37 protein-coding genes are annotated in these 48,232 nt (G+C 67.7%); 18 read left to right on the plus strand and 19 right to left on the minus strand.

The window, feature by feature from the left end; all coding sequences use genetic code 11:
- The 12 genes from TSH64_RS12340 to TSH64_RS12395 all read right to left on the minus strand — a co-directional run.
- Positions 1 to 2,096, minus strand: a 2,096-nt coding sequence (locus TSH64_RS12340; RefSeq protein ID WP_146208118.1) for a tetratricopeptide repeat protein, incomplete at its 3' end; no start/stop codon positions are given.
- The gene (locus tag TSH64_RS12345) at positions 2,093 to 2,539 is read right to left on the minus strand and encodes a flagellar biosynthesis repressor FlbT (RefSeq protein ID WP_109445351.1); all 447 of its coding nucleotides are present in this window, start codon (positions 2,537 to 2,539) and stop codon (positions 2,093 to 2,095) included. The genes TSH64_RS12340 and TSH64_RS12345, both read right to left, overlap by 4 nt.
- A gap of 142 nt (positions 2,540 to 2,681) precedes the next feature.
- Complete coding sequence (locus TSH64_RS12350) at positions 2,682 to 4,544, minus strand: flagellin (RefSeq protein ID WP_109445352.1); 1,863 nt, start codon at positions 4,542 to 4,544, stop codon at positions 2,682 to 2,684.
- 200 nt (positions 4,545 to 4,744) lie between these two features.
- Entirely contained in the window at positions 4,745 to 5,803 is a 1,059-nt protein-coding gene (locus TSH64_RS12355) for a ketoacyl-ACP synthase III (protein WP_109445353.1), read from the minus strand.
- Between the two features lie 39 nt (positions 5,804 to 5,842).
- Complete coding sequence (locus TSH64_RS12360; RefSeq protein WP_109445354.1) at positions 5,843 to 6,619, minus strand: SDR family oxidoreductase; 777 nt, start codon at positions 6,617 to 6,619, stop codon at positions 5,843 to 5,845.
- Positions 6,616 to 7,794: a class I adenylate-forming enzyme family protein gene (locus TSH64_RS12365; protein WP_109445355.1), complete on the minus strand. Its 1,179-nt coding sequence runs from the start codon at positions 7,792 to 7,794 to the stop codon at positions 6,616 to 6,618. The genes TSH64_RS12360 and TSH64_RS12365 overlap by 4 nt, the downstream gene beginning before the upstream one ends.
- Entirely contained in the window at positions 7,791 to 8,039 is a 249-nt protein-coding gene (locus TSH64_RS12370) for an acyl carrier protein (RefSeq protein WP_109445356.1), read from the minus strand. Before TSH64_RS12370 ends, TSH64_RS12365 begins: the two co-directional genes overlap by 4 nt.
- Before the next feature lie 7 nt (positions 8,040 to 8,046).
- Entirely contained in the window at positions 8,047 to 8,802 is a 756-nt protein-coding gene (locus TSH64_RS12375; RefSeq protein WP_247872904.1) for an alpha/beta fold hydrolase, read from the minus strand.
- 135 nt (positions 8,803 to 8,937) lie between these two features.
- On the minus strand, positions 8,938 to 9,171 hold the full coding sequence (locus tag TSH64_RS12380) for an acyl carrier protein (RefSeq protein WP_109445357.1): 234 nt from the start codon (positions 9,169 to 9,171) through the stop codon (positions 8,938 to 8,940).
- A 32-nt stretch (positions 9,172 to 9,203) separates the two neighbouring features.
- Positions 9,204 to 9,968: a glycosyltransferase family protein gene (locus TSH64_RS12385; protein WP_109445358.1), complete on the minus strand. Its 765-nt coding sequence runs from the start codon at positions 9,966 to 9,968 to the stop codon at positions 9,204 to 9,206.
- On the minus strand, positions 9,961 to 11,016 hold the full coding sequence (pseI, locus tag TSH64_RS12390) for a pseudaminic acid synthase (RefSeq protein WP_109445359.1): 1,056 nt from the start codon (positions 11,014 to 11,016) through the stop codon (positions 9,961 to 9,963). Before pseI ends, TSH64_RS12385 begins: the two co-directional genes overlap by 8 nt.
- Before the next feature lie 117 nt (positions 11,017 to 11,133).
- Entirely contained in the window at positions 11,134 to 12,732 is a 1,599-nt protein-coding gene (locus tag TSH64_RS12395; protein ID WP_247872905.1) for a glycosyltransferase, read from the minus strand.
- Between the two features lie 180 nt (positions 12,733 to 12,912).
- Between TSH64_RS12395 and TSH64_RS12400 the strand changes: the two genes are divergently transcribed.
- Positions 12,913 to 13,131, plus strand: a complete 219-nt coding sequence (locus TSH64_RS12400; RefSeq protein ID WP_109445361.1) for a hypothetical protein — start codon at positions 12,913 to 12,915, stop codon at positions 13,129 to 13,131.
- Here the strand turns inward: TSH64_RS12400 and TSH64_RS12405 are convergent.
- The 4 genes from TSH64_RS12405 to TSH64_RS12420 all read right to left on the minus strand — a co-directional run bounded on the left by TSH64_RS12405 (position 13,128) and on the right by TSH64_RS12420 (position 18,084).
- The gene (locus tag TSH64_RS12405) at positions 13,128 to 14,423 is read right to left on the minus strand and encodes a pentapeptide repeat-containing protein (protein WP_109445362.1); all 1,296 of its coding nucleotides are present in this window, start codon (positions 14,421 to 14,423) and stop codon (positions 13,128 to 13,130) included. The two genes, TSH64_RS12400 and TSH64_RS12405, sit on opposite strands and share 4 nt — an antisense overlap.
- 62 nt (positions 14,424 to 14,485) lie before the next feature.
- Complete coding sequence (locus TSH64_RS12410; RefSeq protein WP_247872906.1) at positions 14,486 to 16,765, minus strand: hybrid sensor histidine kinase/response regulator; 2,280 nt, start codon at positions 16,763 to 16,765, stop codon at positions 14,486 to 14,488.
- A 553-nt stretch (positions 16,766 to 17,318) separates the two neighbouring features.
- Entirely contained in the window at positions 17,319 to 17,663 is a 345-nt protein-coding gene (locus TSH64_RS12415) for a hypothetical protein (protein WP_109445364.1), read from the minus strand.
- Positions 17,664 to 17,682: 19 nt separating this feature from the next.
- Entirely contained in the window at positions 17,683 to 18,084 is a 402-nt protein-coding gene (locus TSH64_RS12420; RefSeq protein WP_109445365.1) for a helix-turn-helix domain-containing protein, read from the minus strand.
- Between the two features lie 281 nt (positions 18,085 to 18,365).
- Here TSH64_RS12420 and gpmA point away from each other — a divergent pair, with 281 nt between their 5' ends.
- On the plus strand, positions 18,366 to 19,124 hold the full coding sequence (gene gpmA, locus TSH64_RS12425; RefSeq protein WP_109445366.1) for a 2,3-diphosphoglycerate-dependent phosphoglycerate mutase: 759 nt from the start codon (positions 18,366 to 18,368) through the stop codon (positions 19,122 to 19,124).
- 39 nt (positions 19,125 to 19,163) lie between these two features.
- On the opposite strand, the gene TSH64_RS12430 is transcribed toward gpmA, so the two are convergent.
- On the minus strand, positions 19,164 to 21,458 hold the full coding sequence (locus tag TSH64_RS12430) for a helicase-related protein (RefSeq protein WP_109445367.1): 2,295 nt from the start codon (positions 21,456 to 21,458) through the stop codon (positions 19,164 to 19,166).
- A gap of 422 nt (positions 21,459 to 21,880) precedes the next feature.
- Here TSH64_RS12430 and TSH64_RS12435 point away from each other — a divergent pair, with 422 nt between their 5' ends.
- The 5 genes from TSH64_RS12435 to TSH64_RS12455 all read left to right on the plus strand — a co-directional run bounded on the left by TSH64_RS12435 (position 21,881) and on the right by TSH64_RS12455 (position 30,370).
- Positions 21,881 to 22,705, plus strand: coding sequence for a WecB/TagA/CpsF family glycosyltransferase (locus TSH64_RS12435; protein WP_109452584.1), 825 nt, complete (start codon positions 21,881 to 21,883; stop codon positions 22,703 to 22,705).
- 3 nt (positions 22,706 to 22,708) lie between these two features.
- A complete protein-coding gene (locus tag TSH64_RS12440) occupies positions 22,709 to 25,066 on the plus strand; it encodes a polysaccharide biosynthesis tyrosine autokinase (RefSeq protein WP_109445368.1) in 2,358 nt (785 codons plus the stop codon).
- 125 nt (positions 25,067 to 25,191) lie between these two features.
- A complete protein-coding gene (locus TSH64_RS12445; RefSeq protein WP_109445369.1) occupies positions 25,192 to 26,472 on the plus strand; it encodes an endo-1,4-beta-xylanase in 1,281 nt (426 codons plus the stop codon).
- A gap of 157 nt (positions 26,473 to 26,629) precedes the next feature.
- Entirely contained in the window at positions 26,630 to 27,595 is a 966-nt protein-coding gene (locus TSH64_RS12450) for a class I SAM-dependent methyltransferase (RefSeq protein WP_109445370.1), read from the plus strand.
- A 222-nt stretch (positions 27,596 to 27,817) separates the two neighbouring features.
- On the plus strand, positions 27,818 to 30,370 hold the full coding sequence (locus TSH64_RS12455; RefSeq protein ID WP_109445371.1) for a carbohydrate-binding domain-containing protein: 2,553 nt from the start codon (positions 27,818 to 27,820) through the stop codon (positions 30,368 to 30,370).
- A 101-nt stretch (positions 30,371 to 30,471) separates the two neighbouring features.
- On the opposite strand, the gene TSH64_RS12460 is transcribed toward TSH64_RS12455, so the two are convergent.
- A complete protein-coding gene (locus tag TSH64_RS12460; RefSeq protein WP_109445372.1) occupies positions 30,472 to 31,131 on the minus strand; it encodes a serine acetyltransferase in 660 nt (219 codons plus the stop codon).
- Between the two features lie 78 nt (positions 31,132 to 31,209).
- Complete coding sequence (locus tag TSH64_RS12465; RefSeq protein ID WP_109445373.1) at positions 31,210 to 32,688, minus strand: oligosaccharide flippase family protein; 1,479 nt, start codon at positions 32,686 to 32,688, stop codon at positions 31,210 to 31,212.
- Positions 32,689 to 33,541: 853 nt separating this feature from the next.
- Here TSH64_RS12465 and TSH64_RS12470 point away from each other — a divergent pair.
- From TSH64_RS12470 to TSH64_RS12520, 11 genes are all read left to right on the plus strand, one after another.
- Positions 33,542 to 34,993: an exopolysaccharide biosynthesis polyprenyl glycosylphosphotransferase gene (locus tag TSH64_RS12470; RefSeq protein WP_109445374.1), complete on the plus strand. Its 1,452-nt coding sequence runs from the start codon at positions 33,542 to 33,544 to the stop codon at positions 34,991 to 34,993.
- Between the two features lie 248 nt (positions 34,994 to 35,241).
- Positions 35,242 to 36,588, plus strand: coding sequence for an O-antigen ligase family protein (locus TSH64_RS12475; protein ID WP_109445375.1), 1,347 nt, complete (start codon positions 35,242 to 35,244; stop codon positions 36,586 to 36,588).
- Positions 36,589 to 36,655: 67 nt separating this feature from the next.
- Positions 36,656 to 37,654, plus strand: a complete 999-nt coding sequence (locus tag TSH64_RS12480; protein WP_109445376.1) for a glycosyltransferase family 2 protein — start codon at positions 36,656 to 36,658, stop codon at positions 37,652 to 37,654.
- 23 nt (positions 37,655 to 37,677) lie between these two features.
- Positions 37,678 to 38,880, plus strand: a complete 1,203-nt coding sequence (locus tag TSH64_RS12485) for a glycosyltransferase family 4 protein (RefSeq protein WP_109445377.1) — start codon at positions 37,678 to 37,680, stop codon at positions 38,878 to 38,880.
- A 375-nt stretch (positions 38,881 to 39,255) separates the two neighbouring features.
- The gene (locus TSH64_RS12490) at positions 39,256 to 40,425 is read left to right on the plus strand and encodes a glycosyltransferase family 4 protein (RefSeq protein WP_211099162.1); all 1,170 of its coding nucleotides are present in this window, start codon (positions 39,256 to 39,258) and stop codon (positions 40,423 to 40,425) included.
- Positions 40,426 to 40,503: 78 nt separating this feature from the next.
- Positions 40,504 to 41,436 (plus strand): polysaccharide deacetylase family protein, encoded by a 933-nt coding sequence (locus TSH64_RS12495; RefSeq protein WP_109445378.1) that lies wholly within the window; start codon positions 40,504 to 40,506, stop codon positions 41,434 to 41,436.
- A gap of 331 nt (positions 41,437 to 41,767) precedes the next feature.
- Complete coding sequence (locus TSH64_RS12500) at positions 41,768 to 42,061, plus strand: acyl carrier protein (RefSeq protein WP_109445379.1); 294 nt, start codon at positions 41,768 to 41,770, stop codon at positions 42,059 to 42,061.
- A 68-nt stretch (positions 42,062 to 42,129) separates the two neighbouring features.
- Positions 42,130 to 43,716, plus strand: coding sequence for an AMP-binding protein (locus TSH64_RS12505; RefSeq protein ID WP_109445380.1), 1,587 nt, complete (start codon positions 42,130 to 42,132; stop codon positions 43,714 to 43,716).
- Between the two features lie 86 nt (positions 43,717 to 43,802).
- Positions 43,803 to 45,842: an asparagine synthase (glutamine-hydrolyzing) gene (asnB, locus tag TSH64_RS12510; RefSeq protein WP_109445381.1), complete on the plus strand. Its 2,040-nt coding sequence runs from the start codon at positions 43,803 to 43,805 to the stop codon at positions 45,840 to 45,842.
- A 55-nt stretch (positions 45,843 to 45,897) separates the two neighbouring features.
- Positions 45,898 to 46,902 (plus strand): NAD(+) synthase, encoded by a 1,005-nt coding sequence (gene nadE / locus TSH64_RS12515; RefSeq protein WP_098737746.1) that lies wholly within the window; start codon positions 45,898 to 45,900, stop codon positions 46,900 to 46,902.
- Positions 46,899 to 48,005, plus strand: coding sequence for a GNAT family N-acetyltransferase (locus TSH64_RS12520; RefSeq protein WP_109445382.1), 1,107 nt, complete (start codon positions 46,899 to 46,901; stop codon positions 48,003 to 48,005). Before nadE ends, TSH64_RS12520 begins: the two co-directional genes overlap by 4 nt.
- The last annotated feature ends 227 nt before the right edge of the window (positions 48,006 to 48,232 follow it).

A 48,232-nucleotide genomic window follows, 5' to 3' on the forward strand; every position in this document is an offset into this window, starting at 1 on the left:
CGGATCTCGGCCTCGCACTCGTCATACTGCAAATTGACGAAGGTCAGGCCGGGCAGGGCGAACAGCGGTCCCCAATGCTCCAGCATCACGTAGGCGGCCGTGCGCTCAGACGTCATCATCTGGCTGCGCCAGCCGATGCCGACCCTCAAGCCAGTCCCCAGCGCTGCCAGCCGCTCCCGCCACTGTTCCACCAGCGTCGGGTCCGGCACCAGCCAGGGCGTCTGCCCGTCGAAACCGGACAGGCTGGCGCGCAGATGACACGGCAGGTCGCCCGCCGGGATATGGGCATCGACGTCCGGCGGCTGGATGGTTTCACCGCCGGCGGCATCGACCGATTCCGCCCTGACCGTCGCCTGGGGGAAGGAGCGCGCGAACAAAGGCACCAGCCGGCGGTCGCATTCGATCACCACATGCCCGGCCCGTCCGATCAGCGACGGGTAGCAGGAAGCGAACATGATCTCATCGCCGACCCCCTGTTCCCGCCAGACGAGCAGGCGGCGCCCGGCGGGATTTTCCCCCTGCCACAGCGGGGCGGCGATCCGCCGGTTCACATAGCCCTTCGCCCAGAACCGCCGACGGTAGCCGTCCCAGCCGCCGGGCAGATCGCCGCGGGAAAGCCGCAGCATGCCGCGGTTGAGATGCGCAGTGTTGAGCGACGGATTGACCGACAGGGCAAGGTCCATCCAGGGTTCGGCCGCGGTATCGTCCTGATGGCATTGCCAGAGCATCATGCCGAGGTTGCCGGCCGCCTCCGCATGCCTCCCGTCGATCTCCAGTGCACCTCGGTGAGCGGCCTCCGCCTCGCCGATGCGCCCGAGCCTTTGCAGGACCAAACCGTAACCGGTCAGCGCGGCAGGGTTGCCGGCGTTGATCGCCAGGGCTCGCCGGTACATCCGCCCCGCCTGGGAAAGGTCGTCGCGGTCGAGCAGCAGGCCGCCGAGATTGACAAAGGTTTCCACGCTGCGCGGGTCGGCCACTGCCGCGCTGTGATAAATACGTTCGGCATGGTGGAGTTCGCGCCGCAAAATATGGATGCCGGCAAGATTGACCAGAGCCTTTCCATAATCGGGACGGAGCCGCAGGGCTCGCCGATACCAGCGCGCCGGCCTTTCGGAATCGGCTTCCAGGTCGTAGCGGCTTTCCAGCGACGTACCATGGTTGTTCACCACCATGGCATCACCGGGACTGAGCGCCACCGCCCGGCGGAGCACCAGGGTCGCCGGGCCCATCTCTCCCAGTTCGAGCAAGGCCACGCCCAGATTGTTGCAGGCCCCCTGCATCGCCGGTTCGCGGTCCAGCGCCAGACGGAACTGCACCACCGCGTCCCTCAGGCACCGCGTGCCCTGAAGGGCGGTGCCGTAGCTGAAGTGCAGCTGCGCATTGCCGGGATGTGCCGCAACCGCCGCAGCCAGGATGCCGCGGGCCGCCTCGTGGTCGCCACGGCTGTTCAGCAGGGCGCCCAGTTCCAGCGACAGTTCCTTATCGCCCGGCACGTCCTGCAGCGCGCGGCGCAGACAGGCCTCCGCATCGGGATGGCCCAAGTTCCGCAAACAGACCGCCAGGTGCCGCCATGCGGCGGAATGGGAAGGGTCGGCCTGCACCACCGCATAGAAGGCATTGGCCGCCGGAGAAATCTGGCCCAATTCCCGTTGCAGCACGCCGTAATTGAAGCGTGCCGTCAGGTTGTCCGGCCCCATGGTCAGCGCACGGGCATAGGCCTCCGCCGCCTCATCCCGCCGGCCGAGGCGCTGAAGCACGGTGGCGCGGTTGTTGTAGGCCTCGACATAGCGGTCGTTCTGCCGGATTGCGACGACATAGGCGGCCAGCGCCTCCTCCAGCATGCCGAGATCGGCCAGGACATTGCCGAGGCTGTTGTAGGCCGTGGCGAAGCCGGGCTGCACCGCCAGCGCGGCCCCCAGATTGGCCAGAGCCTCCGCGGTGCGGCCGGTCTGGTGGGCGATGATCGCCGACAGGTGCAGTGCGTCGGCATGCGCCGGATCATCGGTCAGGATGCGGCGGTAATGCGCCAGCGCCTCGGCAAGGCGGCCGGCGCGATGCAGCGGCAATGCGGCGTCGAGCAACTCGGCGACGGTCACGGCGTCCGATCGGTGGTCGGTGGGTCTTCATCGTCGCCGGCGGCACTGTCGGCCAGACCGCCATCCAGCGATCCGCCATCCGCCGTTTTGAACAGCTTGCGGCAGAGCTTGAGCGCCCGATAATAATTGCGGCTTTCGACAAGACGCGTGATCTCGTCCAACGTCTTGGAAGCGTCCGGCCGCGCCTCGCGGGTTTCATCCAAGATCGAAGCGAAGCGTTGAAGATTCAGCGTCGAATCTTCCGGGAAGATGTAGACGAGCTGAATGACGAAATAGAGCTTCTTCTCGATGCAATCGATCTGCTCTTCCTTCAGAACCTCGCGCCCGCGCAGGAAGTTGGCGGTGTTGTAGAGGAAGAACGAACCCGGACGGTCGCCGGCACCGATGACGGCACCGTTGATGATGACCTTCTCGTTGGGACGAAGCACGAACTTGAGTGGCATGAGTGGGGAACCCGGGGCTTGTAGGCCGTTGCCGTCCGGCCTTTGCCGGACCGGTCCGGCCCAAAAAAGAAACGGGCGGCGGCCTGATGCCGCCGCCCGCCGGGCGTGATCCTACCCGAACTTGCCGTCGGAACTCTACGCCTTAGAACAGACGCAGGATCGACTGCTGCGACTGGTTGGCGAGCGAGAGGGCGATGGTGCCCAGCTGCTGGCGGGTCTGCAGCATCAGCAGGCTGGCGCCTTCCTCGTTCTGGTCGGCCAGCGTCAGCTTGCTGGCGCCTTCCGTCAGCACGTCGCTGAACTCCTTGGTGAAGTTCTCGCGGGTCGTGATGATGTTCAGGTTGGTCGACAGGTTCTGCGAGGCCGAACGGATCGTCGCCTTCGCGTTGTCGAGGCCGGCCACCGCCTTGTCGATGTCCGCGCGGTCCGTCCAGCCGTTCTGCGCTTCGTCGAGTTTCAGACCCTGACCGCTGGTGGTCAGGTTGACCGCGTTCACCGTGATCGCGTTCGTGTTCGTCTCGTTCAGCTGGACGGTGATGTCGTTCTTGGAGTTGGCGTCGGAAATCTGCTTGGTGACGATGTTGGCCGAGCAGTTGGCCGAAGCCGCCTTCTTGATCGTCTTCGCATCGATGTCCATGTGCACCGTGCCGCTGTCGAAGGCGAATGCCTGATCGCCCCCTGTCAGCTTGCCGTCGCCCTTGTCGTTCATGGCGTCACGGGTGACCTGGGCACCGTTGGAGTTGGTGACCTGGATTTGCAGGTCGACCTTCTTCTCGATGGTCGAGATGCCGTTGCCCTGGTTGTTGGCCGCTTCCAGCAGGCGGCGGTCGACCGTGAAGGACACGATGGTGCCCGACGCGAAGCTTTCCGAAATCTTCTTGGTCAGCGCGTTGGTGGCGCTGGAGGTCAGCGTGAAGTCGGTCACCGCGCCGGCCGTGGCGTTGCCGGTGAGGGTGATCGTGCCGGTTGCGGTGACGGTTGCGGAGGCGACGTCCTTGCCGACCAGGCGGCCGGAACCGGTCAGGGCCGTGCTGATCGAGGCCCGCAGCTGGGTGGCCACCTGGGCCGAAGCGTTCTGGCCGACGGCGACGTCGCCCTTGGTGGCGGTGTAGCTGAAGGACTGGCCTTCCACCGTGATGGTGAAGATGTCGCCTTCTTCGATGGTCCCACCGATATTCACCGTCGACACCTGGGCCGAACCGGTCTTGGCGGCCGTCGTCAGGGCGGTCGAGGTGGTCTGGGTGTTGTCGAAGTAGGAGATCGTGCGGCTCTCGGTGCCGTCCGACACGATGAAGTCGCGGGAACGGCCGTTGGCGCCGCGCACCTCGATCTGGACGTCGGAGAAGCTGCCCGACGAGCCAGACATCGTGCCCGACAGCTTCAGGCCGGTGAAGCCGTGCGCATTTTCCGCGCTGGAGATGTCGGCGGTCTTGCCTTCGATCGAGCCGTCGCCCTTGACGCGGATCGAGTAGGTGTCGGCCGATTGCACGTTGGTGACGCGGGCGTTGTCGACGCCGGTCATGCTGTTCACGGCGGCACGGGACGCACTGGTGCTTTCCATGCTCATGCCGTTGCCGGCGATCAGGTTCTTACCGCCGTAACCGCTGTCGGCGGCGAGCTTGTCGATCTGGCCGCGCAGGGTGTTGAACTGGGCGGCCAGCGACTTGCGGGTGGCGACGGAGGCGGCATCGTTGCCGAGCGCCGCATAGGCGGCGGTGGTCAGGCCCTTGGCTTGGTCGACCATGGAATCGATCGAGGTCAGGCCCTTGTCGGCGGCCTGGATGGTGCTGATCGACTGGCCCATCGCGTCCTTCAGCGACGTCAGGTCGCCGGCGCGCTGGTTCAGACCCTTGGCCGAGAAGAAGGCGGTCGGGCCGTCGAGGGCGGTGTTGACCTTGTTGCCCGTCGACAGGATGTTCTGTTTCTTGTTGATCTGCTCCTGCGTGCTTTGCAGCTGCAGGAGGTTGGTCCGCATGGAAGAAGACAGGGTAACGTTGCCGGCCATGGTAGCCACTCCTTTGGAGGATCAATGTCCGGAAGCGCACTGCTTTCGAGGCGCTTGAACCGGAAGGGGACTAATTCCCCCGCCAAAGGGGTAGGCAAAAAGCGGGCCAGTTCAAATTTGCCGGGTTTCCTTGGCAATCCGTGCCGGTGGGCAGGAAGCGACCCGGCAAATTTTGCCTAGCTTCCGGCAAATTCTGCCGGTCAGGCGGCAGGGCTTGCCGGGGCGGCAGATTCTGCCGGGCATTTCCTGCCGGGCAGGACAACCGTTTCGCACACCGCCAGCGGCCCGGCGACGAGCGCAGCACTGCCCCAGGACCAGCCGACGCCGAAGCCGGACAGCAGGAGCCGGCGAGGGCCGGCGGTCAGGCTGTCGGCCAGCGAAGCGGCAAGGGCCAGGGGAATGGAGGCGGAACTGGTGTTGCCGACCTCGCGCAGGGCGACGACGGTGCGGTCGGCGGCAACGCCAAGTTTCTGGCCCAGATGGCGGATCATCTGGGCGTTGGCCTGATGCAGCACGAGGTGGTCGACCATGTCCGTGGTCCAGCCGGCATCGTCGAGCGCGGCACGCACGCTTCCCGGCACTTCGCGCAAGGTGAAGGCGAAGACCTGGGTCCCGTCCATGAACAGGCGTGCCGGCCGGTCCGGATGGCGCATCGCCCCGCCGTCGGCCGCCAGATAGGGTGCGCCGGCCCCATCGCTGCCCAGGTCGAAGGAGATCGGGTCCGCCCTGTCGTCAAGCTCCAGCGCCACCGCGGCTGCCCCATCGCCGAACAGCGGAGCGACCGCCCGGTCCTCCGGGTCGATCAGCCGCGAGGTGGTGTCGCCGACCAGCAGCAGCGCCCGCCGCCCGCCCGGCTTCAGCATCCCGCCGGCGACCCACAGCCCATAGACGAAGCCGGAGCATCCATGGGTGATGTCGAGCACCGCCGCGCCCTTGCGCAGCCCGAGCCGCCGGTGCAGCAGCGACGCTGTGCCGGGCAGCGTCTGGTCGTGGGTCTGGGTCACCAGAACCAGCAGGTCGATGCTGCCGGGCTCCCATCCCAACCCGTCGAGCAGGCGGCGGGCGGCGGCCTCGGCAAGGTCGCTGGTGCATTGGCCGGGGGCAACGATCCGCCGCTCCTCGATCCCGGTGGCGGCGGCGACCTTGCGGGCCCCATCCTCGCCGAACCGGCGGGCGAGATCCGCAACCGTCTCACGCCCCTCCGGCACGCAGCCGACGATGCCGCGTACGCATACCCCGTCGATCCGGCTGGCGACCATCTCCGCCTCCCCCGTTTTCCTGCAGCGTCACATGCGGCCTCAGCAGGTGATGCCGCCGTCCACTGTAAGGGTTTGACCCGTGATGAAGCCACCGCCGTCGCCCAGCAGGAAACGGACCAGCGGCACCACGTCCGCCGCAGTGCCCAGCCGGCCCAGCGGCGTGCGGCGCACGATCTGGTCGCGCTGCCCGTCGGACAGGCTGCCCGACATCTCGGTGTCGAGATAGCCCGGCGCGACCGAATTGACGGTGATCGCCCGCCGCCCGACCTCCCGTGCCAGCGCCCGGGTCAGCCCGTCCAGCCCGGCCTTAGACGCCGAATAGGCGGCCAGACCGACATAGCCGCGCTGTCCGATGATGGAGGAGATGTTGACGATGCGACCACCCTGTGCGCCCGCCCCGCGGGCCGCCAGCTTGGCGCGCAGAAAGGCGCGGGCCGCCTGGAGCGCCCCGGTGAGGTTGGTCTGGATCACCGCCTCGGCATCGACCTCCGGAAAGGTCGCCAGCACGCCTTCGCGGGCGATGCCGGCATTGTTGACCAGCCCCCACAGCGGCGAATTGCCGCCCCAGGCGACAGCGGCGTCGAAGAAGGCGCGGACCTCCGCCCCATCGCCGATCCGGCAGGGGTGCCAGAACAGGTCGGGGCCGGCCAGCCGCTCCAGCGCCTCCGACGGGGCGCGGCTGCAGGTGGAGACCCGGCAGCCGTCGGCCAGCAACGCCTCAACCAACGCAAGGCCGAGGCCGCGGCTGCCACCGGTGACGATGATGTGCCGCTTGGTCCGGGAGCCATCCTCCACGGTCGGATGGGCAGCGGTCATTGTGGTCCCTTTCGGCTCTTCTTGCCCGCCGCGCTCAGCGGGATATGGTCGGCGAAGGTCAGGGCGCGCGGGCGGGCCGCGGGGGGCAGATCGGCGGCAGCGGCGCGCAGGCCGGCGCGCAACGTCGCCTCGTCCAAGCCCGGTGCCGCCACGATGGTGGCGGTCAGCAGATGGCCGGTGATCGGACTCGGCACGGCAACGACCATGGCATCGGCCACCCCGTCGACCGCGAGCAGGCGGCGTTCCACCGCTTCGGCGGAGACCTTCACACCACCGACATTGACCAGCCCGTCGAGACGGCCGGCGAACAGCACACGGTCGCCTTGGCGTTCCACCAGATCGCCGGTGGACAGCCAGCCCTCGCAGTCGGCCGTTCCGGAGGCGGCGCGCGGGCTGCGCACCTCCAGCACGCCGTCGACGATGCGGAGCGCCAACCCGTCGGGCGCATCGTCCAGCCATGCGGCGGGAAAGCCGGCGCGGCCGTCGGCGACGGCGAACAACGCACCGGCCTCGGTCGACGCGTAGATATGGCGCAGCCGGGCATCGGGGAACCGCGCCGCCAGCCGGTCGAGCAGCGGCTGGTCGGCGGCCTCGCCCCCCAGCGTCACCGCCGCCAGTGGCAGTTCCGCATCGCCGAGCGCCATCAGGAAGGCCCGCCAGAAGCTGGGCGTGCCGCTGACATGGGTCACGGCATGGCGGCGCGCGGCTTGCGCCAGGGCGGCGACCGTGCCGCCACTGCCACCGGGCACTGCGACCAGCAGAGCCCGGGCGGCGGCGGCGGTCAGCATCACCTGAAGACCGGCAAAGGCGCCGGGATCGTAGGTCAGCAGCCAGCGCGCCCCCCCCTCCGTCGCGCCGCGCAGCCGGCCGCGCAAACGGGCGAAGTCATGGCGCAGGCGCTTGGGCGTGCCGGTGGTGCCGGAACTCTCCAGCGTGACGGTGAAGCCCGGCCCCGGCTGCCAACCCTCCGGATCCGCTGCGCCACGGGCCAGCAGAACGCCCTGCCCCGCCGCTTCGGCCGCCGCCAGAGCGGCCAGCACGCGCGACGGCCGGTCGGCCTGCACGACGCCGCCCGCCGGAACCGGGAGTTCGGCGAGATCCGCCCAGACGAAGCTGTCCTCCCCTTCGATCAGGCGGAAGGCGGGGTGGAGCCAGTCGGGGCGGCGGCCGGTCATGCCGGGACGGTGTAGAGCGCCGCCAGTTCGCCGACGGTGGTGAATTGGCGGAAGCCCTCGCGGAAGGGATCCTGGCCGGTCCGCTGTTCCAGCACCACCAGCAGCGTCGCGAGGTCGAGGGAATCGATGGGCAGATCGCCGTCGAGGAAACGGCTGTCCGCCGTCAGGGGCGGCAGCGCCTCCCCCTTGTCGGCGGCGATGCGGCCGAGTTCCTCGGCGATCAGGGCGAAGATGCTGTCGGTCATGGTCGGTTCAACTCAACGGATCGGACGGCCCGGATCGACCGTCGTCGCAGCCGTCCAGAAAGCTGCGGATGGCGGCGGTCACCGGGCTGGCGGCCTCGATATGCGGCAGGTGGCCGGCCTTGTCGAACACCCGGTAGGGTGCGCCCGGCGGCAGCCAGTCGGCCGGCGGCATCGGGATGATGCGGTCCTCGCGGCCCCACAGCACCTGGATCGGCATCGGATAGGCGCTCCAGTCCACTGGCGCTCCACCGCCGGCATGGGCGGCGAAGGACGTCGCGACGATGCGCTCGAATCCGGCGCGGCGGACCGGGTCGGCGCCCTGCGCATTCAGCACCTCGCCGAAGCGGGGAATCAGCGGCGAGGGGCCGGCGAACAGCCGTTCGGCACAGGCACGTCCTTCCGCCACGTCGGCGGGAGCCATGGCCCGACGCAGGAAGTCCAGATCGAAAGCCGTGCCCAGGCCGGCGCTGGACAGCAGGGTCAGGCTCGCCACGCGGTCGGGCGCCAGCCTCGCCAGCTCGCGCGCGACATAGCCGCCCATCGAATGGCCGACCACATGCACGCGCGGCAATTCCAGCCCGTCGAGGAATTCGAGCAGCCACGGCGCGAAGTCGGAAACCAGGCCGCTGCCGACATCGGGCGTCGATCCGCCATGGCCCGGCAGGTCGACTGCGATGGCACGCCGCCGCGACGACAGGGCCGACAGGTTGAACTGCCAGGTCAGGCGGTCGCCGGCAAAGCCATGCAGAAGCAGCACGGGCACGCCGCCGCTGCCCACCGAAAGATAAGCGGCTGGGCCGCCTGCGACGGTGGCGACACCGGCGCGCAGGCGGCTTCCTTCCGATACAGGACCGGCCGAAACGGGGCGGGCTGAGACAGGCCGGGGAATGGGCACCGCTCAGGCCGTGACCGGCGCACCCGCCAGGGCCAGCAGATCGCCCACCGTCTTGGCCTTGGTTAGCTTCTCGCCTTCGACCACGACGCCGGTCTTCTCGTCCACCAGCGCGATGAAGCTGATGACCGCCAGCGAATCCCAGGCCTCCAGCGATTCCAGGGACTCGTCGCCGGTCAGCGTGCCGGGATCCAGTTCGAGCATCTCGTCAAGAGCGAGCAGGAATTCGTTGCGATCCATCAGTTTTTCTCCTTGGTCGAACCGAGACCGGGTCAGTGCAGCGACTTTTGCCGGACCGAGCGGTTGATGTCCACCCAATCGGGGTGGTCACGAAGAGCTTTGCAACAATCCTGCCAGCCGAAGACGGGGTTGGCCGGCAGGAGCGCCTCCAGCAGGCGGCGCACCAACTCGTAGTCGGCGGGTTCGTCCACGCACCAGCGCTGACCTTCCAGATCGCTGTCCAGCGGCAGGTCGGGCACCAGCGCCGTCCCCAGCCGGAACCGGTCGGGGCGGCGGTAGAGGTAGGGGGTGACATGCTCCCGCTCCACCGGGTCGGTGGCGTTCGCCGCTGCCTCGTCCAGCAGACGGCGCGGAAAGATCTCGGCGTCCAGGCCGCGCGGATAGCGCGTGCTGTCGATCGACAGATAGTCCAGCGGCTGGCCGTCCTGGAAGGCGGCGATCAGGCGGCCGACCAGCGCCGGGTCGATCAGCGGACAGTCGGCGGTGACGCGCACGACCAGATCGGCTTCGGCCGATGCGGCGGCACCGGCGAAGCGGCCCAGCACATCCTGCTCGTCGCCGCGGAAGACGGTGACGCCAAGTCCCTGCGCACACTCCACCACCGGGTCGTCGGCGGCATTCACCGTCGTCGCCAGCACCACCGCATCCAGGCCGGGAGTGCGGGACAGCCGCTCCAGATGATGGGCCAGCAGCGGGCGGCCGGCGGCCGGCATCAGCACCTTGCCCGGCAGCCGGGTCGAGGTCATGCGCGCCTGCGAGATGGCGACGGTCCTCTGCTTGCTCGGGGTCTTAGCCATGCGGCCCCTCCGCTGGAGGTGCCAGCATGTCCCAGCCCAGCGGCTCTCCCCGGTGCAGGCGGCGGACGGCGCGGCGGCCCAGCACGTCGGGCAGATGCCTGGGCGCCATCCCGAAGCCGGGGCGGATGGAGCGGACATTGGTGGCGGTCAGCGGCTCCCCCGCCTCGACGTCGGCAACGACATAGAGGGAACGGCGATAGTCGCGACCGCCGGCCTCGCTGGGCTTCACCCCGTAATCGACGCGGCCCATGGCGGCGGTCGCCGTGCGCACGGCGTCGGCCATCGCCCTGAATTCCGCCGGCTCCAGCGAAAAGGCGCTGTCGACACCGCCGTCGGCGCGCGACAGGGTGAAGTGCTTCTCGATCACCGTCGCACCCATGACCGCGGCGGCGACCGGCACGGCGATGCCCTGGCTGTGGTCGGACAGGCCGGCGGTGACGCCGCCGAAAGCCTCGGCCAGGTGAGCGATGGTCCGGAGGTTGCAATCCTCCGGAGGGGTGGGATAGCCGCTGACGCAGTGCAGCAGGGCGAGCGGGACATCGCCCGCTGCGGCCACCGCCTCCTCGATCTCGCCCAGCGTTGCAAGGCCGGTGGAGATGATCAGCGGCTTGCCGGACCGTGCGGCGCGGCGGATCAGGGGAAGGTCGATCACCTCGAAGGAGGCGATCTTGAAGGCCGGGGCGTCGAGATCCTCCAGCAGTTCGATGGCGGTTTCGTCGAAGGGAGAGCTGAAGATGGTCAGCCCGAGCGACCGCGCCCGCTCGAACAGGGGCGCATGCCAATCCCACGGGGTGTGCGCCTCGCGGTAGAGGTCGTGCAGGGTGCGTCCGTCCCAGAGCCCGCCCTCCAGCCGGAAGCCGGGACCGTCATGGGCGATGGTGATGGTGTCGGCGGTGTAGGTCTGCAGCTTGACCGCGTCGGCCCCCGCCTCCTTCGCCGCGTCCACCAGCGCCAGGGCACGGCCGAGGTCGCCATTGTGGTTCCCCGACATCTCCGCGATCAGGTAGGGCGGATGACCCTGCCCAATCGGGCGCCCCGCGATGGACATCGGCGGTCGGCTGGGGAGACGGCCGTTGGCATGGCCTGGAGCGGCATTCGACACGGGCAGGTATTCCAATCGGATCGGTCTGACGGACCCAGTCTTTCACGAAATCATGAAGGAAGGTTAATTTCCGGTGGCCGGTCCGCCGCGCAGCAGGGCCCGCGCCTCCTCGCCATAGGCGAGCAGCCGTTCGACACAGCGGGTGCGGTCGCCGATCTCGACGAAGCGCGCCTTGGCCGCAAGCCTGGCCTCGGCGAGGGCCTCGGCATCGGTGGCGAGCGCCACGGCACGCGCCAGATAGGCGTCGCGGTCGGGCACGCAGAACGCCGGGCCGGCATTGCTGGCGACGTCGCCCGAGCCATAGCTGATCACCGGCACCCCCTCCGCCAGGGCATAGGAGGCGCCGCCGCCGCCGCCCTGGCGCGGCGGATTGAGGAAGACATGGCAGCGGGCATAGAAGGCGCGGATGTCGGGGACATGGCCGAGGCAGCGCATGCGGTCCCGATTGCGCAAGGCGGCAAGGCGGCCCGGCAGTTCCTTCACTTCGCCGGCGAAGACCAGAGCGCCGTCCGGGCAGCGCTCCAGGATCTCGTCGAACAGCTCCAGAGTGTCCTCCCCCACCTCCAGGTCCAGGCGGGTGCCGACCACCGCGAAGAGGACGGTGTCGTCGGGGAAGCCGGTTTCGACGCGCTTGCCGTCGGACGGCGGCGGCGTGAAACCGAAGGTGAAGGGGCGGAAGCGGCGGGCGAACGGCGCGCGGTAGAGGGCCGGGATGGAGCGGGTATGGTCGTTCTCCTCGTACCCCAGCACGATGTGGGCGAGCGAGACGGTGATGCTGGAGGTCGTGGGAATGGCGACGACCGGCCGGGCATCGGCCTCCGCGAACAGGTCGGCGACGATGTTGGATCCGCCGAAGGCGACGATGAGATCCGGATCGTAGCCGTCGATGGCGTCCACGATGACGCGCAGCTTGTCCTGGCTGAAGGCCGGTTCGGTGAAGGAGGCGACCTTCACCTGCCGGCCGAACATCTTCAACGCGTAGACGCCTTCCAGATCGGCCGCGACCTCCGCCACCATCGGCGGGATGAAGACATTCTCGACCCTGGCGGGCATGCCGTTGACGTTGATGATGGCGACGTCCAGCCCGAAATCGTCCTGCATGCGGGCGGCGAAATCGAAACAATCGCGGGTCGGCTGGTGTCCCTGGTTGGTGAACTGGTTGGTGACCACCGCGACGCGGCGGATCGGCCCGTCGCAAAAGGCCGCCCGCGCCGGTGTCAACCCCCAGCGCCGCGCGATCTGCCTGACCATCGCCGTGTAATAGCGAAACAGGTCGCAGGCGACGAAGGTCGCCATCTTCTCGCCGCTGGCGGTTCCCAGGAACAGCTGCCGCGAGATGCACCAGTGGGTGTAGTGCAGCGCCGCCGGATCGGCGCTGTCGCCGCCAAGGATCAGGTAATGAAGGATGCGCTCCAGATGATAGAGATCGCCGGTCAGATGGAACAGCACGGAACGCAGCCGGATCGTGTCGTTCACCGGCGTGTCGCGCTCAAGCCGTTCGGCAAGCTCCATCCGGCCGTCGAACTCCATGGTCCGGCGGATCTCGTCGCAAAGCGCGGTGAAGCGGTTGAGCTTGCCGGCGTCGATTTGCCGGTCGGTGAGAAAGACCGTCAGAGCTGCGGCGGCCGCGGTCACGCGGTCGGATGGAACCGTTCCCGGCATCGTCTTGACCCTTCCACTCCAGGCAGCCTTCCCGTGTGTACCGCCGCCGCAGCAGGCCGTGCAAGCGGGCACTTTCCCCGGCAATCCATCGGCGATGTGTGCAGCGCGGCAGAAGCCGTTGCGCAAGGAGGCGGATTGCGACACACTCCGAATACCCATACTTTTAAAAGGGAAACTGAGATGGCTGGCTTCGACTCCACCGCCGGTGCCGCCGGCGTCGTGACCGGGCTGATCGAAAAGGCCGCTGCCGAACTGGACGCGATGTCCGATGCAGCGGCCGAGATCGCGCCGGAGGTCGGCGACCTCACCGGCGTGCTGGTGGAGGCGCAGCGGATCGCCGACCGGGCCGCCCTGGAACTGCGCCGGCTGACCCAGAAGCTGGCGCGGGCGGCCGCCTAAGTCTTGAGCCCGGCGACGCCGTCCAGGATCACCCCCTCGTCCAGGGCACGGCGTTCCAGCTTGGCACCGAACAGCTTGGCGCCGGTCAGATCGGTCCTGGCGAGGTCGCAGCCGCGCAGGTTGGCGAAGGACAGGTCGGCATTGCCGAGATTGACCGACCGCAGGCAAGCGCCGCTGAGATCGGCATAACGCAGCTTGGCTCCCGACAGGTCGGCCGGGCGGGACCGCTGCTCGTCGAACACCAGGGGGCGCAGGTTGACGTTGCGCAGATCGGCATTGTTCAGCTTGGCGTTCCGCAGGCTGATGCCGCGCAGGTCGCCGTCCGTCAGCTTGGCGCCGCGCAGGTCGGCGCGGTCCAGCACCGCGGCCTGCATCTGCACGCCGGAGAGGTCCAGGCCGTAGAGCGTCGCCCCGGCCGCGCGCAGCATGGTCAGGCACATGTGGGCCAGCGACGGCGCATGGCGCAGGTCGAAACCGGACAGGTCGAGCATAGCGCCCTGCGCCCCGCTCGACCCCACCCAGGTCATATGGTCGGCCAGCAGGTCTTCCAGGGATCGCCCCAGTTCGGCCACCACCCGGCCGACCGGCTTGTCGGTCAGCGCCTCTTCCACGTCGGCGTCGGTGAGGTCGGCCATCACCATGGTGGCGCCGGTCAGCACCGCGCCGCGCAGACAGGCGCCGCGCAGATCGGCACCGGACAGGTCGGCCCCTTCCAGGTTGGAGCCGGTGAAATTGGCGCCGCGCATGGTTGCCCGCACCAGCTTGCACCCGCGCATCACCGCGTCCGAGAAGTCGGTATGGACCGCCATGATGCCCGACATCCGGGCGTTGGTCAGGTTGGCCCCGGACAGATCGGCACCGTCGGCGTCCGCCGGGCTGGACTCGATCTGCACCATGTGCAGATGGCCGGAGCGGTCCTTCTCGGCCAGGGAGCCGTCGCGCAGATCCGCCTCGAACAGGTTGGCGCCGACCAGGATGGCGCCACGCAGGCAGGCGCCGCGCAGGTCGGCCTTGATCAGGCTGGCGCCGTCGAAATTGGCCTGCCGCAGGTCGGCGACGAAGAAGGAGGCGCAGTCGAGCCGCGCACCGGACAGGTCGGCGCCGCGCAGGCTGGCGCCGACGAAATCGGCATGGGCCAGATCGCGCCCCGATAAATCCAGGCCGGACAGATCGCAGAAGGAGAGATTGGCGCGCGCCCCGCCGACACGGGCGTTGCGGAACATCTCGTGCTTGCGCACCGCCTGATCGAGCTGCGCCTGGTCGAAGCGCCTGAGCGCGCGATTCTGCACCATGGTCCCGTGAACTCCCTTTCCCGGCGCCAGTGTGCGGCAGTCCGACTTCAGAAAGGGTTAACTCATGCTGCGGACTCGTTCTCCATGGCCGCTTCCCCGCCGTCGGCCGGGCGGCCCCGTTCCGACAGGATGGAAGCGATGACCCCGCGCAGATCCTCCGGCGACACCGGCTTGTGCAGAAGCCGGCAGCCGGTGGCGACCGCCTCGCGGATGCGTTCGGGCGCGGTGTCGCCGGTCAGGATCAGGCCGGGCACCGGACGGCCCAGCCGCTCCCCCACCTTCGCCACCATCTGCACGCCGGTCAGCCGGCCCGGCAGGCGGAAATCGCTGACGATGAGGTCGGGAACGGGCATGTCGGGCATGGAACTGGATTTGGGGGTACCGGCCTTGGGGGAGCCGGCCTGGAGCCTGGACCCGCCGATCAGTGCCAGCGCAGTCTCGCCCTCGTCCGCGACGACAACGCGATAGTCCCAGCTTTCCAGCAGCAGCCGCACGGCATCGCGCTGGATCGGGTCATCCTCCACCACCAGGATCAACCGGTCGCCCGCCACCACCGGATCGGCGTCCTTCACCGGCGCCGCGGTCGGCGCCCGTTCGGTTCCGACCACCGGCACGCTGACCGCGAAGACCGAACCGCGGCCCTGTAGCGACCGGACCTCCACCGCATGGGCCAGGAGAGCCGCCTTACGGCGCACCTTGGCTAGGCCGAGGCCGAGGCCCTGGCGGCGGTCGCGCTCCGGATTGCCGAGCTGGACGAAGTCCTCGAAGATGTTGTCGAGCTGTTCGGGCGGGATGCCGGTTCCGGTGTCCCACACCTCGATGCGCAGCCACCGGCCCTGACGATTGCCCTGATGGCGGCAGCCGATGGTGACGCGCCCCTCGTCGGTGAAGCGGATGGCGTTGCGCACCAGATCGCCCAGCATGCGGGTCAGCAGCGTGCGGTCGGTGCGGATCACCATCCGGGTGGGCATCGCGCGCAGGGCCAGTCCCTTTTCCGCCGCCATGCCGCGGAATTCGGCCAGCAGATCCTCGAACACCGCCGACACCGGCACGTCGGCCAGCTGCGGCCGCACCACGCCGGCATCAAGCGTCGCCACCTCCAGCAGGGCATGCAGAAGCTTCTCGCCGGCGTCCAGCGCCTCGCCCATCTTCTCGGCGATCGCATGGTCGCGGGTGTCGGCGAGGCGTTCCATCAGAATATGATGAAAAAGCCGCAAGGCCTGGAAAGGCTGACGCAAATCATGATTGGCCGCCGACAGGAAACGGCCCTTGGCCTGATTTGCCCGTTCCTTTTCCTCCAGCGCACGGCTCAGCTTCACGTTGAGGGCGCTGAGGGCCGCGGTGCGCTCCTCCACCCGCTGCTCCAGCTGGACATTGGCCTGTTCGAGCTGGGCGTTCGCCTCCGTCAGGGCCTGACGGGCCAGCGCCTCCCTCTGCAGGCTGGCGGCGCCGAGCAGGGAAAGGCCGGCCAGTGCGGCGACGCCGGCAACAACCACGATAAGGCCGCGTTCCATCCGGACATACCAGGGCTCCAGCACGCTGGTGCGCGGGATCGTCACCGCCGACAGGATCGACAGGCCGGCCATCCGCTTCAATCCGAGGATCGACGGCTTGCCGTTCACCATCCATTGCGCATCGACCCGGATGGTTCCGGCGTCAAGCCGTGGCAGCGGGCCGAGCGACGGGGCGCCCGACCCGGCGAGGCGGACGCCGTCGGGTCGGTACAGACCGACCGAGCGGGCGCTCGCGTCGAAGGGCTTCAGCACCGGATCCAGGGCGGCCAGCGGTACGGCCACCAGGATCGCACCGTCGAAAACGCCCGCCGCAGTGTGGATGCGGCGGGCGAGAAGAATGGCCGGCTGCCCTGCCACATGCCCGAAGGCCGGCAGAATCCGACGTTCCTCCTCCGGCGATAAGGGGCGGACCAGAAGCGACAGGCCGTCGCTGGTTTCCGGCTCGGCGAAAGCGATGGTGGGACCGTACAGCGCCGTTCCGTCGGCACTGAGCAGCGTGACCCGGCCGTTGCGCTCCACAGCCATCGCCTCGGGCAATGTGCGCTGTCCCCAGGAGGCCAGGCCACGTCCGTCCATCCGGCCGGCGACCTGCTCCAGCAGGCCGACACTGGCCTCCAGCACGCCGCGCGCATGGCTGTCGAACAGGGCGGCCGCTTCCCGTGCGTCCTTTTCGGCTCGATCGAGCGTGTCACGGTAGTCGAGCGCGGTGACGGTGGCCCAGGAGGCCGTCCCCAGCAGCGCCAACAGCGCGCACAGGAAGGCGACCAGCATCCGTGGAGAAGGGGCGAGACGGCCGGGGCCGGCCAACGACAGGGAAGGCGGAGGCATCTGCGGCGATGACATCGGCCCGGTCACACGGGCATTGGCTGGAGCAGCGGCAGACGATGCCGAAGCTCCTTCCAAAGCGGCGGCGACAGGTGGGGGACGGTCATCGGCGGGCAATCCTGGGCGGTGGCGGAACTGGGCGGGTGACGGAAGAGCGACCGGGTCGCCAGCGACTGCGATACAATCGAGTTGGGCGAAACAGCCAAGAGTAAGTTTCAACTTTTCCGAATGTTTGAATGACGAATCAACCCGCAGTTCCCCGTTCGGTTGACGGTGTGGAACTAAAGCTTAGCCCCATTAGCCAGAGGAACAATATCACAGGAAGAAATGTCCCGCGATCAGTCTTGGCGACTATGACAAACATCGTAATCACCTGCCCATTAGGTCAGGTCGAATTGAACGGAACGATGAAGCCTTCCGACCGCAATTGTGGGTTTGTTCGCTACTTTAGATTAAGTGCGCCACCATTCTTGCCGGATGCATTTCAGGCGCCGGAAACGCAAATGGGCCGCCCGCGCGGGAGGCGCGGCGGCGTCACAGGAACGGGGCGGTCAGATCAGGGAGGAGGGGCGGACGTCTGCGTCTCGCCACGCACGATGAGGATCAGCCCGTCATCCGCCGCCTCGATCTCCTTGCCGGCATCGCGGGGGATCGGGACTTTCTGGCGGCGGCAGAACAGCAGAAGCAGCGCCAGCGTCTTGCTGGGGGTGAAGACGACCTCCCGCGACCTGGAGGCGCCGCTTTGCTGGATTTGGACCGACAGGCCGCCATCGGACGTCGGCGTCACCATGGTGACGACGCCCAGCGGCAGATCCGTCTGGTTCGGAGCCTTCTGGTACCAGGCGAGGGCTTTCTTCAGGGCGGAATTGGTGAAGAACAGTTCACGTGTCTCGACGATCATTCCATCCCTGACCAAACACTCACGCCCGGCCGCCCTCCAGTCCCGGATTGAGCCGGAACGTGATCGCGCGCCCCAGTTTGGATTCCCGCAGAAGGATCTGCTTGGTTTCCAGCAGCTTGATGGCCCGGTTCACATTGGGCCGCTGCATGCCCAGCGCATCAGCCAGTTCGGACTGGAGCACCGGAACGGAGCGATCGAAATGGAGCCTCCGGCTCAGATAGGTGAACACACGAAGCGCCTCCAGAGTGATCTCGCGGTCGGTCGAAACGGCTCTGGAGATGACGTCATGATGATGCAGCATCGTGGCCTCGGTACGCAAGGTTGTCAGGTTGCTGGGGCGATAATCGGAATGGTTCGGCGTTGCGCCCCGCAGGCCCGCGGTGCCGGCTGAAGTCTGCGATTCCGTGTTCGGTTGCGTCATCGACCCTTCCCTTCCGCTGTGGCCGGCGAGGCCGGCGTGTTCGAATGAGATGACCGTACCGCGGGATTATTGTTCGCGTATGTCGCCACGATTTCGCCGCTGACATAATTGGTGTCTGTGGAAGCAATCATGAAATCGGATTGAAACCGCAAGCTGCCCGTCGCCGATCCGGAATCGCCCGATGCTGTGCCGTTTTGTCGCGGGAACCGGGCCGGTTACAGCCCTGTTTCACCTTTCATATGCCCGGCGATCGAGCGCCGGAGTTGGAAGGGAGAGCCGCCATGCACCGCCTGATTCTGTTGCGCCATGGCCAGAGCGTGTGGAATGCCGAAGACCGCTTCACCGGCTGGACCGACGTCGGGCTGACCGAGCGCGGCATCGCAGAGACCCGCAAGGCTGCCGAATTGCTGAAAGCGGCCGGCATCGACGTGGACATCGCCTTCACCTCGGTGCTGAGCCGGGCAATCGAGACGCTGCACCTCGTCCTGCGCGACATGGACCGCTTGTGGCTGCCGGTGCACAAGCACTGGCGCCTGAACGAGCGGCATTACGGCGCGCTGCAAGGGCTGAACAAGGCGGAGACAGCGGAGCGCCATGGGGCCGAGCAGGTGTTCCAGTGGCGGCGAAGCTGGGACGTGCCGCCACCGGCCATCGAGCCGGACGACCCGCGGTCGGCCGTTACCGATCGCCGCTACGCCGGCCTCGCCAAGGCGAACCTGCCGCGCGGCGAGAGCCTGAAGGACACCACCGAGCGCGTCATCCCCTTCTGGCGCGACGAGATCGCTCCGGCGCTGCGGCTGGGTGCCCGGGTGCTGGTCTCGGCCCATGGCAACAGCCTGCGCGGACTGGTCAAGCATCTGGACAATGTCGACGACCAGGACATCCCGCTGTTCGAGATCCCGACCAGCCGCCCGCTGGTCTATGAACTGGGCGCCGACCTGACGCCGCTCCGCCGCTATTTCCTAGGCGAGAACGGCACGGTCGAGGAGATCGGCTGGCCGAAGCGCGAGGGAACGAAGCGGGATAGCGCGGCGGCGTGACTGTCTCTTTCCCGAGGCGGGAGAGAGACAGGAGTGCTTTTATGGCGTCACGCCACGCCGCTTCGGGCCTCGACCAGCAGGGGGGCCGCTGCGGGGGCCGCTCCGGCCTGGAGCGCGACCGGCCGGGGCACCCTCCTTAGCCACCGGATGGTGGAAATGGTGCTGGTGCGCCGGCTTCTCGCCATTGCCCCGCTCCGGCGGACCGCGCCGGCCGCCGCGGCGCTCGTCGACACGGCTGCTGTAGCAGTTGTCGCAGACACGGAAGCGGTGGTTGGCCTTCAGCCGCGTGCCGCAGACCGGGCAGGCGCGGGCGAGCGAGCGCTCGGCGAGCGTCCGCTCGATGAAGGCGTTCAGGTGCGCGCGGCGCTCCTGGCACAAATCCATCTCGGGATAGGCGTCGGGGAAGCGGTAGGCGAGCCAGGCGTAGGCGGTCAGTTCCTTAACCGCGCGCTCGGCCTTCTCCAGCTCCACATCGGTGCCGACGCTGTGCCGGAACCGCTCGGCGGCGTCGGGGGCGGCGTTGGGGATGCCCCTGCCCTGGTTGACCGCCCAGCCGCCCAGAAGGCGCAGGTTGTTCTGGTCGCGGGTGTCGATGGGACAGCGGGCCAGCATGTCGCGCTGGGCCAGCGGCAGCTTGGCGCGGTCCACCGCTGTTGCAGCCTGGATGCGCTGCTCCAGGTCGGTCATGCGGAAGGTCTGGTTGGCGCGCAGCAGCTCCTGACCGGCGGTGCGCAGCACCTTGGCGAGGCTGTCGGTGTCCAGTTCGCGCGCGATGGCCTCGACATGGCTGAGGTTGGGCGAAATCCACGAGCGCGGATCTTCCGGCGGCACCGGCGGCGAGGTCAGGGCCCGGCGCACCGGGTTGATGCTCTCGCCGTCCAGCACGGCGACGCGGCCTTCCTCGCGCAGGCCGAAGCGGCCGGCCCGGCCGCCGATCTGGCGGATCTCCGACGCGGTCAGCTCGCGTTCCTCGCGCCCGTCATATTTGCGGGTGGTGGACAGCACGACGCGGGCGACCGGCAGGTTCAGCCCCATGCCGATGGCATCGGTCGCCACCAGCACGTCGGCGGTGCCCTCGCGGAAGCGGCGCGCCTCGGCCCGGCGGACTTCCGGCGACAGGGCGCCGTAGATCACCGCGACATTGTGGTTGCGCCCCAGCAGGTCGTGGCGCAGAGCCATCACGTCCTTGCGCGAGAAGGCGATCAGCGCGTCGCCGGACTTCACCTCCTCCAGCTTCACCCGCTCCTCCTGGACGCGCAGCGGCGACTTGCGGGTGAACTCGACGACCTCCAGCTCCTCGCCCATCGCGTCGGCCAGACGCTTGACGTAGGGAATGGCATCGGCCGAGCCGGTCATCAGGATTTCCGGCGCCGCCACGCCGGCCACCGCCTGGGTCCAGGCCCAGCCGCGGTCGGGATCGCCGATCATCTGGATCTCGTCGATGACGCAGGCGCCCCAGACCTTGCTGGTGTTCACCATCTCGATGGTGGAAGAGGTGAAGGCGGCGCCCGGCCGCACGTCGCGCTCCTCGCCGGTGACGAGGCTGCACGGCCGGCCGCGCGTCTCCAACGCCTCCTGCCCTTCCAGCGCCAGCAGACGCAGCGGGGCGAGATAGCAGCCGCTTTCCGCCTCGGCCAGCCGGTCCATCGCCGCATGGGTCTTGCCCGAATTGGTCGGGCCGACGAACAGCCGCAGCTTGCGGATCATCGCACGGGCGGTGGCGAAGCTGTCGAGATAGACGCCCATGCCGGACGCGTTCTCCAGCCGCTCCCGCCGCACCTTCAAGCCGGCACGGGATGCTGCGGTGGAGAAGGCCTCCTCCATCGCATCGAGCAGGGTCTGCAAACGCGGGATCCGGCCGCCGAAGCCGACGACGCGGCCCAGCTCGTCGGCGAAGCCCTTGGGTCGCCAGGAGTCGCCGAAGCCGGCCGCCCGCTGCGCCATCGAGGCGACCCAGCCGTCGACGCGGTCCTTCGCCTTGGCAATGGCGGGCGAGGACAGGCACGCGCCCTTCACCCGCTTGCCCAGCGCCTTGGCCTGCGGCCGGCCGAACCCCTCCTCGATGGTCAGCAGGCCCCACAGGTCGGCCTCGATGTCCGGAAGGGGCCCGAGCGCCACCTTGAATCGCAACTTGAGCTTGCGGTCGGTGCCGGGGATCTGGACGACATGGTTGACCGCGACCGTCCAGCGCGCCGGGGTGCTGTCGGCATCCACCTCGATCCCGTCGCCGCGCACCACGGCGGCCACCGCGCGCAGGGCGTCGCGGCGGTCGAATTCGTCGGCGGTGCCGGGGGTACGGCCGGAACGGGCGTTGTCGGAAGTGTCGTCGGTCATGATCGTCTTTTCTTGAGATTGCCCCGGTGATGCAAGCGCTTCGGCCGGTCATATCGGCCGGGCGGCCGGTCCGGCAAGGCCGTTAGGCCCTGCCCTCAGACAACAGCCATAGAGCGCCAGGGTCTCTCTTTATGGCCGGGGCCTCACTTTATGGGTCTGACCGGCCGATTCGGCAAGCCGAATCCCCCGATGGGAGCAAGCCCGGGCTAATTCGATTCCGTCGCCGTTTCTCCGATCTCGCCCGTGCGAAAAGGGGGGAGGCACGGCCACATAGAGCCACGCAGGTTTGGTGGTCCGATCCCAACGGGTTAGCCGCCGCCGCCCGGCGGACAGGCCCGGCACCGGGTCAAGCCGGACCGGCCGCCAGATCGGTCGTGTAACGCTCAACGCTTTGTTCCGATCAATTTTTTTGGGAGATGCGCATGCCGAACCCTCGTGAGGTCCTGGAACTGATCGAGCGCATGCGGTGCATTTCGAGCGACGGCGAGCGCCGGGCCCTGATCGAACGGCTGGGCGCGGTCGACCGTCCGACGGTGCTGTCCTTCCTGAACGCGCACGGGCTGAACGTCTGCATGACGTCGGACGCGGCACTGGCCGCCTTCGGCGCGTCGGACGTGCTGCTGCGCGACGGGATCGGGTTGCAGGCGGTTCTGCCGGTGCTGGGCATGCCGTCCGGCCTGAACATGAACGGCACCGACTTCATCCCGCTGCTGCTGAAGACCCTCGGCCCCCGCAAGGTCGCGATCTACGGCACGGCCACCCCATGGCTGGACCGCGCTCGCGCAGCACTGGAGACGGAGACGCCGCACCGCTATGCCGACCTTCAGCACGGCTTCCACCCGGTGGAGCATTACATCGCCCAGGCGCGGGCCAACCGCCCCGACGTGATCCTTCTCGCCATGGGCATGCCCAAGCAGGAGCAGGTCGCCGCGGAGCTGAAGCGCGCGCTGGATCATCCGGTGCTGATCGTCAACGGCGGCGCCATCGTCGATTTCCTGGCGGGCCGCTTCAAGCGCGCTCCCGAGGCCGTCCAGCGCTCCGGCCTGGAATGGGCCTTCCGTCTGGCGCAGGAGCCCCGCCGCCTGTTCCGCCGCTATTGCATCGGTGCCTTCGGCTTCGCCTGGAGCACTTATCGCCTTCGCCGTGCCGCATCCCTCCGAACCCGCGGGACGGGCGCCGCAGCGCCCGCTTCCACCCGGATCTCTCCGTCACCGATCCGGCGGTCGCCTATCCAGAAGGAGCTTTGAGACGTGGAAAACCTTCCCCAGATCAACAACGGAGGCCACGGCCCTGGAAGCCATGGCGGCCTGCCGGCTCAGGCGTGGCCCACCCAGGTCGGCCACCATGCGCCGCGTGAGTTCGACGGCCCCGCTCCGGCGATGGGCCCCGACTTCCGCTTCATCCTGCGGGTGCTGGCGGCGCACAAGACGCTGATCATCCTGATCGTGCTGGCGCTGACCGCCCTGTCGGCCTTCGCCGTCTCGCTGATGAAGGACAAGTACACCTCCGAAGCCCTTCTGCTGGTCGACAACCGGCAGGTCCGCGTCGTCCGTGCGGAAGACCAGGCGCTGAACTCGATCACGCCGGAAGACGGCGCGATCCTCAGCGAGATCGAAATCCTGAAGTCGACCGCCGTGCTGTCCCAGGCCGTCACCGACCTGAAGCTGGCGACGAACCAGGAATACAACCCGCCGGTCCAGGCCGACGAGACGAAGCCCTTCGTCGAGCGCGCCACCGCCTGGACGCGCGAGCAGGCCCATGCCGTCTTCGGTCCGGAACTGCCGGGCGTCGTCCAGGCCGTCCTGGCCCATGGCGACAACATGACCAAGGACACCCACCTGCGCGAGACCCGTGCCGCCGACAGCATCGACGGCGTGCTCGACCGCGTGCGCCGCAACCTCGAGGTCGGCGTCGTCGGCCGGTCGCGCGTGATCCAGGTCCGCTACACCGCCGGCGATCCCGAGATCGCCCAGAAGGTGGTGGACACCGTCGTCCGCCGCTACATGGAAACCCGCCAGCAGATGGACCGCGACCTGTCCACCAGCGCCGTCGCCTGGCTGGAAGACCGCATCGGCACCCTGCGCAAGGAAGTCGCCGCCGCCGACACCAAGGTCGACGCCGTCCGCTTCAAGGCCGGTCTGGTCAAGAACGGCACCAACGGCCTGATGGCCACCACCGAGCTTGAGCAGGCCCGACTGCGTCTGGCCGAGGCCGCCGCCACCCGCGCCCGCGCCGTCGCCCAGGCCCAGACGCTGGAACGCAGCGCCGGCAACGGCGGCAGCCTCGCCTCGCCCGTCGTCGCCCAGCTGCGCGCCACCGTCGCCTCGATCTCCACCGAGCTTGCCCAGCTGTCGCGCCAGTACGGTCCGAAGCACCCGCGCATCCAGGAACTCCAGGCCCGCCTGAACGAGGCGAACTCCTCGCTGCAGCAGGAGGTCCGCCACGAGATCGGCGGCGTCCGCGAGGCGGCCAACGTCGCCATCGAGCAGGAAAACGCCCTGAAGGCGATGATCGCCAAGCTGGAAACCGGTTATCAGACGATGACCGAGGAAGCGGTTCCGCTGCGCACGCTGGAGGCCGAGGCCCAGGCCAAGCGCCAGCTGCTGGACAGCCTGCTCGGCCGTCTGGAAGAGGTGCAGGCCCAGCAGGACAACCGTGCCTTCCCGACCGCCGTCAAGCTGGTCTCGGCGCCGCAGGTTCCGCATGAGCCGTCGGGTCCGTTCCGCATCCTGATGCTGATGGCCGGTTTCGTCGCCTCGCTCGCCGTCGCCATCTTCATCGTCTTCGGCATCGAGCTGTTCCAGCGCCGCATCCGCACCCCGGAAGCCGTCCGCCGCATCCTGGGCGTGGGCACGGTCCACATCGTCCCGCACCACTCCACCCGCGGCACCCGCGGCCGTCTCGACCAGATCTTCCAGAACCATCCGTTCTCGCTGTTCTCGGAATCGATGCGCGCCCTGTTCCGCAACCACCTGTCGGATCTGGGTCCGGTCGGCTCCATCGCCGTCACCTCGGCCCGCCCGCAGGACGGCAAGACCTCGATGAGCCTCGCCGTCGCCCAGGTCGCGGCCCAGGCCGGCCGCCGCGTGGTGGTGGTCGACACCGACTTCCGCCGGTCGCGCATCGACGGACTGTTCAACCTGTCGGCCAAGAAGGGCCTGTCGGACTGGGTTTCCGGCACCGCCACCCTGGACGAGATCGTCCACACCAGCGAGGACGCGCCCTATGCGATGATCCCCGCCGGCCGCCTGATGCCGGAGACGCTGGACCGCTTCAACGTCGACGGCCTGATCCACCTGATGGCCGGCCTGTCGCCGCACTTCGATCTGGTGGTGTTCGACACCGCCCCGGCACTGGCCGTGTCGGATGCCCGCATCGTCTGCGGCGCCGCCTCCAAGGTCCTGTTCGTCAGCCGCTGGGGCCACACCACGGCCAGCGACCTGCAGGCGGTCGCCGACCTGGGTCCGATCGACCACAGCAAGTTCGTCGCGGTGATGACCGACGTGAACCTGAAGAAGGCGGCCTCGCGCGGTTACCAGGGTCCCTACAACAGCTACATGGCGACCCGGAAGTACTACGGCGACACCACCCTGCGGACCGCCCCGTAAACGGGAAGCCGGGGTGACCTGAAGCTCCTTCGACCCAGAGGCCCTTTCCTTCCGGACGCTGCGGCGCCCGGAGGGAGGGGCCTCTCCATGACCGGCTACCGCGACCAGAGGAGAAGCCCCTCCCCATGATCACGCCTCCGAAGCCCGGCCTTTCCAAATGGCGCCCCAGCCGGCGCGACCTGCTGTGGACCGCCGCCGCCGGTGCGGTACTGGCGAGCTGCCGCGGCGCCAGCGGTCCGACGACGGCGGAAGCCGCCGCCACCCAGCCGCAGGCGGCGGAGCCGGCGGTGACCCTGCGCGAGGCCTGCCGGGCGCTGGGCATCCGCCATGGTGCCGCCCGCGACCATTTCATCGATCCGGAAGACCCGATGCTCGACCGGCTGATGGCGCGCGAATGCGACGTCGTCACCCCGGAGAATGGCGGCAAATGGGGCGTCTTCCAGCACACCGAGGGCAATTACGACTGGCGCCGCTTCGACGCCGCGGTGGAGTTGGCGCGCGGCATCGGCGCCACGCCCAACTGGCACACGATCATCTGGCAGCATATGGGCATGCCGCCCTACATGAAGCTTCCCGCCGGACGGCAGGCGGAGCTGGGCATCTCGGAAAGCGCCTATTTCTCGCCGGACGGCACGCTGAGCGCGGACAATGTCTGGCCGCGCTTCACCGGCGTGGTGGAGGCGGTGCGGCAACGTTACGGCGATGTCTTCTACCGCATCGATGTCGCCAACGAGGTCTTCTTCTGGGAAACGGTGGAAAGCCATCCCAAGGAGCAGGACCGTTACGGCTTCCGCCGCGGCATGTGGTGGGTGGCGGCCGGCGGGGCGGAGAAGGGGCCGGAGTGGCTCGATCCTTTCTTCCACCATGTGCACAAGGCGTTCCCCAAGGCGAAGCTGGTGCTGAACGAGTTCGGCATCGAGATCGACGAGGGCTGGCAGCAGCGCAAGCGTGCCTATCTGCTCGACTGGCTGACCGGGGCGGTCAAGCGCGGCGTGCCGATCCATGGCATCGGGCTGCAAAGCCACCTTATCGGCGGCAAGCCCTATGACAGCGCCGGCATGCGCAAATTCCTCCGCGCGGTCGACAAGTTGGGCCTGTCCGTCCATCTGACGGAGATGGACGTGGACGAGACCCGCCTGCCCCGCTCCTGGTCGCGGGCGGAGAAGGACCGGGCGATGGCCCAGCTGGCCCGGCAGTATCTGGCCGACATGCTGGACAACGCGCGGGTGGAGGAGCTGTGCTGGTGGCACCTGCGCTCCGACCTGAATTTCATCGCGCGGGAGCATCCGGATCTGGGTGCTCACCCCTCCCCCTACGACGAGGAGTCCCGGCCCCTGCCGCTCTACACGGCGGTGGTGGAGACGCTGCGGGAGAAGGCGCGCACCGGAAAGGCGCGGTCGGGCTGACAGCGCTCCGGATGACGTGCCGCGGGGGTAAGCCGTTGGCGCCATCCACCCCCTGCGATAGGCCCGCGCACTTTCTCGTTCGCGCGCGCGCGTCCGGTGCCGCTCCCGTTTAGAGTCCCTCAATGCGTCCTGTACCCATCTGATGGAGAGGTCGATCGTGCAGAACACAGCCGACACATTGCCGATGGATCGCCTGCCCGCCGATCGTGCGACGGACGAGGCGCTCGTCGAGCGCTACCGGCGGAAGTTCCACCTCTCGCCGACCTACCCGCTGACGGCCGAGATGGTGCAGCGCCACTGGGATCTGGAGCGTCGCCTTGCCCGCGAGCTGCTGGACAGCAAGCCGGACGAGCGCTGGGACGTGTTCGAGCAGGCCTATACGACGCTCTACACCAGCTGTCCGTGGCTGAACGAGGCGGAGGACGATGCGCACACCCGCAACGACGACCTCGACTTCCGCCATTTCCTGACCCTGCTGGGCGGGCCGCAGGACGTCTATGAGGTGGGATCGGGCAAGGCCCGGCTTCTGCGCTACCTCGCCCGCCACGGCTACCGCTGCGTCGCCACCGAGGTGACGCGCGAGCGCGGTGCGACCTGGATCGAACAGGATTCCAACGTCACCTGGAAGAACAGCGACGGCATCCACCTCTCCCGTTTCGAGGCGGCCGACCGCTATGACAGCGTGATCTCCACCCATGTCGTGGAGCACATGCATCCGGAAGACGTCCTGACCCACATGGAGAATGTCCGCACCATCCTGAAGCCGGGTGGCAAGTACATCCTCAGCATGCCGCACAAATACGCCGGTCCGGCCGATCTGTCGGAGGTGTTCGGCCTGAACGAGCCGATCTGCATGCATCTGCGCGAATATGGCTGGGGCGAGACGGAAGCGATGCTGCGTCAGGCGGGCTTCGGCCGCGTCGAGGCCGTCTACATCCTGCCGATGGCGGTGCGCCGCCGGATGAACCTGCATTTCGCCAGCCGCGCCTACCTGGGCTATGCCAAGCTGGTTGAGGCATTTTTGGGACGGATGCCGTTAACCCTTAATCGCAAGCTCGGAAGGGTTGGCCAGCTCTATCTGTTCAGGCCCGAGGTGTTCGTGGTGGCCCACAAGCCCAGGTGATACCCGTTTGAGCGCTGCAAAAAAGCGCTAAATCAAAGACTTACAGACAGACCAAACCCCTTTGTTGCTGCAATGCATCGACAAAGGGGTTTTTCGTGTCTCTTTCTTTTCACAAGTGATAGTGGCATTAGAGCCGCATTTCGCTAAAATTTGAAATACCTCGTTAACCTTTTCCGGCCAGATTGGGTTTCAGCGAAATTCACGGAAAAGAGGATACTTCCAATGGCAACGAGCCCCGTCGATACGACCTTCGTCGTCAATGCCTCGGGTGTGACTGCCGGAGGAGTCTGGCCGCATTTCAAATTCCTCGTCGATGGCGTTGCCGTCGGCCAGGCGACGGTCAATTCCACCAGCGCCGGCCGGTACAGCTTCACCACCAAGGTGGCTCCCGACGTCGCCCACAAGGTCCAGGTCGTTTATGACAACGACTGGCTGTCGACCGACAAGGCCGGCATGTACCGTGACCTGATCGTCAAGTCGATCGAAGTCAACGGCAAGACCATCGCTTCCAACAGCTCGACGGTCTCCTACGCCGCTGAAGGTCAGGGCACGCTGTCCGGCCGCGAAATGCTGTCCTGGAGCGGCTCGCTCGATTTCAACATGTCCAAGGACATGTTCGCCAGCTCCACCGGGACCCCGACCACTCCGACCACCCCCACGACGCCGACCACGCCGACGACCCCGACCACCGGCGGCACGCCGATCGTCGTGAATGCCTACGGCAATGCGGCCGGCGGCGTGAACGCCCACTTCAAGGTTCTGGTCGACGGCAAGATGATCGGTGAAGGCACGGCCGGCACCGCCGCCAAGGACTTCACCTTCAACGCGAATGTCAGCGCCGACGTCGCCCACAAGGTCCAGATCCAGTACGACAACGACGCTGTGGTCAACGGTGTCGACCGCAACCTGTACGTCAACAAGATCACCATCGGCGGCCACGCCGTGAACCCGACCGACAGCATCGTGTCGATCGACAAGGGCGCCCTGGACGGCAAGGACGTCGTCGCCGGCCAGCAGGCCATGTGGTGGAACGGCACCATGGAGGTGAAGGCCGACAAGTCCTGGTTCGCCGGCAGCACCACCACCCCGACCAACCCGTCCAACCCCACCACGCCGACCCAGCCGAGCCTGTCGGTCAGCGATGTGACGGTGACGGAGCCGACCGGCACCAAGACCGCCGGCGGCATCCAGGGCTTCCTGCACACCCAGGGCAACCAGATCGTCGACGAGGCCGGCAACACCGTCCGCCTGACCGGCGTGAACTGGTTCGGTGGCGAGGGCTACAACTACGTACCCGCCGGCCTGTGGGCCGACAGCTACCAGGGCCACCTGGAGAAGATGAAGTCGGTCGGCTTCAACACCATCCGCCTGACCATGTCGGACGAGATGTTCGACAGCACCGCGGTGACGAACGGCATCGACTATTCGAAGAACCCGGATCTGGCCGGCCTGACCCGCCTGCAGGTCTATGACAAGGTCATCGACTATGCCGGCAAGCTCGGCATGAAGGTGATCCTCGACCACCACCGCAACGACGGCGGCGCCGGAACCAACGAACACGGGCTGTGGTACACCGACAAGCACCCGGAATCGACGGTGATCAACAACTGGAAGATGCTGGCAAAGCATTATGCCGGTAACGAGACCGTCATCGGCGCCGACCTTCACAATGAGCCAAGCGTCAGCGCCACCTGGGGCGGCAGCGCCGCCACCGACTGGGCCTCGGCCGCCGAGCGCATCGGCAACGCCATCCAGACGGTGAACAAGGACTGGCTGCTGTTCGTCGAAGGCACCGAATGGAGCAGCACGCTGGCCGGTGCGCAGGCGCGCCCGATCCACTTCGACACCCCCAACAAGCTGGTCTATTCGCCGCACGCCTACGGCCAGAGCGTCGGGCAGTTCAGCTGGCTGAACGATCCGAACTACCCCAACAACCTGCCGGCCCAGTACGACAAGATGTGGGGATACCTGTACAAGAACGATACCGCGCCGATCCTGCTGGGCGAATGGGGCGGCCAGTTCACCAGCTCCGCCGAGCAGACCTGGGCCAAGACCATGGCCAAGTACCTGAACGGCGACTGGAACCTGGACGGCAAGAGCGACATCGCGGCCGGCGACAAGGGGATGAGCTGGACCTTCTGGGCCTGGACGCCGGAATCGGGTGACGTCGGCGGCATGCTGATGGACGACTACAAGACCATCAACCCGACCAAGGCCGCCATCGTGAAGGGCGCCATGGAAGGTGCGGTGTTCGATACCCCGACCACCACCGCCAACACCGCCAACGCCACCTTCACGGTGAAGCTGTCGTCCGCCTCCGGCACCCCGGTCACGGTGGATTACTCCACGGTGGACGGCACCGCCAAGGCCGGCTCCGACTACACCGCCACCAGCGGCAAGCTGACCTTCGCCGCCGGCGAAACCAGCAAGACCGTGACGGTCAAGGTGCTGAGCGACAGCGTGACGGAAGGCAACGAGACCTTCGGCCTGAAGATCTCCAACGCCACCGCCGCGACCATCGCCGACGCCACCGGCACCGGCACGATCATCGACGCCTCGGCTGCCAAGGCCGCCGCCGCTTCGCTCAGCTCGGCCGACCTGCTGGCCCACACCATGAGCACCGCCAACGACACGGCCGACACCACCGCCGCCGTGGCTGCGGCCACCGACCTGGCGACGATGCAGCGTCTTGCCAGCCATGAAGTGATCGGCGTCACATTCGACACCTATCACGACCTGCACACGACCGACAGCAGCCTGGCGCACGCCGCCTGACCTGTCCGGTTCGTCCGGCCGGGTGAATGCCTGAAGGAGAAGGGGTCCGTCAGCATTGCTGCCGGACCCCTTCTCCGTTTCCAGGGATGGAAAATGGCGGGTCAGCCCGGCATCGGCGAGGTGGCGGTGCCGGGCATCATGGCCGACGCGCGCCCGACCTGGGCCGGATGCGGGATGTCGGGAATGGTGACCTCGGCCACCGCCTTGCCGGGGTTGCCGGCGACCACGCTGCGCCGCGGCATCGGCTTGGTGACGACGGAGGAGGCGGCGACGATGCACTCTTCGCCGATGCTGACGCCGATCACCACCGCATGCGGCCCGACCCAGACGCCGTCACCCAGCTCAGGGTAATGGGTGACGCGGCCGGTGGGCAGCAAGTCGTCCTTCTGGCCCAGCGTGACGCCGTGGAACAGGGTGACGTTGGCACCGATCCGGGCACTGGCGTTCACCACCAATCCCCAGCCGTGCAGGATGCGCAGCCCCGGTCCGACCTGGGTTTCCCAGGGAAGATCCATGGCGGCGGAATGTTGCGTCCAACGGTGCAGCAGCCGGCAGGCGGCGAGCAGCGGCTTGCGCAACGGCTTCCCCAGCGGCCCGCCCATCCGGTTCAGCGCCTGACAGCTGCGCAGGGTGAAGGTCACCCGGAACATGCGGTTGCCCGCCAGCAGCTTCAGCACCGCCCCGAGGCCGGAGCCCCCGCCGTAACGGGTGGCGTCCGCCGCAACCGTCTGCCGAAATGTGTAGTGCGGAGCGTCCTGCATCGCGGTGTCATCCTCTCCGTTCAAGCATTGTCACGCCGGCTGTCGGGCTGGCTCTCACGCTGGTTGTCCGAGCGGCTCTCAAGCCGTCTGGGGCCGGCGACGAAATCGGGCGGTCATGCGGAACAGCATGGCGCGGTCGGCCTTGCCGAAGCTGGGCCCGAACAGGGCGGCGACGGCGAACAGCATGGTCAGCCCGACCTTGGCGGCGGCGAAGGTCGGGTTCACCTCGAACCCGAACAAAGCGAGGCCGGCCAGATAGGCGATGGCGGCCGGCGCCAGGATGCCCGTCACCCGCAGCGCACTGAGCGGCGGCTCGTTCGGGCTGAGACGGCGGCACATCGCCTCCGTGGCGCCCAGCATCACCAGCTCGCGCACCAGCACGCCGATGGCACCGCCCATCAGGCCGAGCGGCCCCAGCGTCACCGCCATGACCAGCGTGCCGACGGCCAACCCGCCCAGTGAGATCGCCGGCAGCACGCCGACCTTCTTGGTCTTCACCAGCCCGACCTCGGCATGCATGCGCACGCCATGGACGACATAGGCCAGCACCAGCAGCGGCATACAGGGCAGAACCGTCTCGTACTCGCTCGAGGCGATCAGCCACAGCACCTCCGGCGCGGTCAGCGCCATGCCGAGCGCCGCCGCCGACAGCAGCACGACGAACAGGTAGAAGACGAATTCCGACTGGTCGCGCCCGGCGGTGCTGTCCTGCGCCTCGATCCGGCTGACCGACCAGATCTGCAGGAAGGAGGCGGTCAGGAACATGTAGAGCATGGTGGCGAGCCGCAGGCCGAAGGACAGCACGCCGACCGCCGCGACGCCCATCAGCAGATTGACCAGATAGCGCATGGCGAACTGGTTGCCCATGTCCAGCATGGTCTGCGGCATGAAGGGCAGGCCCAGCACCGTCACCCGCTTCAGGATGCCGAAGGAGAAGCCGACGCCGTTGGCCGCCAGGATCGCCACCGTCAGCGCGATGCCCAGCCCGACGAAGGTGATGGCGTTGGCCAGGAAGATGCCGGTCACCCCCAGATCCATCACCAGGAGGAAACTGAGGTTGAGGCCGATCAGCCCCACCGCCTTGCCGACCGAGATCAGCAGGCAGGTGCCAGACCGCTTGTGGACCCGGTAATAGGCGAGCGCCAGCTCGAACACGGCGCTGAAGGCGATGCCGGCGAAGGCGAAGGCGATGATCGGCCCCTGGTCGGTGCCGCCGAACAGCAGGTCGCTGGCGCCCCAGCCGGCCGGCAGGGCCACCGCCAGCAGCGCCAGCGAGGCGGCCCACAGACCGATCATCGTGGTGCTGACCACGCGGGACCGGCTGCGGTCGTCGGGATGTTCGAAATAGACGACGGTGAAGGCGTTGATCATGCCGATCATCAGCATGACCGCAACGATGTCGCCGACGACGCTGATCAGGGCATAGACGCCGAACTCCGCCGGTGACAGGACCTTCGCATAGAGCGGCAGCAGAAGCAGTCCCGCAGCGCGGTTGACCACGTTCGCCACCATGAACATCCAGCCATGTTTGATGATCGTACCAGCTTCGACAGCCATCCGGTTTCCTTCGCCCCCTGTAATCCGCTTCTTCTTCCGGTCTCGCCTGCTGGGGAGAGCATCGCGTCCGCCCTGTCGCATGGGTCCATGTCGCATGGACCCGCTTCTCATGGGCGTGCCGCACGGGCGCAGATAAGGAAGAAGAACGCGCCAAATCTTGGCGGAGGTCGGGACAGCGTCAATTCGGCCTTGAAGCGACGGGAACACTCTTCGGTGCTAGTCAGCACGGCTTCGGTCAGACATCCTGGACGTTCCGAGTATGCTTTCCGGCAAGTTCGCACGCTGCCTCTTGCGCCCTGCAACAGGCAAGGGTGCGTTCGCGCCACCTCCCCGCTCGGAATTGCTCCGGCGCTCCCTTCGGTCGATCCGGCTGGCGGGCCCACCCCGCAAGTTCGGTGATCACCCCCGTTCGCGCTGCCGCTTTCCGCCCGGTCGGGGGAGATTTCCGTGGCATATACCTAAAAATTGCGGCGATCACGGGTGCCGTCGGGGGTGCGGCACCACCTTGCCGTTAACCCGAAACGCTATCCCCGCTGGGGACGGCATCCGAAAGTATCCCCATTAATATTCGGCCCCCCGTACCCTTCGAAACACCGGTGGTATCGCGGACGCGAAATCAACGTCCGTATGCACTGTTGCTGGCCGAGCTTCCTCATCCTAATTCGTCCTCAACGAACAGCGGATCGGCCGACCAAAATCATGAAAGAGTGTTCTTTACATAAATGCGCACCTGCCGATGCGGGGGCGCAGCAAAGTAAAGACCGGCCGAATCCCAAGAGACGCTGATGACGAGCGACCATCCGCACGAATGGCCGTGCGGTGGCTGGCATTCCCTTCAACCACGGGACCTGCGATGAGCAAACTGGACCCAGAAGTGGTCATCGATCTGACCTCGGCGAAAAAGGCGACGATCCCCACGATCGCCCCCGGGCTGCTGCTTGCACTCTCGGATGGATTGGTCCTCGCCCTGGTGGGGTGGACGCTCAACCATTTCCTCGGCGCCGATGCGCTGACCGAGCCGATGGAAGCCGCCGCCTGGCAGCGGTCGCTGGTGACCGGCCTGATGCTGGTGCCTCTGGTGAAGTCGGTGTTCGGCATCTACACGCTCGGACGCTTCGACTACATGGAACGCACGAGACGGACTTTTCAGGCGGCCTTTCTGTGCTGCGCCGTGCTGGCGGTGCCGTTCATCGTGATGGAGGGCTTCCGCTCCTTCTTCGTGGAAGCGCTGTCGATCGCGCTGCTGGGCTTCGCGGTCACCTATGTCGCCGACCTGCTGCTGATCCAGGGCCTGCTGTCCAGCGCGCTGGACTGGCGCACCCCGGTGATGATCGTCGGCGCCGGCCCGCAGGGTGCCGCCATCGCCGAGAAGCTGCAGCGCCTGCCCTGGCTCGGCATGCGGCCTGTCGGCTTCGTCGATGACGACGACAGCCTGTGGCAGACCCGCGTCGCCGGCCTGCCGGTGATGGGTCCGGTGGAACTGCTGGCAAAGTCGCCCGCCGTCGCCGGCCAGGCCAGCGCCGCCATCGTCGCCGACATGGGCCGCCACGGCAGCGACCTGACCGGCCTGGTCCGCACCCTGCCCTTCCGCCAGGTTTACTGCGTGCTGGGCGAAGGCAACGTCAGCGCCGTTGACGCGACGTACCACAACCTGCACGGTTCGCTGGCCCTGCGCGTCAGCGTCCGTCCGCCGACCGGTTACCTGCGGATCCGCCGCGCCATGGACATCGTCCTGTCGGCGATCCTGCTGGTCCTGGTGGCGCCGCTGATGCTGGGCCTTGCCGTCGCCATCCGGCTTGACAGCCCCGGCCCGGTGATGTTCCGCCAGAAGCGCTGGGCCGGCGGCAAGCAGACCTTCGACCTGCTGAAGTTCCGCTCCATGCATGTCGATGCGGAAGAGCAGCTGCAGCATCTGCTGGCGAACGACCCGGTCGCCCGTGAAGAGTACATGACCTACCACAAGCTGACGGTCGACCCGCGCATCACCCCGCTCGGCCGCTTCCTGCGCAAGACCTCGCTCGACGAGCTGCCGCAGCTGTGGAACATCTTGATGGGCGACATGAGCCTGATCGGCCCGCGCGCCTACATGCCGAAGGAACTGCCGGAGGTGGGTGACTCCGCCGCGGTGATCGGCACCGTCCGTCCGGGCCTGACCGGTTACTGGCAGGTGTCGGGACGCCACCGCACCACCTTCCAGGAGCGTGTGTCGATGGACGTCTTCTATGTCCGCAACTGCGGCCTGCTGTTCGACTTCTTCATCCTGTGCAAGACCGCGGTGATGGTCCTGAAGGGCGACGGGTCGTAACCCTACCCCACCCGAACCGGATGCCAGCCGGACCCCCGCGCCACTCGCGCGGGGGTCTTTTTATTGGAAACTCAGCATCCATTCCCTTTTTCGGGCGGCAAAGGGAGGGGGAAGCGCGAAAGCGGCTACCTCTTTCGGGCTTGGCCTCCTTCGGTCTAATGCCACCGCCCGGCTACGAGATGTGGGGTGTCGTCCGCATCTTCAGTGCTGCACAGCCGAACACGGTACGGCAGCCTAAGGGAAAGCCGATGAAAATCCTGGATTTTCTGGAAAAAAGCATCGCCGTCATCGGCATCATCGCCTTCGGAGGCTCGGTGCTTCCGCTGATGCTGACCGGCGGCGACCCACTGGCGGGCGATCTGGAATCGGCCGGCGTCACCATCCTGTATGGCGGTCTCTACGTTCTGGTGCTGGCCGCCATCGCATTGCGGCCGTCAATCGCCTTCCAGATACCCTTCGCCAGCCCGGCGTTGACGGCGATGATCGCCTTCGCCTTCCTGACCGCGCTGTGGTCGCTGTTCCCGGACATCACGCTGCGCCGGTCGATCGCCTTCATGTTCACGACGGTGTTCGGCATCTGGCTCGCCCTGCGCTTCCGCTTCCCGGAGATCATGCGGCTGCTGGTGGTCGGGCTGTCGTTCCTGATGTTCGTCTCCTTCTTCATGATCTTCGCGATGCCGGCCATCGGCCTGGACAGCGCGCAGCATGTCGGCGCCTGGAAGGGCGTGTTCTTCCAGAAGAACGTGACCGGCCGAATGATGGTCTGGCTGGTTCTGGCGCTGGTCTGGCTGGACTGGCAGAAGGAAATGGGCCGCTGGCTCACCCGGCCGCTGATCCTGCTGGCGATGCTGCTGATCGTGATGAGCCGGTCCGGCACCGGCCTCGTCACCTCGCTCCTGGTGTCGGTGGCCCTGCTGTCGACCACCATGCTGCGCGGCAGCATCCGCAACTTCGCGCCCACCATGGCGCTGCTGCTGGCCCTGCTGGTGATCATGGTCACCGCCGGCGCGACCTTCTGGTACGACGTGCTCTATGCGCTGGGCCGCGACCCGACCCTGACCGGCCGCACCGTGCTGTGGGAACACATCGTCCACTCGGTCGGTGAGCGGCCGCTGCAAGGCTACGGTTATGCCGCCTACTGGTCCGGCTTCAACGGACCGGGCTCCAGCTTCACCCGTGACTGGGGCATCACCTCGGCCCACAGCGGCTGGCTGGAGCTGACGCTCGACCTCGGTCTCGTCGGTGTGGCGCTGGTGGTGGCGGTGCTGGGCCGCATGCTGTTCCAGGGCTTCTTCGCCGCCCGCTACGGCAACAGCCGGCCCGAGGCCGCCTGGGCCTTCGCCGTCGGCTGCGCCCTGCTGGCGGTTTCGGTGTCCGAGAGCGTGTTCGCCGAGCGCCATTCGATGAACTGGGTGATCGCCACCATCGCCGTCGTCCGGCTGATCCAGCAGAGCCGCTGGCAGCGCCTGCTGAACGACCGGGCAGCCGAAGAGCACCGCCTGCGCCGGAACGCCGCCGCCACCGCGCCCTCCCCCGCTTACGCCGGGCGGACCGCCTATGCCGGCCCCTATCCCGGCCCCCTGTCCCGGCACTAGCGGCGGGGCGCTCCGGCCCCCCGTCCCCTGCGACCTTTCCCATTTCCCTTCGACCGAAGGCAGACCCATGAGCCCGAAGAATCAGCCGGCAAGCAGCAACCGCCCGGCAAACAGCGAACAGGCGATCGAAGATCAGGTGACCAACGAACAGGTTACCGTCGTCATCCCCACCCGCAACCGCCCGGACATGGTGATGCGGGCGGTGCGCAGCGCTCTCGACCAGACCTATCGCGACCTCGAGGTCATCGTGGTGATCGACGGGCCGGATCCGGCCACCGCCTCGCATCTGGCGACGCTGGCCGATCCGCGGCTGACCGTGATGGAGCTTGAGACGAACCACGGCGCCGCGGAGGCCCGCAATATCGGCGTGCGCGCCGCACGCGGCGGCTGGATCGCCTTCCTGGACGACGACGACCATTGGATGCCGGAGAAGGTGGAGTTGCAGATGGCGGGCCGCCCGGCCGGCATCCGCTTCCCCATCGTCAGCTGCCGCTGCCAGGTGGTGACCGCCCGCGGCACCTTCGCCTGGCCCCGGCGTCTGGCCACCCCGGCCGACGCCATCGGCGATTACCTGTTCGTCCGCCGCGGGCTGTTCAAGGGCGAGACCTTCGCCCCGACCACCACGCTGCTGGCGCCCAAGGCGCTGCTGCTGCGCAACCCGGTCCCCAAATCCCGCTTCGACGATTGGGAATGGCTGATCACCTGCGGCCGGATCGACGGCGTGGCGCTGGTGCATATCCCCGACGTGATGGCCGTCCATTACACCGAGGAGAACAACCGCGTCACGCTGTCGACCTGCCACAACATCAACCAGGCGCTGGAATGGGCCGAGTCGATGCGCGACCACCTGTCGCCGCGCGCCTATGCCAGCCTGCTGTTGCAGGCGACCGGCGGCGAGCAGGCGGCCCGCACCGCCGGCACGCGCTGGCGGATCCTGAATTCGGCGCTGCGCGACGGCCAGCCGACGCCGATGGCGCTCGCCACCTTCACCATGCATTCGCTGATGCCGGTCGGCCTGCGCCGCCGCCTGCGGCAGGCCTTGTTCTCCGCGTCCGACGCTGCCTGAGCACGAAAAGGACCCCGACGCCTATGGACAGCACCAACGACATCCGCACCCCCACCGGCCAACCGGATGCGCCCACCCGGACCGTCGTCGTGTTCGCGACGCCGGGCGCACTCGACGGCGGCGGCGGCATCGGCCGCATGACGGGCTATGTGGTCGACCAGTTCGACAGGTCGGGCACGACCCGCTCCATCATCCTCGACACCCGCGGTACCGGTAGCGTTCTGCTGTCACCCTTATATCTCGGCGTAACACTGGCAAGGCTGGGCTGGATCCTCGCCCGCCGCCGGGCCTCTGTCGTGCACATCAACGTGTCGGAGCGTGCGAGCTTCCTGCGCAAGGCGGCGGTCCAGCTGGTGTCGGGGCTGATGTCCTGCCCGACAGTCGTCCACCTGCACGGCGCCTCCTTCGTCGAGTTCTTTGAAGGCGGCATGTTCGCCCGCGGCATCAGCCGCTGGCTGTTCAACCGCTGCGGCCGGGTGGTGGTGCTGGGCGACAACTGGCGCGACTTCCTGGTCCAGTCGGTCCGCACCGACCCCCGCAAGATCCGGGTGCTCTACAACGCCGTGCCGGATGTCGGTGCCGATCTCGGCACGCGGACAGCGCCGGAGCCGGGCACCGTCCTGTCCCTGCTGGTGCTCGCCAACCTGTCCGAGCGCAAGGGCATCGGCTCGCTGCTGCGCGCCTGTGCGCTGCTGAAGCAGCGCGGCCAGCCCTTCCGGGTGACCATCGGCGGCGGCGGCGACGTCGACGGCTACCGCGCCATGGCAGCCGAGCTGGGAGTGGCGGAGGAATGCCGCTTCCTGGGCTGGATCGGCCGGGAGGAGGCGCACGCGCACATCCGGTCGCACGACATGCTGCTGCTGCCCTCGACCCATGAAGGGTTGCCGATGGTGATCCTGGAGGCGCTGTCGGCGCAGCTGCCGGTCATCACCACGCCGGTGGGATCGATCCCGGAGGTGCTGACCGACGGCGAAACCGCCCGGATCATCCCGGTGAACGACCCCGGCGCGCTCGCCGATGCCGTCGTCGAGGTCGGGCACGACCCGGACCTCTATCGCCGGCTCGCCGAGAACGGCCGCCGCCTGTTCCTGAAACAGTTCGTCATCGACGCCTACGCCAAGTCGCTTCTGGCGATCTACCAGGAGCTGGACCGCGGCGCCGTCGAGCTTTCCGGGGACCTGGACAAGCTGGCCGGATCGGCCGCCGCCGCATCGAAACGGCGGTAGGCCATGGTCACCCATATGTCGATGATCGGGTTAGAAAACAATCAATGCGGGCATAGCCGAAAGGGAGACGCACATGCACAGGTTGGGTAACCATACCGGCAGGCCAACCCGTTCGGTCGCTCCACAGCGTACGGATGCTGCATCGCGTAAACTTGCACGCGAACGCCGCCCGGCCTCCGGCCGCGACGCGTTCCAAAGGGCGGCAGCCCATCGGCCGCACCGCGACGCACCTGTCACGGCCTGATCGTCGGGCCGGCAAGGACCAGAGGCCGAAAACATAACAAGCCCGCCGCAGCCGTCGAAAGACGGACGTCACACGGTAAAAGCCGGGGCGCAACGCAGGAAAGGCGGGCCGGGAAAGGATCAGGAGCGGACATGATCTATATCGTCTCCCCCGGCGGCACCCAGGAGAAAGGCGGAATGGGCCGTGTGGTCGACAACTTCACGACCGACTTCCGGCAAAATTGCCCGGACGTGAAGTTCGAGGTGATCGACAGCTACGGCCCCGGCAAATTCCACCTGATGCCCCTCTATTTCGCGCGGGCGACCGCGCGGCTTGCCGGTTGCTTCGCCGCCGGCAAGGCCGATCTCGTGCACATCCATATGGCGGAATACGGCAGTGTCCTGCGCAAGGGCATCCTGATCGCCATGGCGCGCACCTTCGGCGTGCCGGTGATCCTGCATCTGCATGGCGGGCGCTTCCCCAAGCAGTTCAAGGACGCCGGTCCGGTGATGCGCTGGGCGATCCGCCGCATGATGGCGATGACCAGCGAGATCGTCGTGCTGGGCGAGTTCTGGCGCGACTGGGTGGCCGAGGCCTTCGGGCCGGAGGCGCGGCAGCGCACCACCCTGCTCCACAACGCCGTGCCGGGTCCGGCATCGCCGCCGGTGCGCGACGATGCGGAGGAAGACTTCGCCGGTCCGGTCCGCCTGCTGTTCCTCGGCCGGCTGATCAAGCTGAAAGGCATCGACGTCCTGCTGAACGCGCTGGCGTCTCCCACCTGCCGCGACCGCAACTGGCAGGTCACCATCGCCGGGGACGGCGATCTGGAGACCTACCGCAGCCTCGCGACGGAACTGGGCATCGCCGACCGCGTGCGCTTCACCGGTTGGCTGGATCAGGCCGGCTGCCGGCGCGAACTGGCCGGCGCCCATGTGCTGGTCCAGCCCTCGATGTTCGAAGGCCTGCCGATGTCCGTCCTGGAAGCGATGGCGGAGGGGCTGAGCATCGTCGCCACCCCGGTCGGCAGCGTCCCCGACGCCATTGCCGACGGGGAGACCGGACTGCTCGTTCCGCCGGGCGATACGGCCGCGCTGGCCGATGCGCTGGCGCGGGTGATCGACGACCGCACCCTGCGTCGCAACCTCGGCGCCGGTGCCCGCGCGCGGTGGGAGCGCCAGTTTGACGTCGCCGTGTTCCGCGAACGGCTGCTGGAGATCTATCGCCGCAACGCGCGCGGCAGCCTGAGCGCATCGCCCGCCGTTCCCGCCGGCCCGGTTCCGGCCGCCGGACCGGCAGGCCATTCGAAGAGCACCACCGGCTGACCCGAAAAGCGGCAGAACTCTCCCGGTTCAGGCTGACCCAGCCAGGACCGGGAGTATCGACATGAAGGAAGGGGCACCATGAAAAACGCCATTGCCAATCTGGTGCGCTGGTCGGGATTCGGTGCGATGCAGCGGTTCCTGAAGGCGCGGAACGCGGTCACCATCGTCGTCTACCACGATCCGGCCCCGGAGGTGCTGCGCGAGCATCTGCGCTGGTACGCCAAGCATTACGGCTTCACCACGCTCGATGCCGTCGCCACCGCGATGGAGACCGGCCGCTGGGACAAGCTGCCGGACTATCCGCTGGTCATCACCTTCGACGACGGGCATCGGAACAACACGGCGCTGGCGCCCTTGTTCCGCGAATTCGACCTGCGCCCGACCATCTACCTGTGCAGCCAGATCGTCGGCACGGGCCGCCCCTACTGGTGGAAGACCGCCGCCGCCGACGGCATCGGGGTGGAGCGGCTGAAGCGCGTGCCCGACCCGGAACGCCGCCGCCTGCTGGCCGAGGCCGGCAACGATCCCGACAAGGATGGCGACGACCGTCAGGCGATGACCTGGGACGAGATCGCGCGGATGACCGATGTCGCCGATTACGGCGCCCACACCCGCACCCATCCGATCCTTCTGCAATGCGACGACGACCGCTGCTCCGACGAGATCGCCCTGTGCCGTGCCGAGCTGGAGGAGGCGCTGGGCCGGTCCTGCCGGCACTTCGCCTTCCCCAACGGCGATTTCAGCGACCGCGAGGTGGAGGAGATCCGGCGTGCCGGCTACCGCACCGCCCGCACCATCGATCCCGGCTTCAACGACGCCTCCAGCGATCCCCTGCGGCTGAAGGCCTTCCCGGTGTCCGACGACGCCACCGTGGAGTGGCTGAGCGTCCAGCTGACCGGCATCCCGGCCTGGCTGCGCAAGCGCAAGGCCGCGGGCACCGGCGATTCGGCCAATGGGGCAACGCCCGAATGGACAGGTTCGATGGTAAAGCCGAAGTCGGCAGGCGTATGACCCTGAGCGCCGACGCCAAGCCGAACGTCAAGCGTCCCGCGACAAGCTCTATTACGGGACAACAGAGTGGCTAACCACAGACTTCAATCCACTCCTATCCTTTGAGCCCTCGCAAACCACCGCGAGCATCACAATAAAATTGCATATCAGGCGGATGCGAGAACAAGGAGCCGGAAAACAGCGGGACACATGACAGGGGGTAGCCGGACCTACCCCCAACAGCGTCCCGGCCGAACACCCGGCTCCCCGTTCAAACCGACCGAACCCCCGTTACGACACCCCCCTTTACGACACCCCAAGTCGACCGAACCCAGCAGGAGTTTTCAGAGACATGCGGACCGCCACACTGACCGACACGACCCTGACCGCTCCCGCCCTGCCGGAAATCCGCGCCTTCATCGTGGAGAATTTCTTGCTCGGCAAGGACTCCGGCTTCGACAACAGCGAATCCCTGTTGGAATCGGGGATCATCGACAGCACCGGCATCATGCACGTCGTCGCCTTCCTGGAAGAGCGCTTCGGCATCGCCGTGGATGACGACGACATGGTCGCCGACAACCTGGAATCGGTGGAGCGCATCGCCGCCTTCGTCGGCCGCAAGCAGGAACTGCGCAACGCCGCCTGATCCGGCAGGATCGCCAGGGCGAGCGGCCAAGAGACGGGCACCGAAGACGGGCGAAGAAGGACACCACCATGGCCCATCTTGTTCACCAGTTCCTCAGCGAAACGGCCAAGCGGGATCCCTCCCGCACCGCGCTGATCGCCGGGGATGCCCGCCGCAGCTTTGCCGAATTGGACCGTGAAAGCGACGCCGTCGCCTGCGCGCTCCAGTCGGCGGGGATCGCGCGCGGCGACCGCGTCGCGGTGATGCTGGAGAACTCCATCGAATATGTCGCCGGCCTGTTCGGCACGCTGAAGGCCGGCGGCGTGTTCGTGCCCGTCAATCCCTCCACCAAGGCCGACAAGCTGACCTACCTGCTGGCCGACGCCGGCATCCGGGTCCTGATCGCGCCGTCAGCTCTGGCCCGGCAGGTCCTGCCCGCGCTGGAGACGGTAGAGACGCAGCCGACGGTGCTGTGGGTGGGCGCCGGCCTGCCCGACGGTGCCACCGGCCTGCTCTATGCCGACGCGGTGGCGGCTCCGCACCGGCAACCGGCCGAACCGGGCCTGATAGACCAAGACCTGGCGGCCATCATGTACACGTCCGGCACCACCGGCCGGCCGAAGGGCGTGATGCTGACCCACGCCAACTACGTCAACACCAGCTGGGCGATCTCTACCTATCTGGGGAACACCCCCGACGACGTGGTGATGTGCGTCCTGCCGCTGACCTTCGGCTATGGCCTGTCCCAGGTGCTGACCGGCGCCCGCATCGGCTTCACCCTGGTGCTGGAGCGTTCCTTCGCCTTCCCGATGGAAATGCTGAAGCGCATGGTGCAGCACCGCGTCACCGGCTTGCCCGGCGTGCCGACCGTCTTCTCCACCCTGCTGGGGCTGGAAGCGGCGAAGACCGCCGATCTTGGCAGCCTGCGCTATCTGACCAACGCCGCGGCCCCGCTGCCGGCCGCCCATCTCCGCCGGCTGCGCGAGCGCTTCCCCCAGGCCGTCTTCCATTCCATGTACGGCATGACCGAGTGCTGCACGCGGATTAGCACGCTCGACCCTGCAGAACTGGACCTGAAGCCGGCTTCGGTCGGACGCGCCATCCCCAACTGCGAAGCCTTCGTAGCCGACGAGGAGGGCAGCCGCCTTCCTCCCGGCCAAGTCGGCGAGCTGGTGGTGCGCGGCGCCAATGTGATGCGCGGCTACTGGAACCGGCCGGAGGAGACCGCCCGTCGCCTGCGCCGCGGCCCGCAGGGCGAGACCCTGCTGTTCACCGGCGACCTGTTCACACAGGACGCCGAGGGGCATCTCTACTTCGTCAGCCGCAAGGACGACGTCTTCAAATGCCGTGGCGAGAAGGTCAGCCCCAAGGAGGTCGAGAACGCCCTGTACGAGCTGGAGGGCGTGCTGGAGGCCTGCGTGATCGGCGTTCCCGACGATGCCGACGGGTTGGCGGTCAAGGCCTTCCTCGTCGCCCGTGACAATGCGGCCCTGTCGGACGCGGCGATCCGCCAGCACTGCCGCGGCCGTCTGGAAAGCCACCTCGTGCCGAAGTTCATCGAGTTCCGCGACAGCCTGCCGAAGACCGACTCCGGCAAAATCCGGCGAGCGGAACTGGTGGAGGAAACCGGCAAGCCGGCACGTCCGGCCGCGGCATCCATCCGCTCTCCCGCGTAGCGGGGACGGGGCAGGACGGGAGCGGAACGCTCCCGATACAGAACACCACCACGAACACTACCCACCCCAGGACAGAGAGCACGCTCATGTGTGGTGTCGCCGGAGTTCTCGCAGGATCGCGTGCCGAACCGGCCGGTCTGGACGAGCTGAAGCGCATGATCGCCATGCTGGGCCATCGCGGCCCGGACGGTTACGGTTTCTACCGTGACGACCGGATCGGGCTTGCCCATGCGCGGCTCAGCATCGTCGGTCTGGCCGGTGGCTTCCAGCCGATCCACAACGAGGACCGCACCCTCTGGATCAGCTTCAACGGCGAAATCTTCAACCATGTCGAACTGCGGCGGGAGCTGGAGGCGCGCGGCCACCGCTTCTACACCCAGACCGACACCGAGGTGATCGTCCACGCCTTCGAGGAATACGGCCCCGCCACCTGGGCCAAGCTGAACGGCCAGTTCGCCATCTGCCTGTGGGACACCACCAAGCGCGAGTTGTGGCTGGTCCGCGACCGGCTGGGCATTTTGCCGCTGTTCTACGCCCGCCGCGGCGATCATCTGGTCTTCGCGTCCGAAGCCAAGTCGCTGTTCGGCGGCGGCCGGGTGGCTCCGGTCTTCGACCCGGCCCGCCTCGCCCAGGTCTTCACCCACTGGAGCACCGCGCCGCACGGCAGCGTGTTCGAGCGCGTGGAGAGCGTGCCGGCCGCCACCGCGATCCGCGTCGACTCCACGCTGGCCCTGCATGTCGACCGCTACTGGCAGCCCGATTTCGCGACCGATCCGTCGCTGGCCAAGCTTTCGCTGGACGAGGCCGCCGACCGGCTGGAGGAGAAGCTGCTCGACGCCATCCGCCTGCGGCTGCGCGCCGATGTGCCGGTCGGCGTCTATATCAGCGGCGGGCTCGACAGCTCGGTGATCGCGGCGCTGGCCCGCAAGCTCGACACCACCCACATGCACAGCTTCGGCGTCCGCTTCACCGACGCCGGCTTCGACGAAACGCCGCAGCAGCGGCTGGTCGCCGGCCATGTCGGCACCGAGCATCACGACATCCTCTGCAGCCCGCAGGACATCCAGGCCGCCCTGCCCGACGTCATCCGCCATGGCGAAACGCCGCTGGTTCGCACCGCCCCCGCCCCGCTGTTCCTGCTGGCGCGTCTGGTGCGCGAGAGCGGCATCCGCGTGGTGCTGTCCGGCGAAGGCGCCGACGAGTGGCTGGCCGGCTACGACATCTTCAAGGAGGACAAGGTCCGCCGCTTCTGGGCGCGTCAGCCCAACAGCAAGGCGCGGCCGAAGCTGCTGGGCCGCGTCCATCCCTTCGCCGCCGTCAACGGCCAGAAGGACAGCCCGCTGTGGCAGGCCTTCTTCAAGCGCGGGATGATGGAGACGGACGAGACCTTCTACGCCCACCGCACCCGCTGGCGGAACACCGGCTGGTCGCAGCGCCTGCTGTCCGCCGATGTCCAGGCGACCGCCGACGATGCCGCCTTCGAGGCGCATGTGGCGGCCCATCTGCCGGACGGCTGGTCGCGCTGGTCGCCGCTGGCGCGCAGCCAGTGGGCGGAGATCGCCACCTTCATGACCCCCTACCTGCTGTCGGCCCAGGGCGACCGCGTCGCCATGGCCAACAGCATCGAGGTCCGCTACCCCTTCCTCGACCCGGCGGTGGACGACCTCTGTGCCGCCCTGCCGGACCGGGTGAAGATGCTGGGCCTGCGCGACAAGCTGGCCCTGCGCCGGCTCGCCGCCCGCCATCTGCCGGCCGAGATCTTCCAAAGACCGAAGCGGCCCTACCGGGCGCCGATGACCACGGCCCTGTTCGGCGACGGCGCTCCGGACTATGTCCGCGACCTGCTGTCGCCGGAAGCGCTCGCCCGCTACGGCCTGACCGACGCCGCGGCCGTCTCCGCCCTGGCCGACAAGGCCCACCGCCAGAACGGCCGCATGGCCGGCGAGCGGGAGGAGATGGCGCTGGTCGGCACGCTGACCCTGCAGATGCTGGCCCGGTACGTCCACGACGAACTGCCCCAGAGCATCCGCGAGCAGCGGGCCGCCCTGGACCGCACCGAAATTCACGTGCTGGAGGATCTGGCCGGCAACGCCCGGACCGCCACACCTCAGCCCACCGCGGCCTGATCGCCGCGCCCTTTCTTGACCGACGATGCATCAACCCCCATTGGGAACCGTGACCATGCTGAACGCCCTCACCTCGTTCGACTCCAAGGCCCTCGATCTGGATTGCGCGGCCGCGGCTCGCGAGATCGAAGACGCCATCCAACGCATCGTCGCCCATGATCTGCGCCGCCAGGGCATCGTGCTCGGCGTGTCCGGCGGCATCGACAGCTCGGTCTGCGCCACGCTCGCCGTCCGCGCCCTCGGGCCGGAGCGCGTGCTGTGCATCCTGATGCCGGAAAAGGAAAACTCGCCGAAGAGCACCCGCCTCGGCACCCTGCTCTGTGAGCATCTCGGCGTCACGCCCGTCATGGAGAACATCACCGGCCCGTTGGAGGCACTCGGCTGCTACGAGCGGCGCGACAATGCCATCCGCCGGCTGTTCCCGGAATTCGGTCCGGGCTGGAAGCAGAAGATCGGTCTGGCCGGCAACCTGCTGGACGCCGACCGCGTCAACTACTTCACCCTGACCGTCGAATCGCCGGACGGCGAGCGCCAGACCAGCCGCATGCCGGTTGACGTCTATCTCGACGTCGTCGCCGCCACCAACCTGAAGCAGCGCATGCGCAAGACGGTCGAATACACCCATGCCGACCGCCTGAACTATGCCGTGCTCGGCACGCCGAACCGGCTGGAATATGAGCTGGGCTTCTTCGTGCGCGGCGGCGACGGTCTGGCCGATCTCAAGCCGATCGCCCACCTCTACAAGTCGCAGGTCTACCAGATGGCCGCCTATCTCGGCCTGCCGGCGGAAATCCAGGCGCAGTCGCCCAGCACCGACACCTACACGCTGCCGCAGTCGCAGGAGGAGTTCTACTACGCCCTGCCTTACGACAAGCTCGATCTGGCGCTCTGCGCCTACGGTCGCGGCGCCAGCGAGGAGGAAGCCGCGGAGGCGCTGAACCTGACCGTCCAGCAGGTCCACCGCGTCTACAAGGACATCACCGCCAAGCGCCGCACCTCCGCCCGCATCCTGCGCGATGCCCATCTGGTGCAGCCGGTGTCCGTCGGGGATGAGGCATGAGCGTCATCGACTGGAAGCAACGTGGCGTCGCCCGGTATGAACCGGGCGATCACGCCTCCCTGGAGGCATTCCAGCGCACGCATTTCGGAGCCGAAGCAATCCAGCTGTGTCCAGACCACTTCCATTGGCTGTTCGAAGAACCGCCGGAGCGGGAGCATGAAGGCCCGCAGCTCTGGCTGTGCAAGCGGAACGGTGTGGTGGTCGGGCAACAGGGCGGCATCCCCTTCACCCTGAAAGTGGGGGAGCGCAACCGCCGGGCCTCCTGGGCGATCGACCTGATGGTCGCCCCGGAATGGCGCCTGCGCGGCGTCGGCCCCGCCCTATCGGAAACCCACACCGGAGCCAGCGATCTCGCCGTGTCGCTGTCGATGACGGAGGCCGCCTACAAGTCCTACAAGCGCGGCGGTTGGCTCGACCTCGGCAATGTGCCCACATATTTGCGGGTGATCGATCCGTTGCGCTGCCTGCGCGTCAGCCCCTATGGCGGCGGGCTGGCCAAGCTGGTCGCCAGGGTGGGCAAGCCGGCGCTGGCGTCTGCCTCGATGGGTTACGGACTCTCGGCCAAGCTGCTCGGCGCCCGGCTGGTCGAGATCGACCGTTTCGACTACCGCGTCGACGACCTCTGGGAGGCGGCGTCGCCACAGCATCCGGTGATCGCCCGGCGCGACTGGGCTTTCCTGAACTGGCGCTTCGACCTGTCCCCCCAGGCCGACCGCTTCCGCCGCTTCTACGTCATGCGCGGCGAGACCGTTCTGGCCTATGTCGTGCTCCGGGTTGACCACTGGAAGGGAGAGCCGGTCGGCGTGGTCTGCGATTATCTGGCCCGGCCGGGCTGGCTGATGGCGGCCTTCTCGCTGATGACCGAACTTGCGCGCCGGGAAGGGATGGTCGCGCTGATGTGCCGGACGCTGAACGCCCAAGCGGCCCGGCCGCTGTCGATGATGGGCTTCCTCTGCCTGAAGAACGGCCTGCGCACGCCGACCCGCATGATGGTGCGGCCGGCGCTCGATCAGCCCGAGCTGGCCGGCACGGTGGGCGATCCGAAGAATTGGTTCGTCACCATCGCCGACAGCGACATGGGTTTCAAGGGATTGGGCGAGTAGGCGGAGAGCCCAAACTCCAGACGCGAAAAGGCCGCCTTCCCACAAGGAAGGCGGCCTTTTCGATGGTCGCGATAAAATCGAGTTTCAAGTGACGGGATGCGTCTTCAGATCGTCCATGAAGCGGCTTACCGCTGTGCATGGCGCCCGGTGAGATCAAGCCGATCGAGCGATTAGTAAGGCTTAGCTTCAGGCATTGCTGCCCGTCCACATGCCTCCTATCGACGTGA

The organism is Azospirillum sp. TSH64 (genome assembly GCF_003116035.1).
Lineage (GTDB): Bacteria > Pseudomonadota > Alphaproteobacteria > Azospirillales > Azospirillaceae > Azospirillum.

Bases quoted from the DNA above. Each gene is read 5' to 3' on its own strand.
- TSH64_RS12345 (WP_109445351.1), bottom strand. From the start codon at position 2,539: ATGCCACTCAAGTTCGTGCTTCGTCCCAACGAGAAGGTCATCATCAAC.
- TSH64_RS12350 (WP_109445352.1), bottom strand. From the start codon at position 4,544: ATGGCCGGCAACGTTACCCTGTCTTCTTCCATGCGGACCAACCTCCTG.
- TSH64_RS12355 (WP_109445353.1), bottom strand. From the start codon at position 5,803: ATGGTCGCCAGCCGGATCGACGGGGTATGCGTACGCGGCATCGTCGGC.
- TSH64_RS12360 (WP_109445354.1), bottom strand. From the start codon at position 6,619: ATGACCGCTGCCCATCCGACCGTGGAGGATGGCTCCCGGACCAAGCGG.
- TSH64_RS12365 (WP_109445355.1), bottom strand. From the start codon at position 7,794: ATGACCGGCCGCCGCCCCGACTGGCTCCACCCCGCCTTCCGCCTGATC.
- TSH64_RS12370 (WP_109445356.1), bottom strand. From the start codon at position 8,039: ATGACCGACAGCATCTTCGCCCTGATCGCCGAGGAACTCGGCCGCATC.
- TSH64_RS12380 (WP_109445357.1), bottom strand. From the start codon at position 9,171: ATGGATCGCAACGAATTCCTGCTCGCTCTTGACGAGATGCTCGAACTG.
- TSH64_RS12385 (WP_109445358.1), bottom strand. From the start codon at position 9,968: ATGGCTAAGACCCCGAGCAAGCAGAGGACCGTCGCCATCTCGCAGGCG.
- pseI (WP_109445359.1), bottom strand. From the start codon at position 11,016: ATGTCCATCGCGGGGCGCCCGATTGGGCAGGGTCATCCGCCCTACCTG.
- TSH64_RS12395 (WP_247872905.1), bottom strand. From the start codon at position 12,732: ATGCCGGGAACGGTTCCATCCGACCGCGTGACCGCGGCCGCCGCAGCT.
- TSH64_RS12400 (WP_109445361.1), top strand. From the start codon at position 12,913: ATGGCTGGCTTCGACTCCACCGCCGGTGCCGCCGGCGTCGTGACCGGG.
- TSH64_RS12405 (WP_109445362.1), bottom strand. From the start codon at position 14,423: ATGGTGCAGAATCGCGCGCTCAGGCGCTTCGACCAGGCGCAGCTCGAT.
- TSH64_RS12410 (WP_247872906.1), bottom strand. From the start codon at position 16,765: ATGCCTCCGCCTTCCCTGTCGTTGGCCGGCCCCGGCCGTCTCGCCCCT.
- TSH64_RS12415 (WP_109445364.1), bottom strand. From the start codon at position 17,663: ATGATCGTCGAGACACGTGAACTGTTCTTCACCAATTCCGCCCTGAAG.
- TSH64_RS12420 (WP_109445365.1), bottom strand. From the start codon at position 18,084: ATGACGCAACCGAACACGGAATCGCAGACTTCAGCCGGCACCGCGGGC.
- gpmA (WP_109445366.1), top strand. From the start codon at position 18,366: ATGCACCGCCTGATTCTGTTGCGCCATGGCCAGAGCGTGTGGAATGCC.
- TSH64_RS12430 (WP_109445367.1), bottom strand. From the start codon at position 21,458: ATGACCGACGACACTTCCGACAACGCCCGTTCCGGCCGTACCCCCGGC.
- TSH64_RS12435 (WP_109452584.1), top strand. From the start codon at position 21,881: ATGCCGAACCCTCGTGAGGTCCTGGAACTGATCGAGCGCATGCGGTGC.
- TSH64_RS12445 (WP_109445369.1), top strand. From the start codon at position 25,192: ATGATCACGCCTCCGAAGCCCGGCCTTTCCAAATGGCGCCCCAGCCGG.
- TSH64_RS12455 (WP_109445371.1), top strand. From the start codon at position 27,818: ATGGCAACGAGCCCCGTCGATACGACCTTCGTCGTCAATGCCTCGGGT.
- TSH64_RS12460 (WP_109445372.1), bottom strand. From the start codon at position 31,131: ATGCAGGACGCTCCGCACTACACATTTCGGCAGACGGTTGCGGCGGAC.
- TSH64_RS12465 (WP_109445373.1), bottom strand. From the start codon at position 32,688: ATGGCTGTCGAAGCTGGTACGATCATCAAACATGGCTGGATGTTCATG.
- TSH64_RS12470 (WP_109445374.1), top strand. From the start codon at position 33,542: ATGAGCAAACTGGACCCAGAAGTGGTCATCGATCTGACCTCGGCGAAA.
- TSH64_RS12475 (WP_109445375.1), top strand. From the start codon at position 35,242: ATGAAAATCCTGGATTTTCTGGAAAAAAGCATCGCCGTCATCGGCATC.
- TSH64_RS12480 (WP_109445376.1), top strand. From the start codon at position 36,656: ATGAGCCCGAAGAATCAGCCGGCAAGCAGCAACCGCCCGGCAAACAGC.
- TSH64_RS12485 (WP_109445377.1), top strand. From the start codon at position 37,678: ATGGACAGCACCAACGACATCCGCACCCCCACCGGCCAACCGGATGCG.
- TSH64_RS12490 (WP_211099162.1), top strand. From the start codon at position 39,256: ATGATCTATATCGTCTCCCCCGGCGGCACCCAGGAGAAAGGCGGAATG.
- TSH64_RS12495 (WP_109445378.1), top strand. From the start codon at position 40,504: ATGAAAAACGCCATTGCCAATCTGGTGCGCTGGTCGGGATTCGGTGCG.
- TSH64_RS12500 (WP_109445379.1), top strand. From the start codon at position 41,768: ATGCGGACCGCCACACTGACCGACACGACCCTGACCGCTCCCGCCCTG.
- TSH64_RS12505 (WP_109445380.1), top strand. From the start codon at position 42,130: ATGGCCCATCTTGTTCACCAGTTCCTCAGCGAAACGGCCAAGCGGGAT.
- asnB (WP_109445381.1), top strand. From the start codon at position 43,803: ATGTGTGGTGTCGCCGGAGTTCTCGCAGGATCGCGTGCCGAACCGGCC.
- nadE (WP_098737746.1), top strand. From the start codon at position 45,898: ATGCTGAACGCCCTCACCTCGTTCGACTCCAAGGCCCTCGATCTGGAT.
- TSH64_RS12520 (WP_109445382.1), top strand. From the start codon at position 46,899: ATGAGCGTCATCGACTGGAAGCAACGTGGCGTCGCCCGGTATGAACCG.